Origin of the sequence: Pseudomonas sp. FSL W5-0299 (assembly GCF_005930655.1) — a bacterium.
Classification (GTDB): Bacteria; Pseudomonadota; Gammaproteobacteria; order Pseudomonadales; family Pseudomonadaceae; genus Aquipseudomonas; species Aquipseudomonas mandelii.
The window spans coordinates 56735-113026 of the sequence record NZ_RXHX01000002.1; the positions used below are offsets into that span (position 1 = coordinate 56735).

Sequence of the window (56292 nt, forward strand, 5' to 3'; positions counted from 1 at the left end):
CGCATAGATCGCGCCGGTCGCGTAGAACTTGCGCCCGTTGATGCGATAACCGTCAGCGTCGCGGGTCAGGCTGGTGACGCGGTCATGGGCGGTTTTGGTGCCCAGTTCCGCCAAGGCATTGCCGAAGCGCTGGCCGGCGAGCACTTCGGCGTACAGGCGTTTTTTCTGCTCTTCGCTGCCGTTCACGCGCAGCACTTCGAGGGCGTAGAAATGGTTCTGCGGGATCTGTCCGAGCGAGCCGTCAGCCTGGGCAATCAGCGCGATGACCTTGGCCAGGGTCACGTTGGAAACCCCTGCGCCGCCGTATTCCTTGGGCACGCTGATGCCCCAAAGACCCGAGCGGGAAAACACTTCCAGCTCCGGGTGCGGCAAACGGCGTTCGCGGTCGCGCAGGGCGCTGTCGCGTTTGAAATCTTCGGCCAGATCGGTAGCGACGATCAGGGCTTGCTCATCGCTGGTTATGACCGCGACGTGGTGAGAATGAGTCATGTGTTTCTCCAGAGATCTGGTCGTTAAATCCAGGAGTGGCGAGCGGGCAGCGTGCCGTTCAGGTGATAGCTGCCGATGGCGTGGTATTTCCAGCGCACCGGGTCGTGCAGCGTGTGCACGCGGGCGTTGCGCCAGTGGCGGTCGAGATTGAATTCGGCGAGGGTCGCGCGGCTGCCGGCCAGTTCGAAGAGTTTTTCGCTGGCGAGCAGCGAGATCTCGGTGGTCAGCACTTTTGCTTCAGCGACGGCAATCGACGCGCGCGCGGCGGACTCGGCAGTGAGTGGCGCGGCGCTGACCTCATCGAGTACTTGCCCGGCCTTGCGCAGCAGTGCCTCGGCGGCGTGCAGTTCAATTTTCAACTTGCCGATATCGGCGATGACGTAGAGGTCGTCGCTGGCCCGCTCGACCTTGGCGTCGATCCACGGACGGGCACGGGTTTTCACGAACTCGATGGCGTCGTCGATGGCACCGCGAGCGATACCGGCGTCAATGGCCGCTTGAATCAGTTGCGACACGGCACCCTGGATGTTCGGGCTGTCGTTGATCTTCCAGTTGTCTACCACCAGCTCGGCGTCGACCCGCACGTTGTTGAGCAAAATAGTGCCGCTGGCGGTGGTGCGCTGACCGAAGCCTGACCAGTCATCCACAATGCGCAGGCCCGGTGTGCCGCGACGGACGAAGGCCAACACTTGCTTGCCGTCGTCGTTCAGCGCCTTGACCGCCACCCAATGGGCGAACAGTGCGCCGGTGGAGTAAAACTTCTGCCCGCTGATGACAAAACCATCCCCGTCAGCGGTGATCCGCGCTTTGAGTTCGAGGGTGTTTTTGGTGCCGCGCTCCGGCCCGGCATTGCCGATGCGCCAGCCTTCGAGCACGCTTTTGAACAGCTGTTTTTTTTGCGCCTCGGTGGCGCTGCCGAGTACCAGGTGCAGGATGCCGAACTGGTTCTGCGGGATCTGTCCCAGTGCCGGGTCCGCCGCAGAAATGATCGCGAAAACCTCGGCCAGGGTGACGAACGAAACCTGCGGGCCACCGTACTCGCGCGCAATGGAAATGCTGCCCAGGCCGCTGCGGGTGAACTGTTCGATTTGCGACCATGGCAATTTGCGCTGCCGGTCACGTTTGGCCGCTTGCAGGCGGGCGACTTGCGCCAGCTCATGGGCGGCCTTGATGGCTTGTGCGTCGTTGCGCAGGACCTGCGCGGGCAACAACAGGGGGGCGATGTCCAGATCACTCTGAACGATTGCATCTGCCAGACTGGACATCAGTGCCGCTCCTTGGCTGCACGCAATGCCCTGGCGATCTGCACTGGGGTGATTGTGTTCCGGACCATACCTACCTCACATCTCATGGAGTCGCCGCGAGGGTTGCGGCGAACGAAAATCAAGAATGTCCGGTGGTCCGGTGCATATACCCTAAACGCGTATAAAAAATTAATAAACTAACTTTTGGGAATATGCATAGAAGGGTGTTGCTTCCCCTGTAGGAGCGAGGCTTGCCCGCAAAGGCGAAGTGTCGGGGACCTTTGATGTTGGCTGACACACCGCCTTCGCGGGCAAGCCTCGCTCCTACAGGGACGGCGGTGTTTTTACTTATTGCGCGTTTCGGCGGCTTTCAATTGCTCTTTGAACGGCACTTTCAGATAGGGATTGTTGCAACCGATCTTGAGCCAGCGCGGTGGTGCCCAGCCGGAGTTGTTGCCCACGCGATCGAGGATGCAGTAAGTCACCTCCAGCCGAAGGTCTTCGCCGGCTTCGAGAATGATCGCCGGCGGCACCCAGACCTGAACCGGCTGGCCCACCTCGTCGGCCTTGAGCTGCGGCAGGTCCATGCGCACATCACCCCAGCGCAGGGTGATTTCATCGTCGACGGCCATGTTCAGGTAAGGCTCGATGGTCAACGGCACGCCCCGCTTGATCTGGTTCGGATTGACCCCCTGACGGCGAATGGTTTCGGGGATGCCCACTGGCGCCAGGTGCTCGTTTTCGTGGCCGCACAGCGTGAGTGGCTGACCGCCCGGGCAATCGAGCTTGATCTGTACCCGTGTGGCGAGCGACAGCGCCGGCCCCTGTCCGACTTGCATGACGCGGTAGTGAATGCAGGAGGAGCCATTGGCAATGAAGCTTTGCGGCACACGCAGACTGACGACTTCGCCGACATCGTCGGCCATGAGGACGCGGGAGGCGACGTAGCAGTTGTCCCAGAACAGTTCGATCAGGTCGCCTTCGTCCATGCCGGGGTAGGGCGCCACATCGATCAGCAGATGGGCCGCCGAAGTGACATTGATGCCAGTCTTGTGGGATTGCGCCAGGGTAGGGGCCGCAAGTCCGGATTTATTCGAGGTGCTTGTCATGGGTTTCTCCTTGACGCCTTGCAGCGAAGTCCGTTTCTGAAAAAATCAAAAGGCGTGTATTACCGAGCAACAAAGTTGTTCACTATTTGCAAGTTTCAATAATGGTTTTTAACGATGGTTGACGCCTGCTGGGGACTAGATAAGAGTGCGCCTGAATAGGTGTCAATAGAACTGACTAGTTAAGTAGGGTATTCAGTGCTATTCAGAAAAATCCTACGCCTTGAAGTTAATATGCCGCACCGCTCTGTCGAATTTCGCCGCGTATTTATTGATTTTCGGGCGTGGGTGGCGGCGACGGTGTGCTCATTGATGGCACTGGATCTGGCGGATTTTAGGCGCGTTGAATCTGTTGCAGAACATATATATGTACCGCATGCAGTTGTAAAAATTGATCTATTGTTCGAATGAACGAGAAGAGAGAATCGAGCGATGTGGGTGGCGGGGTAAGTTGCCACTTCCATCCATGGAAGTTGACAAATGGTGAAGCGATATTAAGGGTTGGTGTTATTCAGGAACTTGCTGAGAAACTGCTTCGTCCGTTCTTCTTTCGGGTTGGCAAACAACGCCTTGGCTTCGCCTTGCTCGACGATCACACCCTTGTCGAAAAACACCACACGGTTGGCCACGTCCCGGGCAAAGCCCATTTCGTGGGTAACGATCACCATGGTGCGCTTCTCTTCAGCCAGGCTGCGGATGGTCGCCAGCACTTCACCCACCAGCTCTGGATCAAGCGCTGAGGTGGGTTCATCAAACAGGATCACTTCCGGCTCCATCGCCAGTGCACGGGCAATCGCCACACGCTGCTGCTGACCACCGGAAAGGCGTCGCGGGTAAGCGTCTTCCTTGCCCGCCAGGCCAACCCTGGCCAACAGCTTTTTACCCAGGGCAACGGCGTCGGCGTGCGGGATCTTCTTCACGATGATCGGGCCTTCGATGACGTTTTCCAGGGCGGTGCGATGGGGGAACAGGTTGAAGTTCTGGAACACGAATCCGACGTGCTGACGCAAGCGCCGCACCAGGTTCTGCTGCTGGTTCAACGGGCGGCTGCCATCGATCTCGATGTCGCCGACCTTGATCCGGCCGCTGGTGGGTTCTTCCAGAAAATTCAGGCATCGCAGGAAGGTGGTTTTACCCGAGCCGCTAGGCCCGATGATCGCGACGACCTCACCTTCCTTCACTTCCAGATCGATGCCGTTGAGCACCACTTGACCCTTGAACTGCTTTGTCAGTTTTTCCACGACAATCATTGGGTCAGGACTCCTGGTCGTGCCGATTGACCCGCTCTTCCAACTTGTTCTGCAGGTGCGAGAGCACCGTGGCCAGAATCCAGTAGATCAGCGCGGCGGCAAGGTACATGGTGAACACTTCGAAGGTGCGTGCTGTGATCAGCTGCGCCTGGCGGAACAGTTCCGGCACTTGGATGGTGGCGGCCAGCGCGGTGTCCTTGACCAGCGAAATGAAGCTGTTGCCCAGCGGCGGTAATGCGGTGCGCATCGCTTGCGGGATGATGGCCCGGCGAAGGGTTTGCGCACGGGTCATGCCGATGCTGGCGGCAGCTTCCCACTGACCGCGCTCGATGGAGCTGATCGCGGAACGCAGGATTTCACAGGCGTAAGCGGCCATGTTCAGCGAGAAGCCGATCAGGGCCGCCGGCAGCGGATCGAGTTCCATGCCCAATTGCGGCAAGCCGTAATAGATCACGAACAGTTGCACCAGCAACGGCGTGCCGCGAAAGAACGACACGTAGATGCGGGCGATCCAGCTGACCAGCTTGAAGCGCGACAGGCGCATCAGTGCCAGGCCGAAGCCCAGCATGAGGCCGAAGAACATCCCGCCCAGGCTCAAGATGACCGTGTAGTAGGCCCCCTTGAGCAGGAAAGGCAGGGAGTCCAGTGCGAGTTGAAAAGCTTCTTCCATTATTGAGTGACGTCAGCGCTGAAGTATTTTTCCGAAAGCTTTTTCAGCGTACCGTCGGCACGCAGCTTGTCGATGGCTTTGTTCACCGCAGCCAGCAACTCAGGCTCGCCTTTGCGCAGGGCAATACCGGCTTCCTGACGGGAGAACGCTTCGCCGGCGGCGGTGGTGTCCTTGGCTTTCTTGGCGTATTCCAGCGCGGCCAGACGGTCGATCAGAATGGCGTCGATGCGGCCGACGCGCAGGTCCTGGAACTTGGTCGGATCATCGTCATAGGTCTTGATGATGGCTTTTGGCTGATTGTCTTTGAGCCACTGCTCGTAGTTGGTGCCCAGGCCTACGCCGACTTTCTTGCCGGCCAGATCGGCGGCAGACTTGATATTCAGCTCCGCGGCCTTCTTGGTCAGCACCAGCGCCTGAATCCCGGAAACGGTGTACGGCTCGGAGAAGTCATACTTCTTCTTGCGCTCTTCGGAGATGGTCACCTGGTTGATCACTGCGTCCAGACGTTTGGATTCCAGCGCCGCGAGGATGCCGTCCCATTTGGTCGGTTGCAGTTTGACCTTCACGCCCAGTTCTTTGGCCAGGGCTTCGGAGAACTCGACTTCGAAACCGGCCAGTTTGCCGTCGGCGTCAACGAAGCTGAACGGTGGGTAAGTGCCTTCCAGGCCGACGTTGATCACGCCCGCGTCCTTGATTTTTTGCAGCTGCTCACCGGCAACCGCTTGCCCCAGCAGACCGGCGCTCAGCGCCAGGCCCAGCGAACCGACCAGCAGATTTCGACGTAGTGCGGAAAAATTCATGACAAGCCCCTGTGTTTTCTTATGAAGACGCTTTTAGGAATGTTGGCAAAATCGGGATTTGGACGACTGCAATATCCTGCCCTAAAGCAGCGTATGCGTCTCGCTGCAAATTCGCCTGCGGCGTGACTATATGATGGCGCTTTTAGATAGGAAAATAATAAATATAGTGTTTGTTATTCTTTTATTTCATATGAGATACACGCGATTCCCTGTGGCAAGGGAGCTTGCTCCCGCCCGGCTGCGCAGCAGTCGCAAAATCAGTCTCCGCGGTCAACTGAGAAACCGTGGGGGACAGGTCTTGGGGGCGCTGCGCACCCCAGCGGGAGCAAGCGCCCTCGCCACAGGAGTACTTCAACTGGTCAGCGAGTCCTTGTAGGCAAACAACGCTGGTGCCCCGCCGGTATGCAGGAAAATGATCGGGCCATCGTTGAACCGTTGACGACCGATGCCATCCAGCAACCCGGCCATGGCTTTACCGGTGTAAACCGGGTCCAGCAGCAACCCTTCCTGACTCGCCACCAGCTTCACCGCCGCCAGCGTCCCGGCATTCGGCTCGCCATACCGCGGGCCAAAATATTCGTCCCACAGTTCGATCTTGAAACCCGCCGGCAGGCTCACACCCAGCAACTCGGCAGTGCGCTCGGCCAGGCCCTGGACTTTCGGGCGCTGATCTTCATCGCTACGGGATACCGTGACACCAATCACTGGCAAATCCGGCAGTACTTCACTCAGTGCCAGCGCCAGACCACTGTGGGTCCCGGCACTGCCCGAGGCCAGGACCACGGCGGCGAATTGCAGGCCGGTGTCCTTGATCTGTGCGGCCAGTTCCAGCCCTGCGCGCACATAACCCAAAGCGCCCAGCGCATTGGAGCCACCAATTGGCACCAGATACGGTTTCTTGCCGTTATTGCGTAAACGGTCGGCCAAGGCTTGCAGTTGCTCGTCGGCATTGTCGAGGTTTTCCACCAGCTCGACCTTGGCATCGAACAGGTCGAGCAGCAGCCGATTGCCGTTGCCCAGGTAGTTGGCGTCGTCGGTGCCCAATGGATTTTCCAGCAGCGCGACGCAGCCCAGACCAAGCTTGGCCGCAATGGCGGCAGTCTGGCGCACGTGGTTGGACTGAAGCGCACCCGCGGTGATCAACGTGTCGGCGCCCTGGGCCAAGGCATCGGCCGCCAGGTATTCGAGTTTGCGCAGCTTGTTGCCGCCCATGGCCAGCGGTGTCAGGTCATCGCGTTTGACGTACAGATCACGGCCGAGCCAGGTCGACAGCCGTTCGAGTTTTTCAAGCGCGGTAGGGTGGCCGAGGAGGTCGAGGCGGTTAAAGCGGGCAAGCTGTTGTTTGATCATGGGTCCGTACTGGCCAAGGAAGATGTCAGGACTATAGGCACGGCTATATGCATGGGCAACCGTCAATCGCTTATAGCCAAAAGAACTGAACACAGCACAATTGGTTCTTAATTCGGCCTCCAGACCTTGCCGTAAAGTAATCGCCGACAACGCGGCCAGACACTCCGGCCGCCCGTGAGGAGTTTTTACCGTGAGCGAGCGTTCCAGCCATTGGCAATTGCAGACCATCGTCAGTCAACTGCGTACTGCGCGGGACCAGTGGCGCGCACAAAACGGCCGAGTCAGCGGCGAGCAGGGCGGTCGCGAATTGCCTTCCCGGGCCGCCATGGCGGAGATACTGGAAGCGCTGTGCGGTGCCTTGTTTCCGATGCGTCTGGGACCGGTGGATTTGCGTGAGGAGAGTGAAGACTTCTACGTCGGGCACACGCTGGACGTCGCGTTGAACGCGTTGCTGGCGCAGGCACGACTCGAACTGCGTTACGCCGCTCGTCACAGCGCCGAAGCTGACACCGAAGTGGAGGCCAAGACTATTGCGATCATTCAGGATTTCGCCCTCGCGTTGCCGGGGCTGCGCAGCTTGCTGGACACCGATGTGCTGGCGGCCTATCACGGTGACCCGGCAGCTCGTAGCGTCGATGAAGTGCTGTTGTGCTATCCCGGGATTCTGGCGGTAATCCACCATCGCCTGGCGCACCATTTGTACCGCTCGGGGCTGCCGCTGCTGGCGCGGATCAGCGCAGAAATCGCCCATTCGGCCACCGGTATCGACATCCATCCTGGGGCGCAGATCGGTCGCAGCTTCTTTATTGATCACGGGACGGGTGTCGTGATCGGCGAGACGGCGATCATTGGTGAACGCGTGCGGATTTATCAAGCCGTGACGTTGGGCGCCAAGCGCTTCCCGTCGGATGAGGACGGCCAGTTGCAAAAGGGCCATCCGCGGCATCCGATCGTTGAGGATGATGTGGTGATCTATGCCGGCGCGACGATTCTGGGGCGGATCACCATTGGCAAGGGCTCGACCATTGGCGGCAACGTCTGGCTGACCCGTAGCGTACCGCCGGGGTGCAACCTGACGCAGGCGAATTTGCAGCATGATGACGGGACGCAGAAGTAAGCTTCGAAATTTCTGCTGACTGCACCGGCCTCATCGCGAGCAGGCTCGCTCCCACAGTGGATAGGTGTTGGACCACAGATTTTTGAACGACACATCTCCCTGTGGGAGCGAGCCTGCTCGCGAATGGATTTCAAGGCGAACGGTAATCATGGCATTTAGCTAATTTCCCGCTGAACGAATCCCCCCAATCCCACGTCATACCCATCCTTGAGCTAGCGTACAGAACGTACCGCCGAGCCCTGCGATTAGTCCTAAGCACCCTATTCATGTTTAACTTGAACGCTCATTCAAGTTAAACCGCCGGTTTGCTGCCCGTTCACAACAGGAGGCTTGCCTTGCCGAGTCCGTTATTGATTGCCCAGTTTCACCCCCTTGAGGTGCACCTTTCATGAGTGCATCGTCCGTCCCTCCAAGCGGCCAGGTCCGCATGAATCCGCCGGTGTTTTATTTCGCGGCGACCTTCATTCTGCTGTTCGGCATCGTCGTCATTGCCATGCCTGAACAGGCCGGCGCCTGGCTGCTGGAAGCGCAAAACTGGGCGGCCAATACGGTCGGCTGGTATTACATGCTCGCGATGACGCTGTATCTGGTCTTCGTGGTGGTCACCGCCTTGTCTGGCTACGGCAAGATCAAGCTCGGTGCCGACCACGACGAGCCCGAATTCAGTTACCTGTCCTGGGCCGGCATGCTGTTCGCCGCCGGGATCAGCATCACGCTGTTCTTCTTTTGCGTGTCCGAACCGCTCACTCACCTGGCCCAACCACCGCAAGGCGAGGCCGGCACGGCGGATGCGGCGCGTCAGGCGATGCAGATTCTGTTTCTGCACTGGGGCCTGCACGGCTGGGGCGTGTTCGCCTTTGTCGGCATGGCGCTGGCCTACTTCGCCTACCGCCACAACCTGCCGCTGGCCTTGCGTTCGGCGCTCTATCCGCTGATTGGCAAGCGCATCAACGGCCCGATCGGTTACGCCGTGGACGGCTTCGGCATCATCGCCACGGTGTTCGGCCTCGGCGCCGACATGGGCTTTGGCGTGTTGCACCTCAACTCGGGCCTGGACTACCTGTTCGGCATCGCTCACACCCAGTGGATTCAGGTCGGCCTGATCACGTTGATGATGGGCGCGGCGATCATCGTTGCGGTGTCCGGCGTCGATAAAGGCGTGCGGGTGATGTCCGACATCAACATGCTGCTGGCCTGTGCGCTGTTGCTGTTCGTGTTGTTCGCCGGTCCTACGCAGCATTTGCTCAACACCCTGATCCAGAACATCGGCGACTACCTCGGCGCGTTGCCGATGAAGAGTTTCGACCTGTACGCCTACGACAAACCCAGCGACTGGCTGGGCGGCTGGACCGTGTTCTATTGGGCCTGGTGGATTGCGTGGTCGCCGTTCGTGGGCCTGTTCATCGCCCGGATCTCCCGTGGCCGTACCATTCGCGAATTCGTCTTCGGCGTGTTGCTGATTCCGCTCGGTTTCACCCTGGCGTGGATGTCGATCTTCGGCAACAGCGCCATCGACCAGGTCCTGAACCACGGCATGACCGCACTCGGCATGTCGGCCGTCGACAATCCGTCGATGACCCTCTACCTGCTGCTGGAAACCTACCCGTGGAGCAAAACCGTCATCGCGGTGACGGTGTTCATCAGCTTCGTGTTCTTCGTCACCTCGGCCGACTCCGGCACCGTGGTGCTGTCGACGCTCTCCGCCAAGGGCGGCAACCCGGATGAAGACGGGCCGAAATGGCTGCGGGTGTTCTGGGGCGCGATGACCGCGCTGGTGACCAGTGCGTTGCTGTTCTCCGGCAGCATCGATGCGCTGAAGTCAGCGGTGGTGCTGACGTCGTTGCCGTTCTCGATGATCTTGCTGCTGATGATGTGGGGGCTGCACAAGGCGTTCTATCTGGAGTCGCAGAAGCAGATCGCGCAGCTGCATTCCCTGGCGCCGGTGTCCGGCTCGCGGAGGGGCGGTTGGCGTCAGCGTTTGACCCAGGCCGTGCATTTCCCGTCTCGCGATGAGGTCTATCGTTTCCTCGACACCACGGTGCGCCCAGCGATCGAAGAAGTGAGCGCCGTGTTCGTCGAGAAAGGATTGAACGTGGTCACTCAGCCCGACCCGGCCAACGACAACGTCAGCCTGGAAATCGGACACGGCGAAGAGCATCCGTTTATCTATCAGGTGCAGATGCGTGGCTACTTCACGCCATCGTTTGCCCGTGGTGGCATGGGTTCCAAGGAACTCAACAACCGCCGTTATTACCGGGCCGAAGTGCATTTGAGCGAGGGTAGCCAGGACTACGATCTGGTGGGTTACACCAAGGAGCAGATCATCAACGACATCCTTGATCAGTACGAACGGCATTTGCAGTTCTTGCACTTGGTGCGTTGAACGTAGTGGCGGTGCTGTTCACGTTTCGGTGGTCAACACCATGAACAGCACCAGCGCCGCCACCGGTACACCGAACACGGCGCTGCCAACGACCAGTTCCGTGCTCAACGGCTGGCCGGCATTGACCATGCCGACCGCGCCGTTGATCAGTGTCAGGGCCAGCCACAGGACCACAAAACTGTAGGCCAGGGTCTCGCGGCTGAAGCCGATTTTCTCGCCGATGAACAGCATCAGCGCCAGCAGGATCAGGCCGAAGGTGATGATGATCGTGGTGTGCATGATGCATTCCATCCTTTCGATGTGTGCTGCCCTCAAGACCGCCTTCGCGGGCAAGCCTCGCGCCTACAGATTGCGCGCAACCCCTGTAGGCGCGAGGCTTGCCCGCGAAGGCGTCTGGGCTGCCTGCAAACCAGCTTAAACCAATCCACCATTCACCCGCAGAATCTGCCCATTGACCCAAGCCGAATCCGGCCCGACCAGAAACGACACCACACGAGCAATGTCCTCCGGCTGACCGAGACGCTCCAGCGGAGGCATCTTGGCGAAGGTCTGGATCTGCTCTTCGCTCTTGCCGTGCAAAAACAATTCGGTCGCTACCGGCCCGGGGGCGACTGCGTTGACGGTGATGTTGCGCCCGCGCATTTCTTTGGCGAATACCTGGGTCAGGGATTCCACGGCCGCTTTGCTGGCGATGTACACCGCGTAGCCTGGCAGGTTCATGCCAACGGTGCTGCTGGAGAAATTGACGATCCTCCCGCCGTCATTCAAACGGGTGGCCGCTTCGCGCAAGGTGTTGAAGGTGCCGCGCGCGTGGATGTTGAAGGTCTGGTCGAACAGTTCGTCGGAGTGTTGCGCCAGCGCCATCACTTTGAGAATGCCGGCGTTGTTGATCAACACATCGACCTTGCCCAGTTGCGTTTCTGTCTCGTCGAACATCCGGCGTACGTCGTCGGCATTGGCCACATCGGCCTTGATCGCTATGGCTTGATGGCCGGCCTGACGCAACTCCACCACCCGTTTTGAGGCTTCGATGGCGCTGCTGGCGTAGTTGATGGCGACGGCGAACCCTTCGCTGGCCAGTTGTCTGGCGATCACGGCACCGATGCCACGGGAGGCGCCGGTCACGAGGGCAACTTTCGAAGTTTGAGTAGTCATGGTGAACCTTTGAAGGTGTTTGTTGGGGTGAAGCCAGATTCACATGTTTACCGAAGTCGATAAATGCACGAAAGTTGCCTTGACTGTTCAATAATCGCCAACAATTGAGGAGCAGGAGCCGAGCGTGGATCAAGTCAAAGCAATGAAGGTTTTCGTGCGGATCTACGAGCGCAGCAGCTTCACGCTGGCCGCCGAGGACCTGAATCTGCCGCGGGCGACGCTGACCCATACGCTGAATCAGTTTGAAGCGTGGCTCGGTACGCGCTTGTTGGAACGCAGCACCCGCAGGGTGCGTCCGACGCTGGACGGCGAGGCCTACTATCAGCGTTGTGTGCACTTGCTGGCGGAACTGGAAGAAGCCGAACTGGCGTTTCGCGGTTGCGCACCCAAAGGCCGCTTGCGCGTTGACTTGCATGGCACCCTGGCCAGGCATTTTGTGATCCCGGCATTGCCACAATTCATGGAGCGTTACCCGGACATCGAGTTGTCCATCAGCGAAGCCGACCGTTTTGTCGACCTGATCGCTGAAGGCGTCGACTGCGTGCTGCGCGCCGGCACCTTGAGTGATTCGGCGCTGATCGGAAAACGTATCGCCAGCCTGCGCCAGATCACCTGCGCCAGCCCCGCCTACCTGCGTCAATACGGTGAACCGAAAAGCCTTGAAGACCTGAAACACCATCGCGCGGTGAACTACGTCTCGCGCACCACCGCCAAGTTGTTCCCCTTCGAATTCATGGTCGATGGCGAGCTGAAAGAAGTCGCTATCGAAGGCGCGGTTTCAGTGTTCGGCGCGGAAATCTACGCGGCGTCGGCAATTGCCGGGCTCGGCCTGATCCAGTGTCCGCATTACCGTATGGAGGCGCAGATTTCCCAAGGCCTGGTGCAAGAAGTCCTCATCGACACGCCGCCACCGTCAATGCCGGTTTCGGTGCTGTACCCCCACAACCGACACATGTCGCCACGGGTTCGGGTGTTTGTGGATTGGTTGGGGGAGCTGTTTACGGGCGCTGTTTGACCTTGCTGTTCTTGATCGTTCCCACGCTCCGCGTCGGAACGATCATCTGTGAAACGTTTCAGCTTTTTCGCGAGTCCGAGGTTTATCGGCGTTTGTCTGGGCGTATGCTGGGCAACTTGCGAAGCAGTCGATACCAACTTCAAGACAGACAAGAGAGGATTCGATGACTTACACCGCTGCCGAAAACCGCTACGACTCTATCCCTTACCGCCGCGTAGGCCGCAGCGGTCTGGTGCTGCCGGCGCTGTCCCTGGGGCTGTGGCACAACTTCGGTGACAGCACGCCGATCGACACTCAGCGCTCGCTGTTGCGCACCGCCTTCGACCTGGGCATCAACCACTTCGACCTGGCCAACAACTATGGCCCGCCGTATGGCAGCGCCGAGATCAACTTCGGTCGTTTGCTGCGTGAAGACTTCAAGCAGTACCGCGACGAGTTGATTATTTCGAGCAAGGCCGGTTGGGACATGTGGCCCGGCCCTTATGGCCAGGGCGGCGGTTCGCGTAAATACGTGCTGGCCAGCCTCGACCAGAGCCTGCAACGCCTGGGCCTGGACTACGTGGACATCTTCTATTCCCATCGCTTCGACCCGGACACGCCGCTGGAAGAAACCGCCAGTGCGTTGGCCACCGCCGTGCAGCAGGGCAAGGCGCTATACATTGGCATCTCGTCCTATTCCGGGGTGAAAACCCGTGAGATGGCGGCGCTGCTGAAAGAGTGGAAAGTACCGTTGCTGATTCACCAACCAGCCTACAACCTGCTCAATCGCTGGGTTGAAAAGGATCTGCTGGACGTCACCGACGAACTCGGCACTGGCGTGATTGCGTTCACGCCGTTGGCGCAGGGCTTGTTGACCGACAAGTACCTCAATGGCATTCCGAAGGATGCGCGGGTCAATCGCCCGGGCGGTGGTTCTTTGCAGGAATCTCATCTGTCCGAAGCCAACATCGCCCACGTGCGCGGGCTCAACGAAATCGCCAAGCGTCGCGGTCAGAGCCTGGCGCAACTGGCGTTGGCATGGACGCTGCGCGATCCGCGCGTGACCTCGGCACTGATCGGTGCGAGCCGGCCGGAGCAGATTATCGAGAACGTCGCAGCGTTGAAGAATTTGAGTTTCAGCGCGGAAGAACTGGCGGAAATTGACCGGTTTGCCCAGGAAGGCGGGATCAATCTTTGGGAGAAGCCTTCGACGGCTGAATAAGTGTTCGGCACGGGGTCTTGCTGCGCCTGTTCCTGCCTCTTCGCGAGCAGGCTCGCTCCCACAGTGGATTTGTGTCAGGCACAGACCCTGTGGGAGCGAGCCTGCTCGCGATGGGGCCAGAACAGGCAGTAAAGAACTCAGGACTCACCGAAAGAAAGGCACATCCCCCAACACCGTCGCCCGCTGCATCACCCGCCGCGCCGGTCGGTAATCATCCACGGCGTAATGCTGTGTCACGCGGTTATCCCAGAACGCCACGTCATCTTTTTGCCAACGCCAGCGAATGGTGAACTCCGGCCGCGTCGCATGAGCAAACAACAGCTTCAAAATCGCTTCACTCTCGGTGTCCGACAGCTCATTGATCTTCGACGTGAAGCCTTCATTGACGAACAACGCCCGGCGCCCGCTCACCGGGTGTGTGCGGATCACCGGGTGCGACAGCGGTGGATTTTTGCGGCGTGCTTCTTCCCACTGGGCCAACGCTTGCGGCGTGTTGCCATATCGCTCCAGCGGGAACGAGCGGGTGAAATCGTGTGTGGCCGTCAGGCCTTCGAGCAAGCTTTTCATCGGCGCGGACAACGCTTCATACGCCGCGATGCCACTGGCCCACAACGTGTCGCCGCCAAACTCCGGCAACAGCTTGGCACTCAGCACCGCGCCCATGGCCGGGGTCGGCAGGAAGGTCACGTCGGTGTGCCAGATCGCGTTGTCGCGCACGTCGGTGACGGCGGTGTCGAGGATCAGCACTTCGGGCTGTTCCGGCACGTTCGGGTAGATCGGATGGATGTGCAGGTCGCCGAAATTCGCAGCGAATCTCGCCTGCTGTTGCGGTGTGATCGGCTGGTCGCGGAAGAACAGCACTTGATGCTTGAGCAGCGCTTGCTCGATGGCGTCGCGCTGTTCCAGGTTCAGTGGCTGGCTGACGTCGATGCCGCTGATTTGGGCGCCGAGGGCCGAGCTGAGGGGGACGATGGTCAGGTTGCTCATGGTGATTCTCTTCAATCCGGGGTGCCAAGCTTTTGTAGGAGTGAGCCTGCTCGCGATAGCGGAGAGTCAGGCGACAGGGTGGTGGCTGATGCACCGCCATCGCGAGCAGGCTCGCTCCCACATTAAGATCCCAAAAAACTCAGTGGGCCTGGCCGTGCCACGGCACCAGTTTGCGTTGCAGGGCGCGCAGGCCCATTTCCATGGCAAACGCGATCAGGGCAATCACCAGAATCCCCAGCACCACCACATCGGTGACCAGGAATTGCGCGGCCGACTGCACCATAAAACCCAAACCGCTGGTGGCGGCGATCAATTCGGCGGCAACCAGCGTCGACCAACCCACACCGAGGCCGATGCGCACGCCAGTCAAAATATCCGGCAAGGCGCTCGGCAGAATCACATGGCGAATCAACTGCGCCCGGGTCGCACCCAGCGACTGCGCGGCGCGCAGTTTGGCCGGGTCAACCGTGCGCACGCCAGTTGCAGTGGCAATGGCAATCGGGGCGAAAATCGCCAGGTAGATCAGCAAGACTTTCGACAGCTCACCGATGCCGCACCAGATCACGATCAGCGGCAGGTAAGCCAGCGGTGGAATCGGCCGGTAGAACTCGATCAACGGATCGAGCACGCCGCGGGCGATGCGGTTATGGCCGATGGCGATGCCGATGGGCACGGCGGTCAGCACCGCGAAACCAAGGCCCAGACCGATACGGCTGAGACTGGCCCCCAAGTGCTGCCACAACGTTGAATCCATGTAGCCGCTGGTCACCAGCAGCCAGCCCTTTTGCAGCACGGCGGACGGTGGTGGCAGGAACAGCGGTTCGATCATCCCTGTGGCGGTGACGGCCCACCAAATGACAACCAGCGCCACCAGCGTCAGCACGCTGATCCACCGAGTGCTGAGGCTGCGACGTGCCGGGATGTCCGTGGAACCCGGTTTAACCGCGACGGCGGGAATTTGATAGCTGCTCATGCGCGCTCCTGCCGCTGGGCGGTGCTGCGTTGGGAGAACACTTTGGCGAGTACGTGTTCGCGAGTTTCGATGAAGCGCGGGTCGGACTTGATCGAGCGAGCGGACTCACCGGCCGCATACCGCTGACCGAAATCCAGGCTCAGGCGCTCGACGATTTGTCCCGGATCAGGCGCCAGCAGAATCAGGTCCGTGGCGAGGAACACCGCTTCTTCGATGTCGTGGGTAATCAGGAAAACCGGTTTGGCGGTGCGCTGCCAGACTTGCAGCAGCAGCTCCTGCATCTGTTCGCGGGTGAAGGCGTCGAGGGCGCCGAAGGGTTCGTCCATCAGCAAAACGCGCGGGTCGGCGGCCAGCGCACGGGCCAGGCCGACACGTTGCTTCTGGCCACCCGAGAGCTGCCAGATGCGGCGACTTTCGAAGCCGGAAAGGTCCACCAGTGCGAGCATTTCCTGAGCGCGCAGTTCACGTTTTTCCCGCGCAATGCCGGCCAGTTCCAAGCCGAAACCGACGTTGGCCAACACGTCCTGCCAAGGCAGCAGGGCGTCGTCCTGGAACACCACGCCGCGTTCGGCGCCCGGGCCTTTGACCGGCACGCCGTCAAGGGTGATGCGCCCGGCGCTGGGTTCGACGAAACCGGCAATCAGGTTCAACAGCGAGGTCTTGCCACTGCCGGACGGGCCGAGGGCCACCAGCAACTGCTGGGGGCCCAGGCTCAGGGAAATATCCGCCAGTACCGGTTCGGCGGCGCCGGGGTACTGTGCGCTGATGCGCTCCAGCTGTAGCAAAGCCATCGCAGTTAACTCCCGATCAGTTGGTGATGTACTTGGCGCTGACGTAAGGGGCGTAGTCCGGCAGCACGGCCTCGACCTTGCCTTGTTCCTTGAGGAAGGCGGCGGTGTCGGTAATGGCCTTGGTGGTCGGTGCGCCGAGGGTGATCACTTGGTCAGCCGCCAGCGGGAAGACGTTGCCTTGCAGCAACAACGGAATGTCGCTGGCCTTGGCGCCCGACAGTTTGACAAGCTTGTCCACGTTGCTTTGATTGGCCAGCCAGGCTTTCGGGTCTTTGCGGTAATCGGCGTAGGCGTCGAGGGTCACTTTGGCGAACGCAGTGACGATTTCCGGGTGCTTCTCGGCGAAGTCCTTACGCACGATCCAGGCATCGAAAGTCGGAGCGCCGAACTTGGCCAGTTCGCCGGAGGTAATCAGCACTTTGCCGTTTTCCTTGGCGACACCGAGGGCTGGGTCCCACACGTAAGTGGCGTCGATATCACCGCGTTTCCACGCAGCGATGATGGCGGGCGGAGCGAGGTTGAGCACGGTGACCTTCGACGGATCGATGTTCCAGTGCTTGAGCGCCGCCAGCAGGCTGTAGTGGCCGGTGGAAACGAACGGCACGGCGATTTTTTTGCCGATCAGGTCTTGCGGAGTCTTGATCCCGGAGCCTTCGCGGGCGACCAGGGCTTCAGCCGCGCCGATCTGGGTGGCAATGAGGAAGGTTTCTACCGGGACTTTGCGGGTGATGGCCGCCGTCAGGGGGCTGGAACCGAGGTAGCCGATCTGCACGTCGCCGGAAGCGATGGCGGCGATGATGTCGGCGCCGTTGTCGAATTTGCGCCAGTCGATCTTGGCGTTGGTGGCTTTTTCGTAAGCGCCGTCGGCCTGGGCGACCTTTGCCGGGTCAACCGTGGTCTGGTAGGCGACGGTCACGTCAGCCGCCTGGGCAAACAAACTCGCAGCAGCCAGCGACGCGGCCGCCAAGAGGCGAAGAGAGAAATTCAGTTTCATTGAGAAGCTCCTTGTCAGGCGACCGAGAGTCGGCGTGAAAGGAGACTAAATGATCTAAGAATCCGAAAATAAATAACTTTTTCGAATGAGCTTATGAGCGGAAAATTCTAAGGGAGACCGCAGTGCGGCCATCGCGGGCAAGCCTCGCTCCTACAGATTCGGGGTCGAGTCACAAATGGGGACCGACACAAAACTGTAGGAGCGAGGCTTGCCCGCGAAAAGGTCTGAAGGACCTTCTGATGTTAGTTGCTGATCGCCAGAATGCTCGCCTGATACGACCCGACAAACACATCGAAATCGCCGACTTCGTTCTGCTCCAGCGCCACCTGCTCAGCCAGCGAGGAGCGTGCGCGTTCTTCAAACTTCGCCTGATCTTCTCTATTCAACGGCTCGCTGCGGAAAAACTCCGCATGCGCCTGGCTCTGGCGCAGGGAGAACTGGGCAAAGCTCTCCTTGTGTTCAGCCATGGCCGCCAGCACTTGTGCTGAAGGTGTGCGCGACGAATCCTTGACCTTCTCCATCTGCACGTCCAACGCCTTGCTGTGGGCATCGCCGCCATGGCTTTGATCAAGCAGCGCCGCGAGCGGAGCTATTTTTTCCAACAATTCGCCGGCCCATTCCTTCAGGTCGACCGGTTGACCGTCACGCTGCAGTTGCAGGCCCGGACGACGACCTTCCTTGACCACGCTGAGGAAGTTCGAGGTCGCGTTGCCGCACGAAGTATTGGTCAGCAGCGGGCTGTCGTTCAGCGCGCAATACAGCAGGAACGCGTCGAGGAAGCGCGACTCTGGCAAATCGATGCCCATCGGCAGGAACGGATTGATGTCCAGGCAACGCACTTCGACGTACTGAATGCCGCGGGCCACCAGCGCCTGGATCGGCCGTTCGCCGGTGTAGGTCACGCGCTTCGGGCGGATGTTGGAGTAGTACTCGTTTTCGATCTGCAGGATGTTGGTGTTGAGCTGAACCCACTCACCGTCCTGATGCGTACCGATTTCGACATACGGTGCATACGGCGTGGCGACCGCTTTGCGCAGGCTGTCGGTGTAGCTGGCCAGATCGTTGTAGCACGGCGTCAAGCCGGCCTGGGCGTTGCTCTGGTAACCCAGGTCACTCATGCGCAGGCTGGTGGCGTATGGCAGGTACAAGGTGTCCGGGTCCAGTTGCTCCAACTGGTGCGAACGACCGCGCAGGAAACCGGCGTCCAGCGCAGGGGAGGCGCCGAACAGGTACATCAGCAGCCAGCTGTAGCGGCGGAAGTTGCGGATCAGCGCAATGTAGGCTGACGACTGATAGTCGCGGTCGGTGCCGACAAAGCCTTCAGCCTCTTTAAGCAGTGGCCAGAGCTTTTCCGGCAGGGAAAAGTTGTAGTGAATCCCGGCGATGCACTGCATGGTCTTGCCGTAACGCAGGGCCAGGCCCTTGCGGTAGACGTACTTGAGCTGACCGATGTTGGACGTGCCGTAATAGGCGATCGGGATGTCTTCCTCGGCCGGCAACGGGCACGGCATCGATGGACTCCACAGAAACTCGTTGCCGAGCTTGCTGTAGGCAAAACGGTGAATCTTGTCCAGGCTCGCCAGCGTATCGGCCGGGTCTGGCAGGGCCGGGGTAATGAATTCCAGCAGCGACTCGGAATAGTCGGTGGTGATTTGTTCATTGGTCAGCGCGGAACCCAATGCTTCCGGGTGCGGCGTTTGCGCCAGGCGACCTTCGCCGGTCACGCGCAGGCATTCACGTTCGATGCCGTGAAGGCACTGTTCGAGCAGAGAGAGGTTAGCGCGCTCGCCAAGCAGAGCCAGGCGGCGGTTGAGAAGTTCGCTCAAGTTGGATTCCTTCACGCGTCAGTCGCCCCAATATGGGGGTGGGCAAGACGGTCTACAAGGGTGAAGTTGAAACTGGCGTTTTCGCCTGGTTTTTGGACCGTACACGGCTGCTGACAGCAGCCAAGGAATTCCCTGTGGGAGCGAGCCTGCTCGCGAAGAGGGCGTGTCAGTCAACATTGATGTTGTCTGATACATCGCCTTCGCGAACAGGCTCGCTCCCACAGGAAACTTCGGCGCTGCAGTCACAGCGCCGAAATTAACTCAAATCGATGACTTCTAGCTACAGGACAGCGAACGTGCCTTGTGCTTTTGCGACGAGTTTGTCGCCTTGCATCACGTCGGCTTCGACCACTAGCGTGCGCCGGCCCGGGTGAATCACCCGCGCCGTGCACATCACTTCACCGTCGGAAACGGCGCGAATGTAGTTGATCTTGCACTCGATGGTCGCGCTCTGCTGGTCAAAGCCGTGGGTGCTGGAACAGGCCAGCCCCATGGCAATGTCCACCAGACTGAACAAGGCCCCGCCATGCAGCTTGCCGCCGCGATTGCGCAGCTCTGGCGCAAGCCCCAGGGCGACTTGCGCCACCCCGGCTTCCAGACTGTGCAAGCGACATCCCAGCAGCTTGAAAAAAGCGCTTTCGGTCAGCCCGGCAGGGATCTCCATCAGCGTTTCTTCAACTGCTTGGCGTTGGCAAACAACGACGCCATGGCGTTGTTGGCCGGGGCCGCCACCGTGGTTTCCTTACGCGGTGCGTTGTTCTGGGACTGGCGTGGCGCCGACCCCGGACGCGCACCACGAGCGCCGTCGATTTTCTCGCCCGGGGTGTCGCTCATGCGCATCGACAGACCCACGCGTTTACGCGGGATATCGACTTCCATGACCTTCACTTTCACCACGTCTCCGGCCTTTACCGCTTCGCGCGGATCCTTGATGAACTTCTCCGAAAGCGCAGAGATGTGCACCAAACCGTCCTGATGCACGCCGATGTCGACGAACGCGCCGAAGTTGGTCACGTTGGTGACGACGCCTTCGAGGATCATGCCCAATTGCAGATCCTTGAGGTCTTCGACGCCTTCCTGGAACTCGGCGGTCTTGAACTCCGGACGCGGGTCACGGCCCGGTTTTTCCAGCTCTTGCAGAATGTCGGTGACCGTTGGCAGACCAAAGGTTTCGTCGGTGTACTTCTTCGGGTCGAGACGCTTGAGGAAGCTCGCGTCGCCGATCAACGAGCGAATGTCACGGTCGGTCTCAGCGGCAATGCGCTGCACCAGTGGATAGGCTTCCGGGTGAACCGCCGACGAATCCAGCGGATTGTCGCCGTTCATGACGCGCAGGAAACCGGCCGCCTGTTCGAAGGTTTTCTCGCCCAGACGAGCGACTTTCTTCAACGCCGCACGGGTTTTGAACGCGCCGTGCTCGTCGCGGTGGCTGACGATGTTCTGCGCCAGGGTCGCGTTGAGGCCGGAGATGCGGGCGAGCAGCGCCACGGAGGCGGTGTTGACGTCCACGCCCACGGCGTTCACGCAGTCCTCGACCACGGCATCCAGGCCACGCGCCAGTTTCAGCTGCGACACGTCGTGCTGGTACTGGCCGACGCCGATGGATTTCGGATCGATCTTCACCAGTTCGGCCAGCGGATCCTGCAAGCGGCGGGCAATCGACACGGCGCCACGGATCGACACGTCGAGGTCCGGGAATTCCTTGGAAGCCAGTTCCGACGCCGAGTAAACCGATGCACCGGCCTCGGAGACCATGACCTTGGTCATCTTCATCGCTGGGTATTTTTTGATCAGCTCAGCGGCGAGCTTGTCGGTTTCACGGCTGGCGGTGCCGTTGCCGATGGCGATCAGGTCCACGGCATGCTTGGCGCACAGGGCCGCCAGAATCGCGATGGTCTGGTCCCACTTGTTGTGTGGCACGTGCGGGTAGACCGTGGCGTGATCCAGCAGCTTGCCGGTGGAATCGACCACGGCGACCTTGCAACCGGTGCGCAGGCCCGGGTCGAGGCCCAGGGTGGCACGCGGGCCGGCCGGGGCCGACAGCAGCAAGTCGTGCAGGTTGTGGGCGAATACGTTGATCGCTTCGGTTTCCGCGCCATCGCGCAACTCGCCGAGCAAATCGGTTTCGAGGTGGGTGTAGAGCTTGACCTTCCAGGTCCAGCGCACCACTTCGCCCAGCCATTTGTCGGCGGCGCGGTTCTGGTTCTGGATGCCGAATTGCTGGCCGATCATGCCTTCGCACGGGTGCATGGTGCCCGGCAGCTCGTCGCCGACTTTCAGCGCCGAACTCAGGATGCCTTCGTTGCGGCCACGGAAAATCGCCAGCGCGCGGTGCGACGGCATGCTTTTCAGCGGTTCGTCGTGTTCGAAGTAATCGCGGAACTTGGCGCCTTCCTCTTCCTTGCCGGCGATGACGCGGGCACTGAGGGTCGCTTCCTGCTTGAGGTAACTGCGCAGCTTGTCCAGGAGGCCGGCGTCTTCGGCAAAGCGTTCCATCAGGATGTATTTGGCGCCTTCGAGGGCCGCCTTCACATCGGCCACGCCTTTTTCGGCGTCGACGAAGCGTGCGGCTTCGGCGTCTGGCGTCAGGGTCGGGTCGTTGAACAGGCCGTCGGCCAGCTCGCCGAGGCCGGCTTCCAGGGCGATCTGGCCCTTGGTGCGGCGCTTCTGCTTGTACGGCAAGTACAAGTCTTCCAGGCGGGTCTTGGTGTCGGCGAGTTTGATGTCGCGTTCGAGTTGCGGGGTCAGCTTGCCTTGCTCCTGGATGCTGGCAAGGATGCTGATACGCCGTTCGTCGAGTTCTCGCAGGTAGCGCAGACGCTCTTCCAGATGACGCAACTGGATGTCATCGAGGCTGCCGGTCACTTCTTTCCGGTAACGGGCGATGAAGGGAACGGTAGAGCCTTCATCGAGTAGCGCGACGGCCGCTTCGACCTGTTGTGGGCGTACACCGAGTTCCTCGGCGATGCGGCTGTTGATGCTGTCCATAAAACCACCTGACAAATTGTGAAAGCAGGCTCGCAGGCGCAGGGATAAAGGCTCGGCGAGTCTGGTTGAGCGGCCTGGCGTGCGCCGCTACCTGGATCAACAGGTATCCCGTTGACCCGTGAAATCGAACAATGACTGCCGGCGCCATGAAAATAAAAAGCGGCCACCTGTAGCCGTGATCAGACGTTGCCTGACACAAAAGGCCGCGCATTATAACCAGCGTTCTATCATTCAGGGGCATCGCAGGCATTAGCGCGAGGGCCGGATTTCTGGCAGTGAAGGAAAAATCTGCTAACAATGCACACGGTGCGTATAACGGCAGCTACGCCATAATGCGCGCCGAGATCAAAGGAGCATCCAATGAGCAGCACTGCAAACAATGCTGAAGGCGAAAAAATTCTTATTGTTGACGACGATCCAGGGCTGAGCAGCCTGCTGGAACGCTTTTTCGTCAGCAAGGGCTACCGCGCCCGCGCCGTGCCGAACACCGAACAAATGGATCGCCTGCTGGCGCGTGAAGTGTTCAACCTGGTCGTCCTCGACCTGATGCTGCCCGGCGAAGACGGTCTGACCGCCTGCCGCCGGCTGCGCACGGCGAACAATCAGATCCCGATCATCATGCTGACTGCCAAGGGCGATGAGCTGAGCCGCATCAAGGGCCTGGAACTGGGCGCCGACGATTACCTGGCCAAGCCCTTCAACCCGGATGAGCTGATGGCCCGTGTCAAAGCGGTCCTGCGCCGTCAGTCGACACCTGTGCCGGGCGCACCGGGCAGCGAAGACGAAAGCGTGACCTTCGGTGACTACGAACTGTCCCTGGCCACCCGCGAACTCAAGCGCGGTGACGAAGTGCACATGCTGACCACCGGTGAATTCGCGGTGCTCAAGGCCTTGGTCATGAACGCGCGTCAGCCACTGACTCGCGACAAGCTGATGAACCTGGCTCGTGGCCGTGAATGGGATGCGCTGGAGCGTTCCATCGACGTGCAGATTTCCCGTCTGCGCCGGATGATCGAGCCTGACCCATCCAAACCGCGTTACATCCAGACGGTCTGGGGCGTGGGCTACGTGTTCGTTCCGGATGGCGCCGCCACCAAGTGATCGGCGATTTGTAGGAGCGGGTCTTGCGGACAATCGTCCGCAGACTCGCGATCCGCAATATGCGAGCATCGCTCGCTCCTGCAAGTGTGTAGCGGTTATTCATGAAAACCCCCGTTTGGTTCCCCCAGAGTTTCTTCTCCCGCACCCTGTGGCTGGTGCTGATCGTCGTCCTGTTTTCCAAGGCACTGACCCTGGTTTATCTGTTGATGAACGAAGACGTGCTGGTGGACCGCCAATACAGCCACGGTGTCGCCCTGACGCTGCGCGCTTATTGGGCCGCTGATGAAAAGAACCGAGAGAAAATCGCTGATGCTGCCACCCTGATCAGGGTCGTGGGCGCGGGTGTGCCGGAAGGCGAGCAACATTGGCCTTACAGCGAGATCTATCAGCGGCAGATGCAGGCTGAGTTGGGTGCCGACACCGAAGTGCGATTACGCATGCACTCACCGCCGGCCCTGTGGGTTCGGGCACCTAGCCTGGGCGATGGCTGGCTGAAGGTGCCGCTGTATCCGCATCCGTTGCGCGGCCAGAAAATCTGGAACGTGCTCGGCTGGTTCCTTGCTATCGGCTTGCTGTCCACCGCCTCGGCGTGGATCTTCGTCAGCCAGCTCAATCAACCCTTGAAACGTCTGGTGTATGCCGCACGGCAACTCGGCCAGGGGCGCAGCGTGCGCCTGCCGATCAGTGACACGCCGAGCGAGATGACCGAGGTGTATCGCGCCTTCAACCAGATGGCTGAAGACGTCGAGCAGGCCGGTCGCGAGCGCGAGCTGATGCTGGCCGGGGTGTCACACGACCTGCGTACACCGCTGACCCGTTTGCGCTTGTCCCTGGAATTGATGGGCGACCACAACGACCTCACCGACGCGATGGTGCGTGACATCGAAGACATGGACGCGATCCTCGACCAGTTCCTCGCGTTTATCCGCGATGGTCGTGACGAGTCTGTTGAAGAAGTGGACCTGATTGACCTGGTTCGTGAAGTCGCTGCGCCGTATAACCAGAACGAAGAAAAAGTGCGTCTGCGCCTGGAACCGATCCAGGCGTTTCCCTTGCGTCGGGTGTCGATGAAGCGGCTGCTGAACAATTTGATCGGCAACGCGTTGCACCATGCTGGCAGCGGGGTTGAGGTGGCGGCTTATGTCTCCGGTGATACCAGCGCGCCGTATGTGGTGCTGAGCGTCATGGACCGTGGGGCAGGGATTGATCCGTCGGAACTGGAGGCGATCTTCAACCCGTTCACCCGGGGTGATCGTGCCAGGGGCGGGAAGGGGACAGGACTTGGACTGGCCATCGTGAAGCGGATCGCTTCGATGCATGGCGGGAATGTCGAGTTGCGCAATCGGCCGGGTGGCGGGCTTGAAGCTCGGGTGCGGTTGCCGCTTGGGCTTATGTTGCCGCGGGATGCGGTTTAACAGCTGACTACTCCAAGCATTCCCACGCAGAGCGTGGGAATGCTCGGTGGGTCAGCCCTTGCCTTTGGTGCGCGTCATATTCGGCCCGCCATTCTTCTCAAGATGCTCGATGATGATCCCCGCCACATTCTTCCCGGTGGTGGTCTCGATCCCTTCCAGCCCTGGCGACGAGTTCACTTCCATCACCAGCGGCCCGTGATTGGAACGCAGGATATCCACGCCCGCCACCGCCAGCCCCATGACCTTGGCCGCCCGCAACGCGGTCATGCGTTCTTCCGGGGTGATCTTGATCAGGCTGGCACTGCCACCGCGATGCAGGTTGGAGCGGAACTCCCCAGGCTTGGCCTGGCGCTTCATCGCCGCGATCACCTTGTCGCCCACCACGAAGCAGCGAATGTCCGCGCCCCCGGCTTCCTTGATGTATTCCTGAACCATGATGTTCTGCTTCAGGCCCATGAAGGCCTCAATCACCGACTCTGCCGCCGTCGCCGTTTCACACAACACCACGCCGATGCCTTGCGTACCTTCCAGCACCTTGATCACCAGCGGTGCGCCGTTGACCATGTCGATCAGGTCGGGAATGTCATCCGGGGAGTGCGCAAACCCGGTGACGGGCAAGCCGATGCCGCGGCGCGAGAGCAATTGCAGTGACCGCAGTTTGTCCCGCGAACGGGCGATGGCCACCGATTCATTGAGCGGGAAAACCCCCATCATTTCGAACTGACGCAACACCGCGCAGCCATAAAACGTCACAGACGCACCGATCCGCGGGATCACCGCGTCGAAACCTTCCAGCGGCTTGCCGCGGTAATGGATCTGCGGTTTGTGGCTGGCAATGTTCATATAGGCGCGCAGGGTGTCGATCACCACCATTTCATGTCCACGCTCGGTACCGGCTTCGACCAGACGACGAGTGGAATACAGACGCGGGTTCCGCGACAGCACAGCGATCTTCATGCAACACCTGTGGAAGAGGTAGATACCGGGAACACCGGCTTGTCTTGTACATATTTGATGCCCGGATTGACCACCAGTTGGCCGTCGATCAGGGCTTTGGAGCCGAGGAGCAGGCGATAACGCATGGACTTGCGGCAGGCGAGGGTGAATTCGACCCGCCATACCCGATCACCCAGGGCCAGTGTGGTGCTGACCACGTAACGCATCTGAGCGTGACCGTTGGAGCTTTTGATGGTTTTGCGCGTCACCAGTGGCGCCTCGCAGCGTCGATGGCGCAACTGCACCACCGTGCCCAGGTGCGCGGTGAAGCGCACCCAGCTTTCACCGTCGCGCTCGAACGGCTCGATGTCGGTGGCATGCAGGCTTGAGGTGCTGGCGCCGGTGTCGATTTTTGCGCGCAGGCCCGCGACTCCCAGATCCGGGAGCGCCACCCACTCGCGCAGACCGATAACGGTCAAATGGTCAAATGTCTTCAATAGGAAAAAACCGGCGATTAACGCGTCCAGGCCTCAGGTGCTACCTGGGCCAACGCTTTGAATGCAGGCTTGGCGAACCAGTAACCCTGCATCAGAAATATTCCACAGTCCGCCAGGAAATCCCGTTCTCCGGCGCTTTCGATGCCTTCGGCGATGACTGTAACGTTCAACTCCGCACACATTGTGACAACCCCTCGGACGATCGCCTGACGAACACGGTCGCGATCGACATCGCGGATCAGTGCCATGTCGAGTTTGATCAGGTCCGGTTGGAAATCAGCCAGCAGATTGAGCCCCGAGTAGCCCGCGCCGAAATCGTCGATGGCGGTCTTGAAGCCGAATTCGCGGTATTCACGCAGAATATTAGTCAAATGGCGATAGTTATCTACGTGCTCGCTTTCCAGGGTTTCGAAAATCAGCCGGTTGATGGGGAAGTTGTGTGTTTTCGCGGCTTCCAGAGTGGTGCGGATGCATAGCTCCGGGCGGTACACGGCGTTGGGCATGAAGTTGATGGACAAGTGTGTCTGCATGTTTAGATTGGCCGCTCCTGCAATGGCGCGGGTCCGGCAGAGCTGGTCGAAGCGGTAGCGATTTTCCTCGGTGACCTGGTCGAGCACCGACAGTGCGCCTTCCCCGGCAATGCCACGCACCAACGCTTCGTGAGCAAAAACTGATCGGTCGCGCAGATCGACGATCGGTTGGTAGGCAAAAGAAAAATCGAAGCCCAGCGGCTCGCTTTGCTGGCAGCCCTGGCAACCGCCCTGCGGCGAGGTCAATGAAGACGGGAATATAGTCACTCGATCACTCCATGCCGGAACGCCGGCCAAGATCACAGTCTATCTGGGGGGCCGAGTTCTTGCGCCCGACAGAAACGGTAGTACAGTTCCGACTATGGGCTGAAAGAGGAATTCCAGTGGCACAAAAAAACGAAGAGGACGACAAGGTCCGTCTCGATAAGTGGTTGTGGGCCGCGCGTTTTTATAAAACACGTGCCTTGGCGAAGGCGGCAATTGAAAGCGGCAAGGTGCATTGCCGGGGTGAGCGCTGCAAACCGGGCAAGGAGCCGAGGGTGGGCGACGAGTTTCAGATTCGTGTGGGGTTCGAGGAACGCACGGTGGTGGTTCAGGCGCTATCGATTGTGCGCCGTGGCGCGCCAGAGGCTCAGACGTTGTATGCGGAAACCGATGCCAGCATCGCCAAGCGCGAAGCGGCTGCGGCCATGCGCAAGGCGGGCGCGTTGGGCATGAGCACCGATGGCAAGCCAAGCAAGAAACAGCGGCGGGATTTGTTCAAGTTTCGTGGGAGCAGTAACGACGAGTGAGGTAGATGCTTCCGTGTCGTCTGGGCTGAAGTCTTCGCGGGCAAGTCACGCTCCCACAGGTATAGCGCAGAACTTTGTGGGAGTGAGCCTGCTCGCGATCGAGTGCGCAGCACTCGCCGGCAGCACCACAAAATCAGGCCCTAAGCACCACACTCATCCGCGAAACTCCCCACATCGAATGGGCGCAGACTTGCAATCGCCCAGATGCGTAGCCATATCGGGTTGCTGGCCAGCGGCGCATTCAGCAGATGAAACAGCCACTCGTCGAAAATCACACACAGCATCTGACCCGTAGGCCATAACCAAAAGGCCAGCAGCGCCAGAGGCACGAAATTGCACAGAGCCAACCGGCGCAGGTTCCACCTTGCTTGGAACAAACCCGGATTGTTCATAAAATGCCTCCCATGGCTGAACGTCGCGCACCAAAGCGGTGCTGCAAAGGCGCAATTTTCACGATTTGTAACCATTTTGTCATTACTTCAGAACCCAGACCTATGACCGATCTACCGGATACCGACTACACCCAACGCTTCATCTTCGATGACAGCGACACCCGCGGCGAGCTGGTTTCGTTGGAACGGAGTTACGCTGAAGTCCTCGCCAAACACCCGTATCCGGAGCCGGTCGCGCAACTGCTCGGCGAACTGATGGCGGCTGCGTCGTTGCTGGTCGGCACGTTGAAGTTCGATGGCTTGCTGATTCTTCAGGCCCGTTCCGACGGTCCGATTCCGCTACTGATGATCGAGTGCTCCAGCGAGCGTGAAATCCGTGGCCTGGCCCGTTACGACGCCGACCGGATTGCCCCCGACGCGACCCTCGCCGACCTGATGCCCAATGGCGTGCTGGCACTGACCGTCGACCCCACTCAGGGTCAGCGTTACCAAGGCATTGTCGACCTGGATGGCGAAACCCTGTCGGAGTGCTTCACCAACTACTTCGTCATGTCGCAACAGGTTGGCACCCGGTTCTGGCTGTACGCCGATGGCCGGCGCGCCCGCGGCATGTTGTTGCAGCAACTGCCTGCCGACCGCTTGAAAGACCAGGAAGAACGCGAGGACAGTTGGCAGCACATCACCGCGCTGGGCAACACCCTGACCGCCGACGAATTGCTGAGCCTGGACAACGAAACCGTGCTTCATCGCCTCTACCATGAAGAACAGGTGCGCCTGTTCGATGTGCAGAGATTGCGTTTCCGTTGCAGCTGCTCGCGAGAACGTTCGGCCAATGCTCTGGTCAGTTTGGGCATGGAAGACGCGCAGGCGCTGGTCATCGAGCACGGCGGCAACATCGAGATCGATTGCCAGTTCTGCAACCAGCGCTACCTGTTTGACGCGGCCGATATCACCCAATTGTTCGCCGGTGCGGGTGTCGAGACACCGTCAGATACCCGGCACTAAAACGGTTCAGCGCAGGTAAATTCACTGGATAGCGCCGGAATAACGCCGTTCTGACGGGAGGGCCCTACTATTTTTGGGCGTTTCTGGCATAATCCGGCCCACTTTTTGTCGCGGTAGTAGTGCACGACTTTCTACTACAAAACGTTTGGAGCACACTCGGCCACTGGCCGACGGGGAATCTCATGACGCAAGCCAATAACGCCGTGTACACCGATCTGAGTGTTGATGATCTGGTAAAAGAAGCTCTGAATCGCGGTGAAGGCGAGCTTGCCGACACTGGCGCACTGGTTGTTCGCACCGGTCACCGTACCGGCCGCTCGCCAGTCGACCGTTTCATCGTTGAAGAGCCGTCCACTCAGGCCGCCATTGCCTGGGGCCCGATCAACCGCAAGTTCCCGGCCGACAAGTTCGATGCCCTGTGGGACCGCGTCGAGGCCTTCAACAACGCGCAAGAACATTTCGTTTCCCACGTCCATGTAGGTTCGGCTGAAGAGCACTACTTGGCCGTGAAAATGACCACTCAGACGGCCTGGCAGAACCTGTTCGGTCGTTGCCTGTTCATCAACCCGGCTCAGTACAACCCGGCCGGTCGTGAAGAGTGGCAAGTTCTGAACGTCGCCAACTTCGAGTGCGTTCCAGAGCGTGACGGCACCAACTCCGACGGCTGCGTGATCATCAACTTTGCCCAGAAGAAAGTGCTGCTCGCCGGCATGCGTTACGCCGGTGAAATGAAGAAAGCCATGTTCTCGGTGCAGAACTTCCTGCTGCCGGCCGCCGACGTGCTGCCAATGCACTGCGCGGCCAATATCGGTGAAGCGGGCGACGTGACCCTGTTCTTCGGCCTGTCGGGCACTGGTAAAACCACCCTGTCCGCCGACGAAAGCCGTTACCTGATCGGTGACGACGAACACGGCTGGGGCGAAGGCGTTGTCTTCAACATCGAAGGCGGCTGCTACGCCAAGTGCATCGACTTGTCCGAGAAGAACGAGCCGGTCATCTGGAAAGCCATCAAGCACGGCGCCGTCCTGGAAAACGTCGTCATCGATGACGCCAAGCACGCCGACTACGCCGACGTCAGCCTGACCCAGAACAGCCGCGCCGCTTACCCGCTGGAGCACGTTGCCAAGCGTTCCGAGAAGAACCTCGGTGGCGAGCCAAACGCTGTGATCTTCCTGACCTGCGACCTGACCGGCGTACTGCCGCCAGTCTCGATCCTCAGCGAAGAACAAGCGGCCTACCACTTCCTGTCCGGCTACACCGCACTGGTGGGCTCGACCGAAATGGGTTCCGGCAGCGGCATCAAGTCGACCTTCTCCACCTGCTTCGGCGCACCGTTCTTCCCGCGTCCGGCCGGCGAATACGCAGAACTGCTGATCAAGCGCATCCGCGGCTTCGGCTCCAAGGTTTACCTGGTCAACACCGGCTGGACCGGCGGCGGCTACGGCGTTGGCAAACGCTTCAACATCCCGACCACTCGTGGCGTGATTGCAGCGATCCAGAGCGGCGCGTTGATCGGTGCAGAAACCGAGCACCTCGACACCATCAACCTGGACGTGCCGTTGGCTGTGCCAGGCGTTGAGACTGGCCTGTTGAACCCACGTAACACCTGGGCTGACAAGGCTGCTTATGATGAAGCGGCCAAGGCGTTGGCTGGGTTGTTTGTTGAGAACTTCAAGAAGTTTGAAGTGAGCGACGCGATCAAGGCTGCAGGTCCTAAGCTGTAAGGCTTGGATTTAGCGAATGAAAAAGCCGCCCTTTGAGGGCGGCTTTTTTGTGGGCGTTTGGTTTCACCATCCAACTCACAACTGCCAATATTCCAGCTGTGTTGGCGCTAAACGACCAGAATAATGGCACTTATGTGTTGGGCTCGATGCCTTCCAGTTGCTGCGTATCCCACCGTTGCATTTTGATCGCTTGGTAAAGCATGCCGATGGTCAGCGGGATTTTGTCACCGCGACCCTTTGCCTTTCGCTTGAGATGCACATCAAACCCTTCGGGCTGAAAGTAGCGATAGGCGTCGTAGTCATCGAGGTCGATCCCGAACTGTTGTTCCAGCGATTCCATCAAATGCCGCGCATCAGCGCCATTGCAGCCCAGGTCGAAGTTGATCGAGGTGGTGAGGCTGATGGTTTTGCGTTCGGGCAGGCCGAGCTCTTCGTGCAACAGCTGCATGAGCAGGTGCATGACTTGGTCGTCGGGGAAGTTGGGGGAGAGGTTCATTGCGGGGGTGTCCGGTTGGGCTTGGATGGATCTTATTGATCGGCAGGCTTGTGGGGAAGGGCGGGAGCGGGTTGTGACGGTTTGTCTTGTTGGTATTTGGCGAGCGCTTCTTCTCGCTTAGGCAGTGGTTTGTCGAGGTTTGCCGGTGATGTGTCGAAACCAGCGAAATGCAGACTGGCCAGGTAATTAGAGCGGCACACCTTTTCGTAGTGCGCTTGTTTGTGTTTGAACGTTAATTCAGACATCACGATTGTCTCAGGCGTTGAAGGCTTGATCGAATGCAGCCCGGGACGCTCTGCGTCCCAAGAGCCGAACGCGGAGCGTCCGTAGAGGCATTCCCACGCGGAGCGTGGGAACGATCTTTTCATTCGGCGTCAGGCAGGTGCTTTCCAGCCCATCATGCGTTGTTGGGCGACTTGGAGCAGGTCGCAGCCGTCCTGGGCCAAGAGGTAGAGCGCGTGGGTGATGTGGGGGATATCTTCGACGTCGCCGTGTTTGAAGCAAACGCAGTGCAGGGTTTTGAGGAGGTCGCTGGAGGCTCGGATGCGCTGGAGGGCGGCTTCGAGGATGTCCTGGGGGTTGGCCTCTGTGTCGATGATCAGGGGCGGGGAATCGGTTAGGTTGGTTTGTAGTGGGAGGTAGCGATCGTTTGTAAGTGTCATTATTTGTAGCCTCAAATGCATCAGAAAGAACCGCCGCCACCGTGACCAAGCGATGGGAGGCGGACTGTGTTCGGGTTGGTCAACCGATGAGGCTCACATCCCGGCACGCCCGAGGGCGTCCCAAACACAGCCGCCATATAGCGTGCAGGCACTTGAAGTGCCGGCAGCATACAACGGACGCTTAGATATGAGCCATTCGGGTGACCAAGCCCGAGTCGCTGATTTGGCAGCGACAGTCACGACTATAGATACGAGCTACCAAGCAGCGATAGGCGACAAAGCATCCCCGCTTGTAGGAACGGGCCGAACCTCGGTTAGGCCCTTTCTATAGGAATTTTCCGCGGCGCAATTTTCCGCGTTTTTCCGCCATCAGCTTCCTCGCGTCCCCATCAGAAATGCTCGGCGTGAATCATCAAGGTTGACCTGAACCTGCTCCCACTCCCATCACTTAACCAATATGCTGATAAGCCCCCACATCCTGCAGGCCAGTGGTCAACCCGGTCGCCGGCGCATAGATCGTGCCTTTCACTGCCGAGAACTTGACCCCGTTGCTGCCTAGCGAAACGTAGCGCTCGCCCTGGTCCAGTTCGGTGAAGAAGGTGTACGAGCACTTTTCCATCGCTTTGTATTTCGCGGCGGCGCTGACCATGGCGTTGTGGTGGTTTTGCAGGTCGGTCGGGGTCAGGTTGGTGGTTTTGTTAAGCGGCACACCCCAGCGTTTCAAGCACACTTCGGCAAAGTGGCGGACGATCAGTCCGGGTTCGGCCAGCGCTTTAGGGCCGCTGACACCATCGGCGGCGGCGTTGCCGACCAGCGTGCCGTGGCGGCCGGGCATCGGGTAGATGTGAGTGCGGGTGCCGGTGGCCGTTTGCGGGATGACGCAGCTGAAGCCTTTGGAGCGTTCGTCCCGGGCGTAGAAGCCAACGTATTCTTTTACGTTGGCATTCAGTTTGACTTTTTCTTCCTGAAAGTTACCGATGCCCGGCACCGGATCTATCGCAAAGATGTTCACCGGGATGTTCTTCAGTGCGCTGTCCTTGAACATGGCATTGGCCAGCATATGGCAACTAATGCCACCGCGGCTCCAGCCTACCAAGTTGACGTTGGTTGGAATAACGCCGTCCTTGCGGAATGTTTTGATGATTTGTTCCTGTAACTTCTGTTGGGTCACGCTGCGGTCGCCGTAGTTGTACTTGCGCCACAACCAGGAACCTTCGACGATCACATCTTCAATAGGGATTCCGGCAGCCTTGAGACGGTTGTATTCAGCCTCGGTCAGTTTTTCACGTTCCCAGTCGCATTTGCCTTTGATGATGTTGATGGCGTGTTTGACGTTTTCTTCCCAGCCCTTGCCGAACAGCGTGCCGCTCAGGCCGTAGTCCCCGGATTTGGTGAACAGCTCGTCGGCTTGCAGGTTGCTGGTGCCGGGGCCGTCAATCACGATCCATTCGGCAAATTCGCGGCCGCCGTGATGGGAAGCCAGTGTCGAGACCAGTTCGCCGTTCCAGTAAGTCGGGTTCTGGTTGTCGAATTTGGTCGAACCGGTGCCGCAGAAGAAAATAGTTAATGTAGTCATTGTAGTGCTCTTGATGGGTTTAAGAGCTTGCAGACTAGTGTTTGTTATTTGCAAGTTGAAGAAGTTAGTTGTTTCTGTATTTGTGTTTTTAAAGTTCTGTTCGTTGTCTTGCAACTTCAAGAAGTTCGCAGCCGTCCTGCGTTAATAAATAAAGTGCATTCACTATGTGAGGAATATCCTTCACATCCGCCTGTTTGAAGCACAGGCAGTAAAGTGTTTCGAGCAGGTCGCTGGCGGCGCGCAGACGTTGGTGGGCGGCGTCGAGGATTTCGTGAGGGTCGGCCTCGGTGTCGATGACCAACACGGGCGATTCGCTGTAGCGGGTTTTGAGCGGGCGATAGCGGTCTTGCATGAGGTCCGTCCTGTTTTCAGCGGCGACGCAAACTATAGAGGCGTACTTCCTGGCGTCGCAATACAGCGCAAATGGACGGGATTTGTAGGGGATTTACTTGCGTTGTGGCTTTTTGCCTACGTGTACCCCGAGGCTTTTTTCAGCAAATCCCCTAGAAGTCGAATTTCCTACATGTTTGTCAGGCGCAACGCAGCAATCCTCTGTATGGTGCGCGCCAGAATCTGTAGGACGTTTCGAAAACGTCTGTTCAATGCTTAAAGGGAATTAGGTATGCAATGGCTACGTATGGCCTCGATTTTGTTGCTGTGGGCAGGTGTTTGTCGTTTGGCGGGTGCAGCTGACACGGATAACTCTTTGATCCTCGCCAATATGGATCGCACCGGTTGGCCAGATGCGATGACAAGCCAGGCCAATGTGGACACTGCGTCCCGCGCCGAAGTATTGATGTTCTGTAAGGCGCTGCTGGCCAGCGAAATGCTCGACGAACAAAGTCTGAAACAGCGACTGGGCGTGCAGGATGTAAAGCTCAAGTCGGTCAGGCGAGTGCGTGACGGGTTGTGGGATCGGTTACTGATCACCTACCGCGGCGCCAGTCAGAACTGCGACGGCGAACCCTTCTGCCCTCGCGTGCGAAGCGTCGCCGATTTGCGTCAGTTGGCGGCGGCCTTCACGGGTGAAATCAGCCCGGCCCATGCGGTTTGGGTGAGCAAGAGCCAAACCGTTCACGAGCAAGCGCTGAATGATCAATTGCGTGTGGCGGTGTTGGTGCCCTGAGGGCTCTCGAAAGTCTTGCGGAGACTGCTCTGGTCTTTTCGCGAGCAGGCTCGCTCCCACACTATTTTGAAATGCATTTCCCTGTAGGAGTGAGCCTGCTCGCGATAGCGATCTGAACGCTGCCCAACCCTCATGCCTTGCCGTGTCCAGGTTGCATCCGCTGTATCATCCCGTATCGTTTTGGTCCCCGACCTTTTCTCGACTCGCTGCGTTTGCCGGCTAGGCTTTGGGCTTCGCAGCGGTCAACGGAGTGACAGCTTATGCACAACACCCTGGAACAGGTTTTCGGTTATCCACAGTTTCGGCCCGGCCAGGAGGCGGCGGTCAGCGCGGTGTTGGCCGGGCGTTCGGCAGCGGCGATTTTCCCCACCGGCTCGGGCAAGTCCCTTTGTTATCAATTGCCGGCGCTTTTGCTGCCGCACCTGACGCTGGTGGTCTCGCCACTGCTGGCGTTGATGCAAGATCAGTTGGCGTTCCTTCAACGCCATGGCATTGCGGCGGGCAGCATCGATTCGGCCCAGAGTCGGGACGACGCAAGTGATGTGATGGCCCGGGCCAGGTCCGGCGAACTGAAGATTTTGATGATCTCTGTGGAGCGCCTGAAGAACGAGCGCTTTCGCAATTTCCTGCAGCAGGTGCCCATCTCGTTGTTGGTGGTGGACGAGGCGCACTGCATCTCGGAGTGGGGCCACAATTTCCGTCCCGACTATCTCAAGCTTCCCGACTACCAGCGCCAGTTCAACATTCCGCAGGCGCTGCTGCTGACCGCCACTGCGACGCCCAAAGTGATCGCGGACATGGAGGCCAAATTCGCCATCGCACCCGAAGACGTGGTGACCACCGGTTTCTACAGGCCGAACCTCAATCTGCTGGTCGAGCCGGTACGCGGTCAGGACAAGCGCCGACGTCTGGTCGAATGGATGAGCGAGCGTCCGGGCCAGCCGAGTATCGTCTACGTCACCCTGCAAAAAACCGCCGAGCACATCGCCGAACACCTGGGCCGTAACGGCATACAGGCCGAGGCCTATCACGCCGGTTTGCCCCACGAACAACGCGAAGCCATTCAAAAACGGTTCATGGGCGGGCAGTCCAATTGCATCGTCGCCACCATTGCCTTCGGGATGGGGATCGATAAGAGCGATATCCGCAATGTTGTGCATTTCGACCTGCCCAAATCCATCGAAAACTACAGCCAGGAAATCGGCCGTGCCGGGCGTGACGGGCAACCGTCCGACTGCCTGGTGCTGGCCAATCGCGACAGCCTCAACGTGCTGGAAAACTTCGTCTACGGCGACACGCCGGAACTGGACGGCATTCGTTGTGTGCTCGATGAGATGCAAGCTGCCGCGCCAGAGGGGCAGTGGGAGTTTCTGTTGGGGCCCTTGTCGGACCAGAGCAACATTCGCCAATTGCCGCTGAAGACTTTGCTGGTGCAACTCGAGCTGCGTGGCTTGATTGCTCCGCGTTACGCCTATTACGCCGAATACCGCTTCAAGTATCTGCAAGAGCCGGAAGCCTTGCTGGCCCGCTTCGAGGGCGAGCGAAGAGACTTCGTTGCAGCCATCATTCAGACTTCCAGCCGTGCGCGGACCTGGGCTACGGTGAATTTCGACGCGCTCTATGAACAGCATCAGGCCGAGCGTAACCGGGTGGTCAAGGCCCTGGATTATTTCCAGGAGAAAGGCTGGGTCGAGCTGGAAAGCAAGCAGATGACCGAGGTCTACAGCCTGCTGCAAGCGAATGTCGACAGTCAGGCACTGAGCGCCGAACTGCACGCCTATTTCACCCAGCACGAACGTACCGAGATTGCTCGGATTCACGCGATGCTGGATCTGTTTGCCACCGACCACTGCCTGGGCTATCGCCTGGCCGAGTACTTCGGCGATGAAAACGCGCCTCGTCAGTGTGGACATTGTTCGGTGTGTCATGGGCACGTGGCGCGACTGCCATCGCCGCCGGAATTGCCGGCGCTTGTGGATAAAAACTTTGAAGCGCTGTGCGATGATTTTATCCACAGGCATGAACAGCACACCGGCAATGTGCCGTCGGCTGAACGCGTAACGCGATTTTTGTGCGGGATCAGCGTGCCGCTGTTTACCAAGCTCAAGGCGCGTTCGATATCGGGATTTGCGGCGCTGGAAAACTATCCGTATGCCGACGTGCGGGTGTGGGCTGAACAACATCTCGCAGGCTGAACTGCGCCCCCCTGTAGGAGTGAGCCTGCTCGCGATAGCGGATTGTCAGCCAACGTCGTTGTTGAATGTACTAACGCCATCGCGAGCAGGCTCACTCCTACAGGGGGCTCCAGTGTGTGGCTGAGGTAGATCCATCCGCTGAATGTTGCTCATCACAGGAATAAATTTCAAAAATGCCCAGCGGCTGACTATGGTGAGGACTGTCTTTGGATCGCCAACAAGAGAGCAAACATGAGCCAGACACCGTTCAACATTCAGCGCGCCGCCGTGATTGGTGCGGGCACCATGGGCCGTGGCATTGTCATGTGCCTGGCCAATGCCGGGGTGCCGGTGCAATGGGTCGATAACAACCCGCAGATGCTGGAACAGGCGCTGATTACCGTGGCGGACACCTACGCGCACAATGTGCGCCAGGGTCGCATCGATCAGGCCGAGGCGGATGCGCGCATCGCTCGGGTCACGGCAGCGGCTGATTATGCGGCGATCCGCGAGGTTGATCTGGTGATCGAAGCGGTTTACGAAAACCTTGAGCTCAAGCAAAAGATCTTTCGCGAACTGGACGGGCTGCTCAAACCCGAAGCCATTCTGGCCAGCAACACTTCAGCGCTGGATATCGACGCCATCGCCGCGGCGACTCGCCGTCCGGCTCAGGTCCTGGGGCTGCACTTCTTCAGCCCGGCGCACATCATGAAATTGCTGGAAATCGTTCGCGGTGCGCAGACTTCGCCCGCCGTACTCGATGCGGCGCTGGAGCTGGGCACGCGCATGGGCAAGGTCAGCGTGGTAGCGGGCAACTGTGAGGGTTTCATCGGCAACCGCATGCTCAATACCTACGTGCTTGAAGCGCGCAAGATGCTGCTTGAGGGCGCTTATCCCTATCAGGTGGATGCGGCGTTGCAAGGCTTCGGTTTTGCCATGGGGCCGTTTCGCATGTACGACGTGGTGGGCGTCGACCTGGGATGGCGGGCTCGGGAACTGGCAGGCACAGGCCAGGATGCGCCTGAGGTTCAGGTGGATAACCGTCTGTGCGAACTGGGGCGATTTGGTCAGAAGAGCGGCAATGGCTATTACCACTATGAGCCGGGCAGTCGACAGGCTGAACACGATCCTGAAGTCGATGCGCTGGTGCTAAATGTCAGCGAAGGGCTTGGCTTCCAGCGTCGGGAGATAAGCCCTGAGGAGATTCTTGAGCGCTGTCTGCTGGCACTGGTCAATGAAGGCGCGAAGATCCTTCAGGAAGGTATTGCGGGGTCGGCGCACGACATTGATCTGGTGTACCTCAACGGTTATGGCTTCCCGGCGGACAAGGGCGGGCCAATGGCGTGGGCGGATCAGCAAGGGCTGGCGGATATTCATCAGCGTTTGATGGCGCTGGAGACTCGCCAGGGCGATCACTGGAAGCCGGCACGGTTGATTGGTGAGTTGGAGTTGATGGGTAAAGGGTTTGCTGACAAGTAATTGATGCAGCGCCTGTGCCGGCGCTTTCGCGAGCAGGCTCGCTCCCACAAGGGATCTCGGTCGCCCACAAATTCTGTGTTCACAGAAGATCAAATGTGAGAGCGAGCCTGCTCGCGATGAATACAGCGCGGTATTCGCCTTAGACTGGCAATCCAACTCCAGGAATCGACACGATGTCCAACCCGATGCCCCAACGCACCGACTACCCGCACTTCCAGCCCATCACCACCCGCTGGCACGACAACGACGCCTACGGTCACGTCAACAACGTCACTTACTACAGCTTCTTCGACACGGCAGTGAACACCTACCTGATCGAAATCGGCGGCCTGGATATCCATGACGGCGAGGTGGTGGGTTTTGTGGTGAGTTCATCTTGCGATTATTTCGCCTCCATCGCCTTTCCGGAGCGGATCGAGATCGGTCTGCGGGTGGGCAAGTTGGGTAACAGCTCGGTGCAGTACGAACTGGCGGTATTCAAGGCCGGGGAAGACGAGGCCTGCGCGGCGGGGCGCTTCGTGCATGTGTTTGTGGATCGGACGTCGAATCAGCCGGTGGCGATCCCTGCCGGATTGCGTGGTGCATTGGAGCGTCTGGTGGTTTGACGGACAAAAAAAATCGCAGCCCTTGGGCTGCGATTTTTTATCTATCGGTCAGCGAAGCCGTTCAGGCCTCAATGATGACGATAGTGCTTGTTATGTTTGCGATGACCGTAGGCATGACCTCGGCCCGGGTGGCCGTCACGGTAGTAGCGACGATCATCACGGCCGCCGCGATAGGAGCGACGATCATCGTCTTCATCGCTCTTGTTGCCCATGTAGTTACCCAGCGCGCCACCGGCGCCGCCGCCTGCTGCGGAGCCGATCAGGCTGCCGGTGGTGCCGCCCATGCTGCGGCCGACCACGTTACCGCCTGCTGCGCCCAACGCACCACCAATGGCGGCTTCGCCACGGCTGCGTTTGTCTGCGCCGACTGCGCTACCACCCGCGCCGCCCAAGGCCGCGCCAATGGTGGAACCAGTATTACCGCCAAGCGACTGACCGACGACCGAGCCAAGAACCCCGCCCAATGCGCCGCCCACACCTGCTTCGGTGGTGCCTCCGGCAGAAGCGAAGCCACTGACCAGGCCAAGGGACAACAAGAGAATCGAGGAGAACTTCATAGAGGAACCTCAAGGGGATGACGGCGCGATCCTGAGGCTGTGTCGGGGTTGTGACAATCGAAATCCGACGAGTAACACGACTTGAGCACATTTCTATAAGTTGCTGTTTTTTGGGCGGAACTTAACGGTTTTTCGCCGGTCTTTAGCTACTTCGGATAGGCCGTTTTTGTGAAAAAGCGGCCTTTTTTGTGGGCGATTGGAAAGTATCGAAAGGGTCCCGATCATGTGTTGTCATGTCGGACGCTTTCGCGGGCAGGCCTCGCTCCTACAGGATTCGTGTCATGTACAAAAAAATGCGTAAGACACCGATCCTGTAGGAGCGAGGCTTGCCCGCGAAGAGGCCAGACCTGCCGTCCCGTTAAGCCGACTTGGCCAAAATCAACCCAGTCTCACTCGCCATTTCCAGACGGATCGCCACAAACTTCGACGTTGGCGTATGGCTGCCATCCCCGGTGCTTTCCAGCGGCACCAGTGGATTCACTTCTGGATAGTAAGCAGCCGCCTGCCCCGCAGGAATATCAAACGCCAGCAGCGTAAACCCCTTCACTCGACGCTCACGTCCATCATCCCAGATCGAAACGATGTCAGCCTTCTGCCCAGGCTTGAACCCCAGGCGAATGATGTCCGCTTCATTGACGAACAACACATCCCGCTGACCCTTCACGCCACGGTAACGGTCATCCAGCCCATAAATCGTGGTGTTGTACTGATCGTGAGAACGCATCGATTGCATGATCAGGTCCGGCAACACGCCCGTGGCGCGGGTGCGTTCGTGCACCAGGTCCTTGGGCAGGGCGTTCGGGCGGAAATTGGCGCGCCCGGACGGGGTGTTCCACCTGCGTGCACCGGCGCTGTTGCCGAGGTAGAAACCGCCCGGATTCTTGATCTTCTCGTTGAAGTCGCGAAAGCCCGGAATGGTATCGGCGATCAGATCGCGAATGCGGCTGTAATCGGCCACGAGCCAGTTCCAGTCCACCGGTCTGCTGCCCAGGGTCGCGGCAGCGATGCCGGCGATGATCCAAGGCTCCGAGCGCATCTGGTTCGACAGGGCCTGCAACTGGCCGTTGGAGGCGTGGACCATGCTGAACGAATCTTCGACGGTCACCGCTTGCGCGCCTTCGGCCTGGATATCGATGTCGGTACGGCCCAGGCACGGCAGAATCAGCGCATCTTTACCGTGGGCCAAATGGCTGCGGTTGAGCTTGGTGCTGATCTGCACGGTCAGGTCGCAATTGCTCAGGGCCTGGAAGGTGCGCGGGCTGTCCGGGGTTGCCTGGGCGAAGTTGCCACCCAGACCGATAAAGACTTTGGCGCGGCCTTCGGCCATGGCATGAATCGCCTCGACCACGTTATGACCGTTTTCACGCGGCACCTTGAACTGGAAGCGCCGCTCCAGGGAATCGAGGAACGCCACTGGCGGACGTTCGTTGATGCCCATCGTCCGGTCACCCTGCACGTTACTGTGGCCACGCACCGGGCACAGGCCGGCGCCCGGCCGGCCGATGTTGCCGCGCAGCAGCATCAGGTTGGCGATTTCCTGGATGGTTGCCACTGAGTGGCGGTGCTGGGTGATGCCCATGGCCCAGCACATGATGACGTTCTTGCCTTTGGCGTACATGCGCGCCGCTTGCTCGATTTCCACCAGGGGCAGGCCGGACTGCTCGACGATCTGCTCCCAGGAAGTGTCGTCGACGGTGCCCAGGTACTCCAGGACGTTGACGCTGTGCTCATTGAGGAAATCGTGGTCGAACACGGCCGGCTCACCCGCCTTCTGCGCGTCGCGCTCCCATTGCAGCAGGAATTTCGCCATGCCACGCAGCACCGCCATATCGCCGCCCAGCGCCGGGCGGAAGTAGGCGGTGTTGGTCGGCTTGTCGCCGTTGGTGAGCATTTCGATCGGGTGCTGCGGGTGCTGGAAGCGTTCCAGGCCCCGCTCTTTCAACGGGTTGATACAGACCACCTGCGCGCCGCGTTTCACGGCTTCGCGCAAAGGCTCGAGCATCCGCGGATGGTTGGTGCCCGGGTTCTGGCCCCAGACAAAAATCGCGTCGGCGTGTTCGAAGTCGTCGAAGGTCACGGTGCCTTTGCCGACACCGACACTTTGCGCCAACGCCACGCCGCTGGCCTCGTGGCACATGTTCGAGCAGTCGGGGAAGTTGTTGGTGCCGTAGGTGCGCACGAACAATTGATAGAGGTACGCCGCTTCGTTGCTGGCGCGGCCCGAGGTGTAGAACTCGGCCTGATTCGGGCTCGACAGGCCCTGCAAATGTTTGGCGATCAAGGCGAACGCCGCTTCCCAGCTGATCGGCTTGTAGCGATCGGTTTCGGCGTCATAGCTTAATGGCTCGGTCAGGCGACCCTGATACTCCAGCCAATAGTCGCTCTGTTCCAGCAACGAACTGACGCTGTGTTTAGCAAAGAAAGCGCCGTCGACACGCCGTTTGGTCGCTTCCCAGTTCACCGCTTTGGCGCCGTTCTCGCAGAACGCCACCATGCCGGCTTCGTTGGAATCGCCCCAGGCGCAACCGGGGCAGTCGAACCCGCCGTTCTTGTTGGTTTTGAGCATCATGCGCAGGTTTTTCAGCGCGTTGTCACTGGTCAACCAGGCCCGGGCAACGCTGGCCAGTGCGCCCCAGCCACCGGCCGGGCCTTTGTAGGGCTTGTAGCGAGGGACGGGTTTCTGGTCGGCTTGACGGTGTTGACTCACGCTTGATTCTCCAATGCCGGGCTGTAGACCCGCGGCGCATTCTTCTGGGGCAGATGGATGAGGTTGAGGTTGTGGCGACGGGCCCATTGCACGGCAAGGCCCGTGGGCGACGACAGGCTGACGAGGGTCTGGATGCCGGCGCGCAATACTTTTTGAATCAATTCGAGGCTGCAACGGCTGGTGACAATCGCCAGGCCGCCTTCAGTCGGGATCTTCTGGCGGATGAGCCCGCCAATCAGTTTGTCGAGGGCGTTATGCCGGCCGATGTCTTCACGGCCCAGCAGCAATTCGCCCTGACCGTTCATGAACACCGCCGCATGCACTGCGCCGGAGTACTGACCAAGAGGCTGGAACGCACCGATGCGCTGGCGCAAGCCATCGAGCCATTCGGCGGGGGGCAATGGGGCGCCGGGCAATACCTTGAGGTCTGGCAACGCCTGTTCAACCGCTTCCACGCCGCAGAGCCCGCAGCCGCTGGTGCCGGCCATTTGCCGACGCTGCTGCTTGAGGTTCCAGAACGCGCGGTTGGCGATGGTCACTTGCGCGTATTGCGCCGAGCCCGAGCCGCTGAGTTGCAAGTCATAGATGTCAGAGGCGGCTTCGATGATGCCGCTGCCGAGGCTGAAACCGACGATGAAGTCTTCAAGGTCCGTCGGCGTTACCAGCATCACCGCCTGACTGATGCCGTTATAAGCGATCGCCAACGCGACTTCTTCGGCGAGCGCGGTGCTGGCCGATTCGGTTTGTTGAAGGTCGCTGTAACTGTAGGTCTGGCTGGCGGCGGGTGCGGGCGCTTCAGAGGCGGGCGCCGCGCAGGCAGGGCGCTTGGCTTTCATGGGCATCACCGACGGTTTAGTCAGCTTTAAGCCTAGGCGCGTCAACATGTCGCGTCTAATCGCTTATACCGATCTACCGATAGATGACATCGATCAAGAAGCTGTCAGCGATTTCTGATAGATCGCAAAGCAGGCTTCGGCCAGCGCCGAACGCGGGGCGCTGCGACGCATGATCAGCCCAAGCCGGGCAAGGGTCTTGGCGTTTTCGATGGGTTGCAGACGCAAGTGATCGGTGAGGTTTTCCAGGCCGCCATCCAACGGCATCACCGCGCAGCAGAGGCCGCCGTGCACCCCTTGTAACAATTGATGGACAGCGTCGGTTTGCAGAAGCGGCTGGGGTGTCAGGCCGCGGCTGTGGAAGTTGTGATCGATGGACTGGCGAAAGTGCATGCCGCTGGTGAGCATGCCCAAGGGCAACTCGATCAAGGACTCCCAACTCAACGGCGCCTCGCCAAAGCTGAAGAAGCGCTGATCGTAGAGCAGGCCCATGCGGGTTTCGCTGAAGGCCAGGGAATCGAAACGCTCGTTGTCCAGTCGCTCCAGGTAAGACACGCCGAGGTCCAGGCGATTGTTCGCCAGTTGTTCGAGGATTTGTTCGGAGCTCAGGGCCGAGAGTTCAAAGCGCAGGTTCGGGTGTTCGGCATGCAGGCGTTGCATCAACGGCAGCGGATCGAAACTCGACAGCGGCACCACGCCCAACCGCAGCGTACCGACCAGATTGCCGCGACAGGCGGCGGCCTCGGCCTGCAAGCCGTCGTAGGCCGCCAGCACCGTGCGTGCCCACGCCAACACGCGCTCGCCCGGCGCGGTGAAGCCTTCGAAGCGCTGGCCACGATTGACCAGCGGCAGGTCGAGTTCTTCTTCGAGGCTGCGCAGGCGCATGGACAGGGTCGGCTGGGTAATATGGCAGCGCGCTGCGGCCTGGCCGAAGTGGCGGGTTTCGTCGAGGGCGATGAGGAATTTCAGCTGCTTGATGTCCATCTTCGCTCCAGGGCGCGGTGAAGGTCGGGATTCTAGCGCTTGTGCCGGATCAGCGTCATTGGTCGGGTTGGAACCGGGGGTTTCAAGCTTGGTCTAGTCTTTTGCGTCTGGAACCCTAAACCCAAGGAGCGTGCACCATGAGTATTTTTAGCTTTGTGAAAGAAGCAGGCGAAAAACTTATCGATCTACTGACACCGGGCAACGCCAATGCCAGTGAGCAGTTGAAGGAACACATCAGCAAGGTCGGCCTGGGTAACCCGAATGTGCAGGCTACGGTGGACGGCGACAAAGTCACCGTCACCGGTGATGTGGGCAGCCAGGAAGAGAAGGAAAAGATTCTGCTGGCGGTGGGCAATATCGCTGGAGTTGGCAGCGTGGACGATCAGATGACCGTGACCGGGCCGGTGGTAGTGGCCGCAAAGTTTGTCACCGTCGTGAAGGGCGACACCCTCAGCGCTATTTCCTTGCGCGTGTATGGCGATGCCAACAAGTATCAAAAAATCTTCGAGGCCAACAAACCGATGCTCAAGCATCCGGACAAGATCTATCCGGGGCAGACGTTGCGGATTCCTGAGTAATCCTTAAGTCCGTTTGATGGCCTTCGCGGGCAAGTCGGAGCGAGCGATGCGGCGTTCCGACTTGCCCGCGAAGCAGGCGATAAGGTCTAAAGCCCTGCAATAAGCTCCCGATAATCCCCCACCGCCGCAAACTCCGCCGTGTCCTTCGGCCCTTTGCGACTGTCCGGCTCACTCACCGCCAACAGGTGCGCCACCCCAAAACTCTGCGCACTGCGCAGGATCGGCAACGTGTCGTCGATAAACAGGCTGCGCGCCGGGTCGAAACCGATGTCGGCCTGCAACGCCTCCCAGAACTGCGGATTCTCCTTGGGAAAACCATAGTCATGCGAGCTGATCAACCGCTCGAAGTAGGGCGCCAGTTCAATCCGTTCCAGCTTCAATGACAGCGAGTCACGGTGCGCATTGGTGATCATCACCACGCGCTTGCCCGCCTGTTTGATCGCCGCCAGAAACGTGTCCGCATCCGGTCGCAGGGCGATCAGGTGGGCGGTTTCCAGTTTCAGTTCGCGCACCGGCAGTTTCAGCTCGGCGCTCCAGAAATCCAGGCAATACCACTGCAATTGGCCGGCGTTGCGTTCGAACAGCGGCTGCAATTCCATCTCGGCCATGGCCCGGCTGACCCCGTGCAGCTCGGCATAACGCTGAGGCAGGTGCTCCATCCAGAAATGGTTGTCGTAGTGCAGGTCCAGCAGCGTGCCGTCCATATCCAGCAGAACGGTGTCGATGTCGCGCCAGGGCAGCAGGGACATAAAAAACTTCTCCAGCGGTAAAAAAGATATCCGAGGTCAACAATCAGGATAGGCCGGGTATAGTAACCCGCTTACGCCAAGGAGCCTTTCATGCGCCAGAAACCCACCGTACTCGCCCGCGAGATCGTCGCCACCAGCCGTTTGTTCTGCGTCGAGGAGCTGAAGCTGCGCTTTTCCAATGGCGTGGAGCGCACCTACGAGCGCTTGGTCGGCAAAGGCGCCGGCTATGGCGCGGTGATGATCGTGGCGATGCTCGATGCGGATCATGCCGTGCTGGTCGAAGAGTATTGTGGCGGCACCGATGCTTATGAGCTGTCGTTGCCCAAAGGCTTGATCGAGCCGGGCGAAGACGTGCTGGCGGCGGCCGAGCGCGAACTCAAGGAAGAGGCCGGGTATGGCGCGCGGCAACTGGAGCACCTGACCGAGTTGTCGTTGTCGCCCGGTTACATGAGCCAGAAGATCCAGGTGGTGCTGGCCACCGATCTGTACGAAGAGCGCCTGGAGGGCGACGAGCCCGAGCCGATGGGCGTGGACAAGATCAACCTGCGCGAGCTCTCATCCCTGGCGCAGAACCCGCGATTCACCGAGGGCCGTGCCTTGGCGGCGCTGTATCTGGCCCGTGATCTGCTGACTCAGCGAGGGGTGTTTCTGCCATGACGTTCCCGCATCCATTGATGGCGCCTGTGATTGAGCTGGCGCTGAAGGCTGGCGAAGCGATTTTGCCGTTCTGGCGCATCGGCACGGCGGTGACCGCCAAGGCTGACGATTCGCCCGTCACCGCAGCCGATCTGGCCGCCCACCATCTGATCCTGGACGGACTGACGGCACTGGACCCGAGTATTCCGGTGCTGTCCGAAGAAGACGCCAACATTCCCCAAAGCGTGCGAGCCGGCTGGCAGCGTTGGTGGCTGGTGGACCCGTTGGACGGGACCAAGGAGTTCATCTCCGGCAGCGAAGAGTTCACCGTCAACATCGCGCTGATCGAGGAGGGCCGGGTGGTGTTTGGCGTGGTGTCGATGCCGACCAACGGGCGGTTTTATGTCGGTGGCGCCGGTCTGGGCGCATGGCGTGGTGATAAAGGTGCCGAGGCGTTGCCGATTCAGGTTCGTGAGATTCCTGCTGCGGGCGAGGCGTTTACCGTGGTCGCCAGCCGCCGGCATTCAAGCCCCGAGCAGGAACGTTTGCTGGCCGGTTTGAGCGCCAGTCTGGGTGAGTTGCAACTGGCTAATATCGGCAGTTCGTTGAAGTTCTGTTTGCTGGCTGAAGGGGCGGCGGATTGTTATCCGCGCCTGGCGCCGACCTCGCAGTGGGACACGGCGGCGGCCCAAGGTGTGCTGGAAGGGGCGGGTGGTGAAGTGCTGGATTTGAGCGGGAAGCCTTTTTGTTATCCGGCGCGGGAATCGTTGCTGAATGAGTTTTTTCTGGCGCTGCCGGCGAAGGCTGCGTGGCGGGAGAAGTTACTGGAACTGGCCCGATCCTGAGTTCACCCAAACCTGTGGCGAGGGAGCTTGCTCCCGCTGGGCTGCGAAGCGGCCCCAAAACCTAGACTCCGCGCAGCATCAGTTAAACCCGGCTGCCTGATTTGCGACTGCTGCGCCCGAGCGCGGACCGGCCGGCGGGAGCAAGCTCCCTCGCCACAGGTTTTGTGTCTTTACCGGTGCAAGACGTACTGCCCGGTAAACCTCACCGCATCCTCATCACTATCGGCATTGACGATCCGCGAATGCAACGTCAGCCGCGCCCGTCCATAGCGCTGATACATCGCCAGAAACTTCTTCCACACCACCACGCTCGGCGCCTGGCAAATCGCAATCGCGTCCATGGTCACCGGCAGCGGATAAGTGATGTGCCCTTCCTGAATCACAATGTGCCCGCCTTCAATCCCTTCTTCGTGCAAGCGCAAATGCAGCCAGCCCCAACCTGCCAGCACCGCGCCGCAGTACAGGCTGCCGCCGAACATGGTGCTTTTGTGATTGACGTTGGCATCCAGCGGCAAGTGCAGTCGCAGTTGCTGGTCGTGCCAGTCGAGCACTTTGAGGCCCATGTCCCGGGTCAACGGAATATCGCGGTGGAGGACTGATTCCAGGTGACGACTGTCGCGGCTCATTCACGGGTCTCTTTTTTAAAGATGATGATGGGACGGTAGCTCAATCGAGTTCGTCGGTGTGGCTACTGGCGCCGCCGTCGGCGAAGTTCAGGCCGTGCTTGCGCAGTTTGTCGTGCAGAGTCTTGCGCGGAATGCCGAGGGCCTCGGCGAGGCTGCGCACCGAGCTGTGAGAGCGCGCCAGTTCGGCGGCAATCAACGATTTCTCGAAGTTTTCCACTTGCTCGCTCAGGCCGCCGCTGACCACTTCTACGGTCATGCCGGCAGCGCCCTCCGGTGTGTTGTTGTCCAAGGCCAGTTCCAGGCCCAGGGCAAAACGTTCGGCGGCGTTTTGCAGTTCACGCACGTTGCCCGGCCAGGTGTGGCGCAGCAGCAGGGCGCGTTGCCCCGGTTGCAGTTCATGGGGCGGCAAGCCATGGCGGGCGCTGGCTTCGTCGGCGAAATACTGGAACAGCACCAGCGCGTCTTCGCCGCGTTCACGCAGCGGCGGAATACGCAGCGGCGCGACGTTCAGGCGGTAATACAAGTCGGCCCGGAAGCGCCCTTGATCGGCGGATTGACGCAGGTCTTCCTTGGTCGCGGCGATGATGCGGATGTCCAACGGGATCAGTTGATTGCCGCCCAAACGCTCGACCACGCGCTCCTGAAGCAAGCGCAGCAGTTTCACCTGCACATCCAGGCTCATGCTTTCGATTTCATCGAGGAACAGCGTGCCGCCGTTGGCGAACTCGAACTTGCCGATGCGGCGCTTTTGCGCGCCGGTGAAGGCCCCCGGCTCGTGACCGAACAGCTCGCTTTCCACCACCGACTCAGCCAAGGCCCCGGCGTTGATCGCTACAAACGGACCGCTACGGCGGCTCGACAAATCGTGCAGCGCCCGGGCCACGACTTCTTTGCCGGCACCGGTTTCGCCAAGAATCAGCACGTCAGCCTTAGTTGCCGCCAGCGCACCAATTTGCTCGCGCAAGCGCAGCATCGGCGCCGATTGCCCGACCAGTCGGGTGCTCAGTTCATTGCGATCGCTCAGGGCCAGACGCAGGCTGCGGTTATCCAGAACCAGTCGGCGCAGGGCCAAGGCGCGGCGAACGCTGTCCAGCAGCGCGTCGCTGGCGAAGGGTTTTTCCAGGAAGTCATACGCCCCGGCGCGCATCGCTTGCACGGCCAGCGGCACATCGCCGTGGCCGGTGATCAGCAACACGGGCAACTCAGGGTCCTGGGCATGCAGTTCGGTCAGCAGTTCGAGGCCGTCCATGCCCGGCATGCGGATGTCGCTGACCACCACGCCGGGCCAGTCGCGCTCCAGTTGCCCGGCCAGGCCCTTGGCTTCGGCCAGTGGCAGGATTTTCAGGCCCGCCAGGTCCAGCGTCTGGCTCAAAGCTTGACGCAGGTGGGGATCGTCGTCGATCAGCACGACCTGGACACGGTTATCGATGGTCATGCACTTCGGTCCTCGGACGGTTGCAGGCTCACACCCGGTGCGCCTGCGCGCAACTTCAGGGTAATCAGGGCGCCGCCTTCCTTGTGGTTGGCGAACGACAGTTCACCGCCGAAGGCGCGCATCAGGGTTTCGCAAATCGCCAACCCCAGGCCAAGCCCCTGGGTGCGGGTCTTGGTGGTGTAGAAGGGCTCGCTGGCGCGACCAAGGGCTTCCATGCAGAAGCCGGGGCCGTTGTCGCGAATGTACAGCGTGACGCCGTCCGCGGTGGATTGGGCACTCAACCAGAGTTTACGCGGCGGGCCTTTTTCGGTCAGCGCGTCCAGCGCGTTGGCCAACAGGTTGCCGAGTACCTGGCGCAGACGGGTTTCCCCGGCCTCGACCCACAACGTGGCCGCCGGCAAATCGCGGATCAGTTCGACTTCCATGCTTCTCCGACGCTTGGCCAGCAACGCCAGGGCGTCATCCAGCGCTGGTTGCAGGGCGACACTTTCCGGCGCATGGCGATCGCGCCGGGCGAAGGCGCGCAAATGAGCAATGATCGACGCCATGCGTCCGGTCAGTTCGCTGATCAGCTTGAGGTTGCCGCGGGCATCGTCGGTGCGTTGATGATCGAGCAGCACTTCGGCGTTTTCCGCGTAGCTGCGAATGGCGGCCAACGGTTGATTCAATTCGTGGCTGATGCTCGCCGACATCGTCCCCAGCGCCGACAACTTGCCGGCCTGCACCAAGTCGTCCTGGGCGCGCACAAGTTCCTGCTGGGCATGTTCGCGCTCCAGCACTTCCTGTTTCAATCGACGGTTGAGGCCTTCGAGGTCACTGGTCCGCTCGGCGACCCGGCCTTCCAGCTCGCGCCGCGCCTTGGCTTCGAAGGCGATGCGTTCGAGGTAATGGCGGCGGCGCTGCATCATCAGGCCGAGCAGCAACATCAAGACCAGCAACGTCGCGCCGCCAATGGCGACAACGGTACGCACCGGGCGGTCGATCAGGGTGCGGGGGGCGAGGATGCTGACGTTCCAGCCGGTTTCGGCGATCTGCTGGGTTTGAGTCAGCCAGGCGTTGGGGTTGAGCCTCAATGGTTTCGGATCTCGGGTCGGGTACGGCTGGATCGCAGTGATCGCTTTGCTTTCTTCTTCGCTCAATGGCCGGGTCGAGCGGAATCGCCACTCAGGCCGCGACGTGAGGATGACCACACCGTTATGGTCGGTCAGCAGCAGTTGTTCCGGGGTTTTACCCCACAGGCTTTCGGTGTGGTCCAGGTCGACCTTGACCACCAGTACGCCGATGATTTTCTCGCCGTTGCGCACGGCGGCGGCGAAGAAATAGCCGCGCTTGGCTGACGTGGTGCCTAAGCCGAAAAAGCGCCCGAGCCGCCCGGCCATGGCTTCGCTGAAATACGGACGGAAGGAAAAATTGCGGCCGACGAAACTGTCGTGTTTGTCCCAGTTCGATGCGGCCAGGGTCTTGCCCGTGGTGTCCATCAGGTACATGACTTCGGCGCCGGTCTGGGCGCTGATGTTTTTCAACAGGCGATTGGCATTGCCTTGGGTGACGCTGTCATCCGGCGCCCCGAGCACCGCGCGCAGGGCCGGCAGGTCGCCGAGGATCTGCGGCAACACTTCATAACGGTGCAGCGTGCCCAGCAGGTTGGCAACGTAAAGGTCGAGGGTCTGACGGTTCTGCCCGGCCAGCTCGCTGCGGTAGTAACGCTCGGCCAGATGCTCCAGCGGCCACAGCAACGGCGCCAGGCACAGCGCAAGCAGTGCGAGGCTGCGCCAGCGGGGTCTGCGGGGAAGGGTCGGAGTCATGAGCATCGGGCGCCTGTGGGTACAGGCGCATTATGCCTAGGCTTGCTCGTCAAGACACTCGCGCAGCGCGGTTTGCCAGTCAGGCTGACTGACGCCCCATTCGCGTTGCAGGCGGCTGCAATCCAGGCGCGAGTTCAATGGCCGGGCGGCCGGCGTCGGATAGTCGCTGGAGGGGATCGGCAGCAGGTTTGCGCAAGGCTTGCCCTGATCCCGCAGTGCCTGGCCGATGGCTTGGGCGAAACCGAACCAGGAAGTCTCACCCTGAGCGGTCAAGTGATACGTGCCCCAGGCCCCGGCCTGTCCCGCTTGCCAGCGTTCGATCAGTGCGACGGTGCTGCTGGCGATCGTGCCGGCCCAGGTGGGCGCGCCGATCTGGTCGGCGACAATGCGCATCTCCGGCTTTTCTTGCAGCAGGCGTTGCATGGTCAGCAGGAAATTACGACCGTGGGTCGAGTAGACCCAACTGGTGCGCAGGATCAGGTGCTGGCCTTGTACCGCGCTGATCGCTTGCTCGCCGGCCAGCTTGCTCTTGCCGTAAACGCCGAGCGGGTTGGGCAAATCGGCTTCGTTGTAAGGCTCGGCTTTGCTGCCGTCGAAGACATAATCGGTGGAGTAGTGAATCAGCGGGATACCCAGCGCCGACGCTTCTTCGGCCAAAATACCCGGCCCGGTCGCGTTGATGGCAAACGCCAACTCCGGCTCGCTTTCAGCTTGATCGACCGCGGTGTGAGCGGCGGCGTTGATGATCAGGTCCGGGCGAACGCGCTGCACTTGCTGACGAATCTGTTGCGGCTGAGCCAGATCGAGCTGATCGCGACCCAAAACAACCCATTCGCCAACAGCACCCAGGCGAAGCTGCAACTCACGCGAAACCTGACCGTGCTGACCGCAGATAAGAATTTTCATGGAAACAGATCAGCCTCTTGCCAGCTCTTGCCGTGCTGATCCTTATCCGACAACTGTGGTGCGTCTTCCAGTTCCCAGTTGATAGCCAGTGTCGGATCGTTCCAGCGAATGCAACGTTCGGCGGTCGGTTCGTAATAGTCAGTGGTTTTGTAGAGAAACTCGGCGTACTCGCTCAGAACCATGAATCCGTGGGCGAAACCCTCGGGGATCCACAGTTGACGATTGTTTTTGGCGGACAATCGCACGCTGGCCCAGCGACCGAAATTCGGTGAGCTGCGACGGATATCCACCGCAACATCAAGCACTTCACCGGCCGTTACCCGTACAAGCTTTCCCTGAGTATGTTCCAGTTGATAGTGCAAGCCACGGAGCACACCTTTGCGAGAGCGCGAATGGTTGTCCTGAACGAATGCCTTTTTCAGGCCCGTGGCTTGCTCGAACGCCCGGGCATTGAAGCTTTCATAAAAAAAACCGCGCTCATCACCAAAGATTTTAGGCTCAATAATCAGAACGCCGGGTAAATCAGTCTGCGTGACATTCATTGTATTTCTCCGGCAATCTTGAACAGATATTGGCCGTAGCCGGTTTTGCCAAAGTATTGGGCACGATCAAGCAGGTATTCGCGACTGATCCAGCCATTCTGGTAAGCAATTTCTTCGAGGCAGGCGACCTTCAATCCTTGGCGATGCTCGATGGTTTGTACGTACTGTGAGGCTTCGAGAAGGCTGTCGTGAGTACCGGTGTCGAGCCAGGCGAAGCCACGACCAAAGCGCTCGACCTGTAGGTCGCCACGTTGCAGATAGCAATTGTTGACGTCGGTTATTTCAAGTTCGCCTCGAGGAGAGGGTTTGACCGCTTTGGCAATCTTGATGACATCGTTATCGTAGAAATACAGTCCGGTTACCGCATAGCTCGATTTTGGCTTTGTCGGTTTTTCTTCGATCGACAAAGCGCGCCCATCGCTGTCGAAATCGATAACACCGAAGCGTTCCGGGTCCTTGACCCAATAACCAAACACTGTCGCACCACTGACTTGCTTTACTGCGCTCTGTAACTGCTCGCCAAAATGTTGACCATGGAAAATGTTGTCACCCAGAATCAAGCAGACCGGATCGTCACCAATGAACTCTTCACCAATCAGGAAGGCCTGAGCCAGTCCGTCCGGCGACGGCTGTTCGGCGTAGCTGAAGTTGACGCCGAATTGACTGCCGTCACCCAGCAGGTTGCGGTATTGCGGCAAATCCTGAGGCGTGGATATCAGCAAAATATCTTTAATGCCGGCCAGCATCAGGACCGAGATCGGGTAGTAGATCATCGGTTTGTCGTACACCGGCAACAGCTGCTTGGAGACGCCAAGCGTGATCGGGTGCAGACGCGTGCCGGAGCCACCGGCCAAAACGATGCCTTTCATCATGCGAGCAGCTCCTTGGTATTGATGGCACCCAGGCGTTCACCCTGATAACTGCCATCCTGAACGCGACGGCACCATTCCAGGTTATCGAGGTACCACTGAACGGTTTTGCGCAGGCCGGTTTCGAAGGTTTCTTCGGGCACCCAGCCCAGTTCGCGCTCGATCTTGCTCGCGTCGATGGCGTAGCGCAGGTCGTGGCCCGGACGGTCCTGGACGAAGGTAATAAGGTCAGCGAAATGCGCCACGCCTTCAGGCTTGTTCGGTGCCAACTCTTCGAGCAGCGCGCAGATACCACGCACCACGTCGATGTTCTTTTGCTCGTTGTGACCGCCAATGTTGTAGGTCTCGCCGACCACGCCTTCGGTGACCACTTTGAGCAGCGCCCGGGCGTGATCCTCGACAAACAGCCAGTCGCGCACTTGCAGGCCGTTACCGTAGACAGGCAAAGGCTTGCCGGCCAAGGCGTTGAGGATCACCAGCGGAATCAGCTTTTCGGGGAAGTGGAACGGCCCGTAGTTGTTCGAGCAATTGGTCAGCAACACCGGCAAGCCGTAGGTGCGCTGCCAGGCGCGGACCAGATGGTCGGACGCCGCTTTGCTGGCCGAATAGGGTGAGCTGGGCGCGTAAGGCGTGGTTTCGGTGAACAGATCGTCGACGCCATGCAGGTCGCCGTAGACCTCGTCGGTGGAGATGTGATGGAAGCGGAAGGCGCTTTTTTCCGGCTCGGCCAGCGTCTGCCAGTAGGCGCGAGTGGCCTCGAGCAGGCTGTAGGTGCCGACGATATTGGTCTGGATGAAGTCCGACGGACCGTCAATAGAACGGTCGACATGGGATTCTGCCGCCAGGTGCATGATCGCGTGAGGCTGGAAACGTGCCAGTACCGCACTGACGGTGGCCTGGTCGACGATATCGGCCTGGACGAATTCGTAGCGGGTGTCGGTGGCAATGCTGGTCAGCGACTCGAGATTGCCGGCGTAGGTCAGTTTGTCCAGGTTGAGCACTTCGTGTTCGGTGTTCCGAATCAGATGGCGAATCAGGGCAGAGCCAATGAAACCGGCGCCGCCGGTGATGAGAATACGCATGTTGGTTAGCCTTTTTCCGTAAGACAATAAAGCGAATGGAGCATAGCTTGTCGGCAGCCGAGGGGTGGTGCAAGAGGGTTGTTGTCGTAAATTGACTTTGCAGCCTCCTATTGACGGGTAATCGACGTACGGCCTAGCCTTTTTTTATGCGTTACCCCGTCTGGCATGTGGTTTGTCGAAGGTATGATCAGGTGTTTGCCAGGGGCAAGGAGTCTCGGGGGTTGATTCTCGACCGATGCAGTGGCGATATAAGCGCCTAATAAAACTTCAGGGGTCGTTGTATGCCGCTCGCCACGTTGATTCACCGCGCCAGTTTGCCCAGCCCGCAAGTGTCTGCGGAGCAAGCGCTAGAGCTGCTGGAAGGGCATTACGGGCTGAGTGGAAGGTTGCACGCCCTGGGTAGCCAGCAGGACCTCAATTTTCGGGTCGACAGTGATCACGGGCGTTTCGTCCTGAAAATCTGCCGTGGCGACTATTCGGCGCTGGAGCTGCAAGCCCAACATGCCGGACTCAAGCAGTTGGGTGAACACTCCGGCGTGCATGTGCCGCGAGTGATTCCTGCAATAAACGGCGCTGAACTGCTCACGCTGGAAGTCGGGGGGCAGGCCGTGCATATGCGTCTGCTCGATTACATCGAAGGCCAGTCGCTGACGCACCTTGATCATTTGCCCGGTCCGGTGGTGGCCGGTTTCGGTCGGCTGTGCGGCGAAATGGACCTGGCGCTGGCTGCTTTCGAGCATCCGGGCCTTGAGCGCACGCTGCAGTGGGATGCCCGCCACGCCAGTGCGCTGATCGGCCATTTGCTGCCGGTGATCAAGGACGACACGCAACGCCAGTTGATCGCCGACGCGGCGGAACGAGCCGAGCGCCATTTGCTGCCGCTGGTGGACAAGCTGCCGGTGCAGGCGATTCACATGGACATCACCGACGACAACGTGGTCTGGCAGCGTGACTCGCAACGCCAATGGCAGTTGCAGGGCGTGATCGATTTCGGCGACCTGATCCGTACCTGGCGCATCACCGATCTGTCGGTCACTTGCGCGGCGTTGCTGCATCACGCCGATGGCGATCCTTTCTATATTTTGCCGGCGGTCCAGGCGTATCACGCCGTGAATCCGCTCACCCATGAAGAACTGCGGGCGCTGTGGCCACTGATCGTCGCGCGCGCGGCGGTGCTGGTGCTCAGTGGCGAGCAGCAAGTCAGCATCGATCCGGGCAATGATTACAGCCGCGACAACCTGAGCCACGAGTGGGAGATCTTCCGCGTGGCCACGTCGCTGCCGCTGGAATTGATGGAAGCGGCGATTCTGACGTCGGTCGGCCAGACACTGCCGAGCATTGGCAGCGAAGGTTTCGCGCCGTTGCTGCCGAGCCTGGTGGGGCGTGAATTTGCCTTGATTGATCTGGGTGTGCTGAGCCCGCATTTTGAGGCGGGCAACTGGGAGCAAGAGGGGATTGATCAGCGTTTGCTGACTGAAGCTGCGGCGGCTCACGGATTGGCGGCCAGTCGTTATGGTCAATACCGGCTGTCCCGTACTCGTCCAGATAGCTCAGGCGAACCCGACACCTGCCCGTTGCACGTGGAGTTGCGAGTGCCAAACGGCACGGCGGTCGAATCGCCGTTTGCCGGCGTGGTCCATCAGCCGGCGGCGGGTGTGTTGCAACTGGACGGTCCGCAACTGAGCGTGCGGTTGTGGGGCGTGACGCCGTCGCTGCACACCGGCGCGGCGCTGGTCAAAGGTCAGGTGCTGGGTGCGGTCAGCGGGCCGTTGATTGTGCAGTTGTGCCGAGGCGCTTCGTTCGATGCGCCGTTGTTTTGCACGCCGTCTCGCGCACCGGCCTGGCAAGCGTTGTGCCCGTCACCGGCGGCGCTGCTGGGGCTGGCTTGCGATGCTGAAGCCGAGCTCGATTCGCAGACGTTGCTGGCGCGCCGTGACGCCAGTTTCGCGCGCACGCAGAAGCATTATTACGTCGACCCGCCGCGCATCGAGCGTGGCTGGCGCAATCACCTGATCGACATGCAGGGCCGCTCCTACCTCGACATGCTCAACAACGTCGCGGTGCTGGGCCACGGTCATCCGCGCATGGCGGCGGTTGCCAGCCGTCAGTGGTCGTTGCTCAATACCAACTCGCGCTTCAACTACGCGGCGGTGGCCGAGTTTTCCGAGCGCCTGCTGAAGCTGTCGCCGGAGGGCATGGACCGGGTGTTCCTGGTCAACAGCGGCAGCGAGGCCAATGACTTGGCGATCCGTCTGGCATGGGCCTACAGCGGCGGTCGCGACATGCTCAG

Annotated in this window: 53 protein-coding genes and 1 pseudogene (2 of these 54 only partly in view); 17 read left to right on the forward strand and 37 right to left on the reverse strand. The window is 59.9% G+C overall.

Annotated features, from left to right (window positions below):
* The 7 genes from FHL16_RS03885 to FHL16_RS03915 form a co-directional block, all read right to left on the reverse strand.
* On the reverse strand, positions 1-489 hold the 5' end (the start) of the coding sequence (locus tag FHL16_RS03885) for an SfnB family sulfur acquisition oxidoreductase (RefSeq protein ID WP_077747491.1). 705 nt of this gene lie to the left of the window's left edge; only the first 489 of its 1194 coding nucleotides appear in the window; it begins with the start codon at positions 487-489; its stop codon lies off the left edge, out of view.
* 23 nt (positions 490-512) lie between these two features.
* Positions 513-1754 carry an SfnB family sulfur acquisition oxidoreductase gene (locus FHL16_RS03890; RefSeq protein ID WP_077747492.1) on the reverse strand — a complete coding sequence of 414 codons (1242 nt, stop codon included), beginning with the start codon at positions 1752-1754 and terminating at the stop codon, positions 513-515.
* A gap of 323 nt (positions 1755-2077) precedes the next feature.
* The gene (locus FHL16_RS03895; protein WP_077747493.1) at positions 2078-2842 is read right to left on the reverse strand and encodes a hypothetical protein; all 765 of its coding nucleotides are present in this window, start codon (positions 2840-2842) and stop codon (positions 2078-2080) included.
* A gap of 491 nt (positions 2843-3333) precedes the next feature.
* Positions 3334-4089 carry an L-cystine ABC transporter ATP-binding protein TcyN gene (tcyN, locus tag FHL16_RS03900; RefSeq protein ID WP_010464805.1) on the reverse strand — a complete coding sequence of 252 codons (756 nt, stop codon included), beginning with the start codon at positions 4087-4089 and terminating at the stop codon, positions 3334-3336.
* A gap of 4 nt (positions 4090-4093) precedes the next feature.
* A complete protein-coding gene (gene tcyL / locus FHL16_RS03905; RefSeq protein ID WP_010464804.1) occupies positions 4094-4759 on the reverse strand; it encodes a cystine ABC transporter permease in 666 nt (221 codons plus the stop codon).
* Positions 4759-5559, reverse strand: coding sequence for a cystine ABC transporter substrate-binding protein (tcyJ, locus tag FHL16_RS03910; RefSeq protein ID WP_010464802.1), 801 nt, complete (start codon positions 5557-5559; stop codon positions 4759-4761). Before tcyJ ends, tcyL begins: the two co-directional genes overlap by 1 nt.
* Positions 5560-5910: 351 nt before the next feature.
* Positions 5911-6909, reverse strand: coding sequence for a D-cysteine desulfhydrase (locus FHL16_RS03915; RefSeq protein WP_010464800.1), 999 nt, complete (start codon positions 6907-6909; stop codon positions 5911-5913).
* A gap of 190 nt (positions 6910-7099) precedes the next feature.
* Here FHL16_RS03915 and epsC point away from each other — a divergent pair, with 190 nt between their 5' ends.
* Both epsC and betT read left to right on the forward strand, forming a co-directional pair.
* The gene (epsC, locus tag FHL16_RS03920; RefSeq protein WP_010464798.1) at positions 7100-8026 is read left to right on the forward strand and encodes a serine O-acetyltransferase EpsC; all 927 of its coding nucleotides are present in this window, start codon (positions 7100-7102) and stop codon (positions 8024-8026) included.
* A 427-nt stretch (positions 8027-8453) separates the two neighbouring features.
* Positions 8454-10409 (forward strand): choline transporter BetT, encoded by a 1956-nt coding sequence (gene betT, locus FHL16_RS03925; protein WP_169857611.1) that lies wholly within the window; start codon positions 8454-8456, stop codon positions 10407-10409.
* Between the two features lie 18 nt (positions 10410-10427).
* Here betT and FHL16_RS03930 read toward each other — a convergent pair whose 3' ends face one another.
* Together FHL16_RS03930 and FHL16_RS03935 are read right to left on the reverse strand one after the other, a co-directional pair.
* A complete protein-coding gene (locus FHL16_RS03930) occupies positions 10428-10688 on the reverse strand; it encodes a hypothetical protein (RefSeq protein ID WP_010464795.1) in 261 nt (86 codons plus the stop codon).
* A 135-nt stretch (positions 10689-10823) separates the two neighbouring features.
* The gene (locus FHL16_RS03935) at positions 10824-11564 is read right to left on the reverse strand and encodes an SDR family oxidoreductase (RefSeq protein ID WP_077747494.1); all 741 of its coding nucleotides are present in this window, start codon (positions 11562-11564) and stop codon (positions 10824-10826) included.
* 124 nt (positions 11565-11688) lie between these two features.
* On the opposite strand from FHL16_RS03935, the gene FHL16_RS03940 reads away from it, so the two are divergent.
* Positions 11689-12579 carry a LysR family transcriptional regulator gene (locus FHL16_RS03940; protein WP_077747495.1) on the forward strand — a complete coding sequence of 297 codons (891 nt, stop codon included), beginning with the start codon at positions 11689-11691 and terminating at the stop codon, positions 12577-12579.
* Between the two features lie 163 nt (positions 12580-12742).
* Positions 12743-13780 (forward strand): L-glyceraldehyde 3-phosphate reductase, encoded by a 1038-nt coding sequence (gene mgrA / locus FHL16_RS03945; RefSeq protein WP_010464790.1) that lies wholly within the window; start codon positions 12743-12745, stop codon positions 13778-13780.
* A 144-nt stretch (positions 13781-13924) separates the two neighbouring features.
* Here mgrA and tauD read toward each other — a convergent pair whose 3' ends face one another.
* The 7 genes from tauD to FHL16_RS03985 form a co-directional block, all read right to left on the reverse strand.
* Entirely contained in the window at positions 13925-14767 is an 843-nt protein-coding gene (gene tauD, locus FHL16_RS03950; RefSeq protein WP_010464788.1) for a taurine dioxygenase, read from the reverse strand.
* Between the two features lie 139 nt (positions 14768-14906).
* Positions 14907-15740, reverse strand: coding sequence for a taurine ABC transporter permease TauC (tauC, locus tag FHL16_RS03955; RefSeq protein WP_077747496.1), 834 nt, complete (start codon positions 15738-15740; stop codon positions 14907-14909).
* Positions 15737-16531, reverse strand: coding sequence for a taurine ABC transporter ATP-binding subunit (gene tauB / locus FHL16_RS03960; protein ID WP_077747497.1), 795 nt, complete (start codon positions 16529-16531; stop codon positions 15737-15739). Before tauB ends, tauC begins: the two co-directional genes overlap by 4 nt.
* Positions 16532-16547: 16 nt before the next feature.
* The gene (gene tauA, locus FHL16_RS03965) at positions 16548-17525 is read right to left on the reverse strand and encodes a taurine ABC transporter substrate-binding protein (protein ID WP_077747498.1); all 978 of its coding nucleotides are present in this window, start codon (positions 17523-17525) and stop codon (positions 16548-16550) included.
* 242 nt (positions 17526-17767) lie between these two features.
* The gene (gene gshA / locus FHL16_RS03970; RefSeq protein ID WP_077747499.1) at positions 17768-19351 is read right to left on the reverse strand and encodes a glutamate--cysteine ligase; all 1584 of its coding nucleotides are present in this window, start codon (positions 19349-19351) and stop codon (positions 17768-17770) included.
* Between the two features lie 280 nt (positions 19352-19631).
* A complete protein-coding gene (locus FHL16_RS03980) occupies positions 19632-20015 on the reverse strand; it encodes a PaaI family thioesterase (RefSeq protein WP_010464779.1) in 384 nt (127 codons plus the stop codon).
* Positions 20015-22339: a Tex family protein gene (locus FHL16_RS03985; protein ID WP_077747500.1), complete on the reverse strand. Its 2325-nt coding sequence runs from the start codon at positions 22337-22339 to the stop codon at positions 20015-20017. Before FHL16_RS03985 ends, FHL16_RS03980 begins: the two co-directional genes overlap by 1 nt.
* 360 nt (positions 22340-22699) lie before the next feature.
* Here FHL16_RS03985 and ompR point away from each other — a divergent pair, with 360 nt between their 5' ends.
* On the forward strand, positions 22700-23440 hold the full coding sequence (gene ompR, locus FHL16_RS03990; protein ID WP_010464774.1) for an osmolarity response regulator transcription factor OmpR: 741 nt from the start codon (positions 22700-22702) through the stop codon (positions 23438-23440).
* A 101-nt stretch (positions 23441-23541) separates the two neighbouring features.
* Positions 23542-24855: an ATP-binding protein gene (locus FHL16_RS03995; RefSeq protein ID WP_010464772.1), complete on the forward strand. Its 1314-nt coding sequence runs from the start codon at positions 23542-23544 to the stop codon at positions 24853-24855.
* 51 nt (positions 24856-24906) lie between these two features.
* On the opposite strand, the gene rimK is transcribed toward FHL16_RS03995, so the two are convergent.
* The 3 genes from rimK to rimA are packed head-to-tail and all read right to left on the reverse strand — an operon-like array spanning position 24907 to position 27085.
* Complete coding sequence (rimK, locus tag FHL16_RS04000) at positions 24907-25812, reverse strand: 30S ribosomal protein S6--L-glutamate ligase (protein ID WP_007949201.1); 906 nt, start codon at positions 25810-25812, stop codon at positions 24907-24909.
* Complete coding sequence (gene rimB, locus FHL16_RS04005; RefSeq protein ID WP_010464766.1) at positions 25809-26288, reverse strand: retropepsin-like aspartic endopeptidase RimB; 480 nt, start codon at positions 26286-26288, stop codon at positions 25809-25811. The genes rimK and rimB overlap by 4 nt, the downstream gene beginning before the upstream one ends.
* A gap of 17 nt (positions 26289-26305) precedes the next feature.
* Positions 26306-27085 (reverse strand): S6 modification regulatory phosphodiesterase RimA, encoded by a 780-nt coding sequence (rimA, locus tag FHL16_RS04010; RefSeq protein WP_010464765.1) that lies wholly within the window; start codon positions 27083-27085, stop codon positions 26306-26308.
* A gap of 116 nt (positions 27086-27201) precedes the next feature.
* Between rimA and FHL16_RS04015 the strand changes: the two genes are divergently transcribed.
* On the forward strand, positions 27202-27609 hold the full coding sequence (locus tag FHL16_RS04015) for an RNA-binding S4 domain-containing protein (protein ID WP_077747501.1): 408 nt from the start codon (positions 27202-27204) through the stop codon (positions 27607-27609).
* Between the two features lie 173 nt (positions 27610-27782).
* Here the strand turns inward: FHL16_RS04015 and FHL16_RS04020 are convergent.
* Positions 27783-28001 (reverse strand): annotated as a pseudogene (locus FHL16_RS04020) (phosphatase PAP2 family protein); the annotation flags it as partial.
* A gap of 102 nt (positions 28002-28103) precedes the next feature.
* Between FHL16_RS04020 and hslO the strand changes: the two are divergent.
* Complete coding sequence (hslO, locus tag FHL16_RS04025) at positions 28104-29006, forward strand: Hsp33 family molecular chaperone HslO (RefSeq protein ID WP_010464758.1); 903 nt, start codon at positions 28104-28106, stop codon at positions 29004-29006.
* 182 nt (positions 29007-29188) lie between these two features.
* Positions 29189-30730, forward strand: a complete 1542-nt coding sequence (locus FHL16_RS04030; RefSeq protein ID WP_077747502.1) for a phosphoenolpyruvate carboxykinase — start codon at positions 29189-29191, stop codon at positions 30728-30730.
* A gap of 130 nt (positions 30731-30860) precedes the next feature.
* Here FHL16_RS04030 and FHL16_RS04035 read toward each other — a convergent pair whose 3' ends face one another.
* The 5 genes from FHL16_RS04035 to FHL16_RS04055 all read right to left on the reverse strand — a co-directional run bounded on the left by FHL16_RS04035 (position 30861) and on the right by FHL16_RS04055 (position 33816).
* Positions 30861-31226, reverse strand: a complete 366-nt coding sequence (locus FHL16_RS04035; protein WP_077747503.1) for a DUF1493 family protein — start codon at positions 31224-31226, stop codon at positions 30861-30863.
* A gap of 32 nt (positions 31227-31258) precedes the next feature.
* On the reverse strand, positions 31259-31471 hold the full coding sequence (locus FHL16_RS04040) for a YhfG family protein (RefSeq protein ID WP_077747504.1): 213 nt from the start codon (positions 31469-31471) through the stop codon (positions 31259-31261).
* A 129-nt stretch (positions 31472-31600) separates the two neighbouring features.
* Complete coding sequence (locus FHL16_RS04045) at positions 31601-31888, reverse strand: hypothetical protein (RefSeq protein ID WP_077747505.1); 288 nt, start codon at positions 31886-31888, stop codon at positions 31601-31603.
* Between the two features lie 448 nt (positions 31889-32336).
* Entirely contained in the window at positions 32337-33464 is a 1128-nt protein-coding gene (locus tag FHL16_RS04050; RefSeq protein WP_077747506.1) for a hypothetical protein, read from the reverse strand.
* Between the two features lie 88 nt (positions 33465-33552).
* A complete protein-coding gene (locus FHL16_RS04055) occupies positions 33553-33816 on the reverse strand; it encodes a hypothetical protein (protein WP_010464748.1) in 264 nt (87 codons plus the stop codon).
* A 270-nt stretch (positions 33817-34086) separates the two neighbouring features.
* Here FHL16_RS04055 and FHL16_RS04060 point away from each other — a divergent pair, with 270 nt between their 5' ends.
* The 4 genes from FHL16_RS04060 (at position 34087) to FHL16_RS04075 (ending at position 38848) form a co-directional block, all read left to right on the forward strand.
* A complete protein-coding gene (locus tag FHL16_RS04060) occupies positions 34087-34590 on the forward strand; it encodes a polysaccharide deacetylase (RefSeq protein WP_077747507.1) in 504 nt (167 codons plus the stop codon).
* 260 nt (positions 34591-34850) lie between these two features.
* Positions 34851-36785 (forward strand): RecQ family ATP-dependent DNA helicase, encoded by a 1935-nt coding sequence (locus tag FHL16_RS04065; protein WP_077747508.1) that lies wholly within the window; start codon positions 34851-34853, stop codon positions 36783-36785.
* 231 nt (positions 36786-37016) lie between these two features.
* Positions 37017-38243 carry a 3-hydroxyacyl-CoA dehydrogenase gene (locus tag FHL16_RS04070; RefSeq protein WP_077747509.1) on the forward strand — a complete coding sequence of 409 codons (1227 nt, stop codon included), beginning with the start codon at positions 37017-37019 and terminating at the stop codon, positions 38241-38243.
* Between the two features lie 173 nt (positions 38244-38416).
* Positions 38417-38848, forward strand: a complete 432-nt coding sequence (locus FHL16_RS04075) for an acyl-CoA thioesterase (RefSeq protein WP_010464723.1) — start codon at positions 38417-38419, stop codon at positions 38846-38848.
* Positions 38849-38916: 68 nt separating this feature from the next.
* Here FHL16_RS04075 and FHL16_RS04080 read toward each other — a convergent pair whose 3' ends face one another.
* The 4 genes from FHL16_RS04080 to FHL16_RS04095 form a co-directional block, all read right to left on the reverse strand.
* Positions 38917-39405, reverse strand: a complete 489-nt coding sequence (locus FHL16_RS04080; RefSeq protein WP_010464721.1) for a glycine zipper domain-containing protein — start codon at positions 39403-39405, stop codon at positions 38917-38919.
* 358 nt (positions 39406-39763) lie between these two features.
* Entirely contained in the window at positions 39764-42112 is a 2349-nt protein-coding gene (locus FHL16_RS04085) for an FdhF/YdeP family oxidoreductase (protein ID WP_077747510.1), read from the reverse strand.
* The gene (gene fdhD, locus FHL16_RS04090; RefSeq protein ID WP_077747511.1) at positions 42109-42948 is read right to left on the reverse strand and encodes a formate dehydrogenase accessory sulfurtransferase FdhD; all 840 of its coding nucleotides are present in this window, start codon (positions 42946-42948) and stop codon (positions 42109-42111) included. Before fdhD ends, FHL16_RS04085 begins: the two co-directional genes overlap by 4 nt.
* A 93-nt stretch (positions 42949-43041) precedes the next feature.
* Positions 43042-43929: a LysR substrate-binding domain-containing protein gene (locus FHL16_RS04095; RefSeq protein ID WP_077747512.1), complete on the reverse strand. Its 888-nt coding sequence runs from the start codon at positions 43927-43929 to the stop codon at positions 43042-43044.
* Between the two features lie 137 nt (positions 43930-44066).
* Between FHL16_RS04095 and lysM the strand changes: the two genes are divergently transcribed.
* Complete coding sequence (gene lysM / locus FHL16_RS04100; RefSeq protein WP_010464714.1) at positions 44067-44507, forward strand: peptidoglycan-binding protein LysM; 441 nt, start codon at positions 44067-44069, stop codon at positions 44505-44507.
* A gap of 86 nt (positions 44508-44593) precedes the next feature.
* Here lysM and yrfG read toward each other — a convergent pair whose 3' ends face one another.
* Entirely contained in the window at positions 44594-45256 is a 663-nt protein-coding gene (gene yrfG / locus FHL16_RS04105; protein ID WP_010464712.1) for a GMP/IMP nucleotidase, read from the reverse strand.
* 90 nt (positions 45257-45346) lie between these two features.
* Between yrfG and nudE the strand changes: the two genes are divergently transcribed.
* Complete coding sequence (nudE, locus tag FHL16_RS04110) at positions 45347-45913, forward strand: ADP compounds hydrolase NudE (protein ID WP_010464710.1); 567 nt, start codon at positions 45347-45349, stop codon at positions 45911-45913.
* The gene (cysQ, locus tag FHL16_RS04115) at positions 45910-46737 is read left to right on the forward strand and encodes a 3'(2'),5'-bisphosphate nucleotidase CysQ (protein ID WP_010464708.1); all 828 of its coding nucleotides are present in this window, start codon (positions 45910-45912) and stop codon (positions 46735-46737) included. The genes nudE and cysQ overlap by 4 nt, the downstream gene beginning before the upstream one ends.
* Positions 46738-46907: 170 nt before the next feature.
* Here the strand turns inward: cysQ and FHL16_RS04120 are convergent, their stop codons facing one another.
* Genes FHL16_RS04120 through rfbB form a run of 7 tightly spaced genes read right to left on the reverse strand, consistent with a single transcriptional unit; the run spans position 46908 to position 54002 of the window.
* Positions 46908-47363 (reverse strand): YiiD C-terminal domain-containing protein, encoded by a 456-nt coding sequence (locus FHL16_RS04120; protein WP_077747513.1) that lies wholly within the window; start codon positions 47361-47363, stop codon positions 46908-46910.
* A gap of 40 nt (positions 47364-47403) precedes the next feature.
* Positions 47404-48798: a sigma-54-dependent transcriptional regulator gene (locus FHL16_RS04125; RefSeq protein ID WP_010464704.1), complete on the reverse strand. Its 1395-nt coding sequence runs from the start codon at positions 48796-48798 to the stop codon at positions 47404-47406.
* Complete coding sequence (locus FHL16_RS04130) at positions 48795-50603, reverse strand: sensor histidine kinase (protein WP_010464701.1); 1809 nt, start codon at positions 50601-50603, stop codon at positions 48795-48797. Before FHL16_RS04130 ends, FHL16_RS04125 begins: the two co-directional genes overlap by 4 nt.
* Before the next feature lie 36 nt (positions 50604-50639).
* Positions 50640-51509, reverse strand: coding sequence for a dTDP-4-dehydrorhamnose reductase (gene rfbD / locus FHL16_RS04135; protein WP_010464699.1), 870 nt, complete (start codon positions 51507-51509; stop codon positions 50640-50642).
* Positions 51506-52051, reverse strand: a complete 546-nt coding sequence (gene rfbC, locus FHL16_RS04140) for a dTDP-4-dehydrorhamnose 3,5-epimerase (protein WP_077747514.1) — start codon at positions 52049-52051, stop codon at positions 51506-51508. Before rfbC ends, rfbD begins: the two co-directional genes overlap by 4 nt.
* Positions 52048-52923, reverse strand: coding sequence for a glucose-1-phosphate thymidylyltransferase RfbA (rfbA, locus tag FHL16_RS04145; RefSeq protein ID WP_077747515.1), 876 nt, complete (start codon positions 52921-52923; stop codon positions 52048-52050). Before rfbA ends, rfbC begins: the two co-directional genes overlap by 4 nt.
* Positions 52920-54002, reverse strand: coding sequence for a dTDP-glucose 4,6-dehydratase (rfbB, locus tag FHL16_RS04150; protein ID WP_077747516.1), 1083 nt, complete (start codon positions 54000-54002; stop codon positions 52920-52922). Before rfbB ends, rfbA begins: the two co-directional genes overlap by 4 nt.
* Positions 54003-54283: 281 nt before the next feature.
* On the opposite strand from rfbB, the gene FHL16_RS04155 reads away from it, so the two are divergent.
* On the forward strand, positions 54284-56292 hold the 5' portion of the coding sequence (locus FHL16_RS04155) for an aminotransferase (RefSeq protein WP_077747517.1). The gene runs 904 nt beyond the window's last position; 2009 of the gene's 2913 nt are visible here — the first part of the coding sequence; it begins with the start codon at positions 54284-54286; the stop codon falls past the right edge of the window.

What these genes read in the sequence shown, in the direction of transcription:
- FHL16_RS04035 (WP_077747503.1), bottom strand. Translation starts at nt 31,226, where the DNA reads ATGAACCTCTCCCCCAACTTCCCCGACGACCAAGTCATGCACCTGCTC.
- rfbA (WP_077747515.1), bottom strand. Translation starts at nt 52,923, where the DNA reads ATGATGAAAGGCATCGTTTTGGCCGGTGGCTCCGGCACGCGTCTGCAC.
- betT (WP_169857611.1), top strand. Translation starts at nt 8,454, where the DNA reads ATGAATCCGCCGGTGTTTTATTTCGCGGCGACCTTCATTCTGCTGTTC.
- rimK (WP_007949201.1), bottom strand. Translation starts at nt 25,812, where the DNA reads ATGAAGATCGCTGTGCTGTCGCGGAACCCGCGTCTGTATTCCACTCGT.
- FHL16_RS03930 (WP_010464795.1), bottom strand. Translation starts at nt 10,688, where the DNA reads ATGCACACCACGATCATCATCACCTTCGGCCTGATCCTGCTGGCGCTG.
- tauC (WP_077747496.1), bottom strand. Translation starts at nt 15,740, where the DNA reads ATGAGCAGCTATCAAATTCCCGCCGTCGCGGTTAAACCGGGTTCCACG.
- FHL16_RS03935 (WP_077747494.1), bottom strand. Translation starts at nt 11,564, where the DNA reads ATGACTACTCAAACTTCGAAAGTTGCCCTCGTGACCGGCGCCTCCCGT.
- yrfG (WP_010464712.1), bottom strand. Translation starts at nt 45,256, where the DNA reads ATGTCCCTGCTGCCCTGGCGCGACATCGACACCGTTCTGCTGGATATG.
- FHL16_RS03985 (WP_077747500.1), bottom strand. Translation starts at nt 22,339, where the DNA reads ATGGACAGCATCAACAGCCGCATCGCCGAGGAACTCGGTGTACGCCCA.
- tcyN (WP_010464805.1), bottom strand. Translation starts at nt 4,089, where the DNA reads ATGATTGTCGTGGAAAAACTGACAAAGCAGTTCAAGGGTCAAGTGGTG.
- FHL16_RS04065 (WP_077747508.1), top strand. Translation starts at nt 34,851, where the DNA reads ATGCACAACACCCTGGAACAGGTTTTCGGTTATCCACAGTTTCGGCCC.
- mgrA (WP_010464790.1), top strand. Translation starts at nt 12,743, where the DNA reads ATGACTTACACCGCTGCCGAAAACCGCTACGACTCTATCCCTTACCGC.
- FHL16_RS04045 (WP_077747505.1), bottom strand. Translation starts at nt 31,888, where the DNA reads ATGACACTTACAAACGATCGCTACCTCCCACTACAAACCAACCTAACC.
- tauA (WP_077747498.1), bottom strand. Translation starts at nt 17,525, where the DNA reads ATGAAACTGAATTTCTCTCTTCGCCTCTTGGCGGCCGCGTCGCTGGCT.
- hslO (WP_010464758.1), top strand. Translation starts at nt 28,104, where the DNA reads ATGACCGATCTACCGGATACCGACTACACCCAACGCTTCATCTTCGAT.
- FHL16_RS04030 (WP_077747502.1), top strand. Translation starts at nt 29,189, where the DNA reads ATGACGCAAGCCAATAACGCCGTGTACACCGATCTGAGTGTTGATGAT.
- tauB (WP_077747497.1), bottom strand. Translation starts at nt 16,531, where the DNA reads ATGGCTTTGCTACAGCTGGAGCGCATCAGCGCACAGTACCCCGGCGCC.
- FHL16_RS04050 (WP_077747506.1), bottom strand. Translation starts at nt 33,464, where the DNA reads ATGACTACATTAACTATTTTCTTCTGCGGCACCGGTTCGACCAAATTC.
- FHL16_RS04120 (WP_077747513.1), bottom strand. Translation starts at nt 47,363, where the DNA reads ATGAGCCGCGACAGTCGTCACCTGGAATCAGTCCTCCACCGCGATATT.
- rfbD (WP_010464699.1), bottom strand. Translation starts at nt 51,509, where the DNA reads ATGAAAATTCTTATCTGCGGTCAGCACGGTCAGGTTTCGCGTGAGTTG.
- FHL16_RS03980 (WP_010464779.1), bottom strand. Translation starts at nt 20,015, where the DNA reads ATGGAGATCCCTGCCGGGCTGACCGAAAGCGCTTTTTTCAAGCTGCTG.
- rfbB (WP_077747516.1), bottom strand. Translation starts at nt 54,002, where the DNA reads ATGCGTATTCTCATCACCGGCGGCGCCGGTTTCATTGGCTCTGCCCTG.
- tcyL (WP_010464804.1), bottom strand. Translation starts at nt 4,759, where the DNA reads ATGGAAGAAGCTTTTCAACTCGCACTGGACTCCCTGCCTTTCCTGCTC.
- FHL16_RS04070 (WP_077747509.1), top strand. Translation starts at nt 37,017, where the DNA reads ATGAGCCAGACACCGTTCAACATTCAGCGCGCCGCCGTGATTGGTGCG.
- cysQ (WP_010464708.1), top strand. Translation starts at nt 45,910, where the DNA reads ATGACGTTCCCGCATCCATTGATGGCGCCTGTGATTGAGCTGGCGCTG.
- FHL16_RS03895 (WP_077747493.1), bottom strand. Translation starts at nt 2,842, where the DNA reads ATGACAAGCACCTCGAATAAATCCGGACTTGCGGCCCCTACCCTGGCG.
- fdhD (WP_077747511.1), bottom strand. Translation starts at nt 42,948, where the DNA reads ATGAAAGCCAAGCGCCCTGCCTGCGCGGCGCCCGCCTCTGAAGCGCCC.
- lysM (WP_010464714.1), top strand. Translation starts at nt 44,067, where the DNA reads ATGAGTATTTTTAGCTTTGTGAAAGAAGCAGGCGAAAAACTTATCGAT.
- FHL16_RS04060 (WP_077747507.1), top strand. Translation starts at nt 34,087, where the DNA reads ATGCAATGGCTACGTATGGCCTCGATTTTGTTGCTGTGGGCAGGTGTT.
- FHL16_RS04055 (WP_010464748.1), bottom strand. Translation starts at nt 33,816, where the DNA reads ATGCAAGACCGCTATCGCCCGCTCAAAACCCGCTACAGCGAATCGCCC.
- rfbC (WP_077747514.1), bottom strand. Translation starts at nt 52,051, where the DNA reads ATGAATGTCACGCAGACTGATTTACCCGGCGTTCTGATTATTGAGCCT.
- FHL16_RS03915 (WP_010464800.1), bottom strand. Translation starts at nt 6,909, where the DNA reads ATGATCAAACAACAGCTTGCCCGCTTTAACCGCCTCGACCTCCTCGGC.
- FHL16_RS04075 (WP_010464723.1), top strand. Translation starts at nt 38,417, where the DNA reads ATGTCCAACCCGATGCCCCAACGCACCGACTACCCGCACTTCCAGCCC.
- FHL16_RS04125 (WP_010464704.1), bottom strand. Translation starts at nt 48,798, where the DNA reads ATGACCATCGATAACCGTGTCCAGGTCGTGCTGATCGACGACGATCCC.
- nudE (WP_010464710.1), top strand. Translation starts at nt 45,347, where the DNA reads ATGCGCCAGAAACCCACCGTACTCGCCCGCGAGATCGTCGCCACCAGC.
- FHL16_RS04040 (WP_077747504.1), bottom strand. Translation starts at nt 31,471, where the DNA reads ATGTCTGAATTAACGTTCAAACACAAACAAGCGCACTACGAAAAGGTG.
- FHL16_RS04080 (WP_010464721.1), bottom strand. Translation starts at nt 39,405, where the DNA reads ATGAAGTTCTCCTCGATTCTCTTGTTGTCCCTTGGCCTGGTCAGTGGC.
- tcyJ (WP_010464802.1), bottom strand. Translation starts at nt 5,559, where the DNA reads ATGAATTTTTCCGCACTACGTCGAAATCTGCTGGTCGGTTCGCTGGGC.
- FHL16_RS03890 (WP_077747492.1), bottom strand. Translation starts at nt 1,754, where the DNA reads ATGTCCAGTCTGGCAGATGCAATCGTTCAGAGTGATCTGGACATCGCC.
- FHL16_RS04130 (WP_010464701.1), bottom strand. Translation starts at nt 50,603, where the DNA reads ATGACTCCGACCCTTCCCCGCAGACCCCGCTGGCGCAGCCTCGCACTG.
- ompR (WP_010464774.1), top strand. Translation starts at nt 22,700, where the DNA reads ATGAGCAGCACTGCAAACAATGCTGAAGGCGAAAAAATTCTTATTGTT.
- FHL16_RS03995 (WP_010464772.1), top strand. Translation starts at nt 23,542, where the DNA reads ATGAAAACCCCCGTTTGGTTCCCCCAGAGTTTCTTCTCCCGCACCCTG.
- FHL16_RS04095 (WP_077747512.1), bottom strand. Translation starts at nt 43,929, where the DNA reads ATGGACATCAAGCAGCTGAAATTCCTCATCGCCCTCGACGAAACCCGC.
- tauD (WP_010464788.1), bottom strand. Translation starts at nt 14,767, where the DNA reads ATGAGCAACCTGACCATCGTCCCCCTCAGCTCGGCCCTCGGCGCCCAA.